The sequence below is a fragment of the Pseudomonas sp. NPDC086251 genome (assembly GCF_044746405.1).
Taxonomy (GTDB): domain Bacteria; phylum Pseudomonadota; class Gammaproteobacteria; order Pseudomonadales; family Pseudomonadaceae; genus Aquipseudomonas.
Map to the genome: position 1 here is coordinate 3,829 of NZ_JBIVBY010000031.1, position 57,089 is coordinate 60,917.

A 57,089-nucleotide genomic window follows, 5' to 3' on the forward strand; every position below is an offset into this window, starting at 1 on the left:
TGTGGCTGCGACGCTTCTCAGCCTGTTTGCACGTTTTTTGGCGGAAGGTGTGTTGGCCACCGTCGAGCTCCTCGAAAGACTTTTTAGGAAATAGCAAACAAAATAGGCCGCGAATCATGCCGATGAGTTGATGTCTTGTCAAGGGCGGTTGAGACGTTCCGCTAAGTGGTAGGTATAAAGAGGCGGGATATTTATTTCCGGCGCTTGACCTGTAAACTCGCGAGCTTTGGCTCTGTGCTGCTGCGGCGCGGAGTATCGCATAAGTGGGCGCTTTGTTCGCCTGCTGTTTATCGACAGGCACAAACTCTTTCAATGAATCTGCTCAAATCGTTGGCCGCCGTCAGCTCTATCACGATGCTTTCCCGGGTTCTGGGGTTCGTCCGTGACACGCTCATCGCACGTGCATTTGGCGCAGGGATGGCGACCGACGCCTTCTTTATCGCCTTCAAACTGCCCAATCTGCTGCGGCGAATCTTCGCCGAGGGCGCATTTTCCCAGGCCTTCGTGCCGATTCTTGCCGAATACAAGAGCCAGAAGGGCGAAGAGGCGACGCGAACGTTCATTGCCTACGTCTCGGGCCTGCTGACGCTGGTGCTGGCGTTGGTCACGGCGCTGGGCATGATCGCCGCGCCGTGGGTGATCTGGGCCACCGCGCCGGGCTTCACCGACACGCCGGAAAAATTCGAGCTGACGGCCAGTCTGCTGCGGGTCACCTTTCCTTATATTTTGCTGATCTCCCTGTCTTCACTCGCCGGAGCGATCCTCAATACTTACAACCGATTTTCGGTGCCGGCCTTCGTTCCGACTTTACTTAACGTCAGTATGATCATTTTCTCGGTGTTTCTGACACCGTATTTCGATCCGCCGGTGATGGCCCTGGGCTGGGCGGTGCTGGTGGGTGGTCTGGCGCAATTGCTTTATCAGCTGCCGCACCTGAAAAAAATCGGCATGCTGGTGCTGCCACGCCTGAATTTGCGCGATAGTGGCGTCTGGCGGGTGATGAAGCAGATGTTGCCGGCGATTCTCGGCGTTTCGGTGAGCCAGATTTCCCTGATCATCAACACCATTTTTGCCTCGTTTCTGGTCGCCGGTTCCGTGTCCTGGATGTATTACGCCGATCGCTTGATGGAATTGCCCTCCGGCGTGCTGGGTGTGGCATTGGGCACCATCCTGCTGCCGACCCTGGCGAAGACCTACGCCAGCAACGATCGCCACGAGTACTCGCGGATTCTCGATTGGGGTCTGCGCCTGTGTTTCATGCTGGTGCTGCCATGCTCACTGGCGCTGGGGATTCTGGCCGAGCCGCTGACGGTTTCGCTGTTCCAGTACGGCCAGTTCAGTGCGTTTGATGCGTCCATGACCCAGCGCGCGTTGATCGCTTATTCGGTCGGTTTGCTCGGGATTATCGTGATCAAAGTGCTGGCGCCGGGCTTTTATGCGCAACAAAACATCCGCACGCCGGTAAAAATTGCGATTTTCACGCTGGTTTGCACGCAATTGTTCAACCTGGTGCTGATCGGTCCGTTGGCTCACGCGGGCCTGGCCCTGGCCATCAGCGCGGGTGCTTGCCTTAACGCAGGTCTGCTGTTCTATCAGCTGCGCAAGCAGCAGATGTACCAGCCGCAACCGGGTTGGGCGAAGTTTGGCGCCAAGCTGGTCGTCGCGGTCGTCGTCATGTCTGCGGTATTGCTGGCTGGAATGCACTTTATGCCGGCCTGGGATCAGGGCCATATGCTCGAGCGCTTCCTGCGTCTGGGGGCTCTGGTAGCGGCTGGCGTGGTGGCTTATTTCGGTATGTTGCTGTTGATGGGCTTCCGTTTGCGCGACTTCAATCGCAAAGCGTTAAGCTGAGGTTCAGACCTCGATAAACACGGGCGGGCTGGCGGTTTTGTCGGCTCGATCACTTTGGGTTACGGTGTTGCCTGTCGTCGGCCGCCGGGTGTGGTTATAATCGACCACTTTATGAGCAAGAAGCGCGTTATGCAGCTGGTTCGAGGCCTCCACAATCTGCGCCCCCAGCATCGGGGCTGTGTCGCCACTATTGGCAACTTTGACGGTGTTCACCGTGGCCACCAGGCTATCCTGGCGAGGCTGCGTGAACGTGCAATCGAGTTGGGCGTGCCCAGCTGCGTGGTGATTTTCGAGCCGCAGCCCCGGGAGTTTTTTGCCCCCGACACGGCACCGGCTCGTCTGGCCCGACTGCGCGACAAATTGCAGCTGCTGGCCGAGGAAGGTGTCGACCGGGTTCTGTGCCTGGCCTTCAACCAACGCCTGAGCAAGCTCAGCGCCGCCGAATTCGTCGATACGATTCTGGTGGACGGCCTCGGCGTGCAGCACCTGGAGGTCGGTGACGACTTCCGGTTCGGTTGTGATCGGGTGGGGGATTTCGATTTCCTGCAGCAGGCCGGCGTCCTCCAGGGTTTTACCGTCGAGGCGGCGCAAACCGTCGAACTGGACGGTATTCGCGTCAGCAGCACCCAGGTCCGCAATGCCCTGGCCGCTGCCGATTTTGCCTTGGCCGAACGCTTGCTCGGTCGTCCGTTCCGGATTGCCGGGCGCGTCCTGCATGGCCAGAAGCTGGCGCGCCAACTGGGTACGCCAACCGCCAACATACAACTCAAGCGCCGTCGCGTGCCGTTGTCCGGGGTTTACCTGGTCAACGTCGACATCGACGGCAAGACCTGGCCAGGCGTCGCCAATATCGGCGTGCGGCCAACGGTCCAAGGTGATGGCAAAGCCCACCTGGAAGTGCACCTTTTAGATTTTGCCGGCGATCTGTATGACCGGCGTTTGACGGTGGTTTTCCACCACAAGCTGCGTGAAGAGCAGCGTTTCGCCTCTCTGGAGGCGCTTAAGACGGCGATCAATGCGGATGTTGCCGCCGCCCGTGCCCTGTCGCACCTAGCGCCAATCGCTAATGAAGAGCCTTAAATGACCGACTATAAAGCCACGCTAAACCTTCCGGACACCGCCTTCCCAATGAAGGCCGGCCTGCCTCAGCGCGAACCGCAGATTCTGCAGCGCTGGGACAGCATTGGCCTGTACGGTAAGTTGCGCGAGATTGGCAAGGATCGTCCGAAGTTCGTACTGCACGACGGTCCTCCGTACGCCAACGGCACGATTCACATCGGTCATGCGCTGAACAAGATTCTCAAGGACATGATCATCCGCTCGAAGACCCTGTCGGGTTTCGACGCGCCGTATGTGCCGGGCTGGGACTGCCACGGTCTGCCGATCGAGCACAAAGTCGAAGTGACCCACGGCAAGAACCTGGGCGCGGACAAGACCCGCGAACTGTGCCGTGCCTACGCCACCGAACAGATCGAAGGCCAGAAGTCCGAGTTCATCCGTCTGGGCGTGTTGGGCGACTTCGCCAACCCGTACAAGACCATGGACTTCAAGAACGAGGCCGGTGAAATCCGTGCCTTGGCCGAAATCGTCAAGGGCGGTTTCGTGTTCAAGGGCCTGAAGCCTGTGAACTGGTGCTTCGATTGCGGTTCGGCCTTGGCTGAAGCGGAAGTCGAGTACGAAAACAAAAAGTCCTCGACCATCGACGTCGCGTTCCCGATTGCCGATGAAGCCAAGCTGGCTGCCGCTTTCGGTCTGCCGTCACTGGGCAAACCTGCTTCGATCGTGATTTGGACCACCACCCCGTGGACCATCCCGGCCAACCAGGCGCTGAACGTTCACCCGGAATTCAACTACGCCCTGGTCGACGTCGGCGACAAGTTGCTGGTGCTGGCTGAAGAGCTGGTCGAGTCGTGCCTGGCCCGTTACAGCCTGGAAGGTTCGGTCATCGCGACCACCACCGGTAAAGCACTGGAACTGATCAACTTCCGTCATCCGTTCTACGATCGCCTGTCGCCGGTTTACCTGGCCGACTACGTCGAACTGGGCGCTGGCACCGGCGTGGTTCACTCCTCGCCGGCCTACGGCGTAGACGACTTCGTGACCTGCAAGAAGTACGGCATGGTCAACGACGACATCATCAATCCGGTGCAAAGCAACGGCGTTTACGTGCCGTCGCTGGAGTTCTTCGGCGGCCAGTTCATCTGGAAAGCCAACCCGGCCATCGTCGATAAACTGACCGAAGTCGGTGCGCTGCTGCACACCAGCATCATCGAACACAGCTACATGCACTGCTGGCGTCACAAGACCCCGCTGATCTACCGCGCCACCGCGCAGTGGTTCATCGGCATGGACAAACAGCCTGAGACCGGCGAAACCCTGCGCAAGCGGGCGATCAAAGCCATCGAAGACACCAAGTTCGTCCCGGCCTGGGGCCAGGCGCGCCTGCACTCGATGATCGCCAACCGTCCGGACTGGTGCATCTCCCGCCAGCGTAACTGGGGCGTGCCGATCCCGTTCTTCCTGAACAAGGAAAGCGGCGAACTGCACCCACGTACCGCCGAGCTGATGGAAGAAGTCGCCAAGCGCGTCGAAGTCGAAGGCATCGAAGCCTGGTTCAAGATGGACGCTGCCGAGTTGCTCGGTGACGAAGCGCCACAGTACGACAAGATCAGCGACACCCTGGACGTCTGGTTCGATTCGGGCACCACGCACTGGCACGTCCTGCGCGGTTCGCACCCGATGGGGCACGAGACCGGCCCACGCGCCGACCTGTACCTGGAAGGTTCGGACCAACACCGTGGCTGGTTCCACTCGTCGCTGCTGACCGGTTGCGCCATCGACAACCACGCGCCGTACCGCGAGTTGCTGACCCACGGCTTCACCGTCGACGAGTCCGGCCGCAAGATGTCCAAGTCCTTGGGCAACGTCATCGCGCCGCAAAAAGTCAACGACACCCTGGGCGCCGACATCATGCGTCTGTGGGTGGCTTCCACCGATTACTCGGGTGAAATGGCGGTTTCCGAGCAGATCCTGCAACGCAGTGCGGACGCCTACCGGCGTATCCGTAACACCGCGCGCTTCCTGCTGTCGAACCTGACCGGCTTCAACCCGGCCACCGACATCCTGCCAGCCGAGGAAATGCTCGCGCTGGACCGTTGGGCCGTGGACCGTACCCTGCTGCTGCAACGCGAGTTGCAAGAGCACTACGGCGAATACCGCTTCTGGAACGTCTACTCCAAGATCCACAACTTCTGCGTGCAGGAGCTGGGCGGTTTCTACCTCGACATCATCAAGGACCGTCAGTACACCACTGGCGCCAACAGCAAGGCTCGCCGTTCGGCGCAAACCGCGCTGTACCACATCAGTGAAGCGCTGGTGCGCTGGATCGCGCCGATCCTGGCGTTCACCGCCGACGAACTGTGGGAATACCTGCCGGGCGAGCGTAACGAATCGGTCATGCTCAACACCTGGTACGAAGGCCTGAGCGAGCTGCCGGAAGGCGTCGAGCTGGACCGCGCCTACTGGGAGCGGATCATGGCGGTGAAGGTGGCGGTCAACAAGGAAATGGAGATCCAGCGCGCGGCCAAGGCCGTCGGTGGCAACCTGCAAGCCGAAGTGACGCTGTTCGCCGAAGAATCGCTGAGCGCCGACCTGGCCAGGCTGAGCAACGAACTGCGCTTCGTGCTGATCACCTCGACCGCTACCGTTGCACCGTTCGTGCAGGCGCCGGCCGATGCTGTGGTCACCGAAGTCAGCGGTTTGAAGCTGCAAATCGTCAAGTCGGCCTTCCCTAAGTGCGCCCGTTGCTGGCACTGCCGTGAAGACGTCGGCGTGAACCCGGAGCATCCGGAAATCTGCGGTCGTTGCGTCGACAACATCAGCGGCGCGGGCGAGGTTCGCCACTATGCCTAATGCGGCTGGCCGTTTCGGACGGCTGAGCTGGCTCTGGTTGAGTTTGCTGGTCCTGGTCATTGACCAGGCCAGCAAGTTCTACTTCGAAGGCAAGCTCGCGATGTACCAGCAGATCGTGGTGATCCCCGATTATTTCAGCTGGACACTCGCCTACAACACCGGCGCGGCGTTCAGCTTCCTGGCCGACAGTTCCGGCTGGCAGCGCTGGTTGTTTGCCCTGATCGCTGTGGCGGTGAGTGCGGTGCTGGTGGTGTGGCTCAAGCGTCTGGGGCGCAATGAAACCTGGCTGGCCGTCGCTTTGGTGCTGGTGCTGGGTGGCGCGCTGGGCAATCTGTATGACCGCATTGCCCTGGGTCATGTGATCGATTTCATCCTGGTGCACTGGCAGAACCGCTGGTATTTCCCGGCGTTCAACTTTGCTGACAGCGCTATTACTGTCGGCGCCGTGATGCTTGCACTGGATATGTTCAAAAGTAAGAAAACCGGAGAAGCCGTTCATGACTGAACAGGTATTGGCTGAGCAACGCATCCGCCAGAACACGGAAGTCACCTTGCACTTTGCACTGCGCCTGGAGAACGGCGACACCGTCGACAGCACCTTCGACAAAGCCCCGGCGACCTTCAAGGTCGGCGACGGTAACCTGTTGCCAGGTTTCGAAGCGGCACTGTTCGGCTTCAAGGCTGGCGACAAGCGTACGCTGACGATTCAGCCGGAGAACGCTTTTGGTCAGCCCAACCCGCAGAACGTACAGATCATCCCGCGCTCGCAGTTCAAGGACATGGAACTGTCACCGGGTTTGCTGGTGATCTTCAACGATGCGGCGAATACTGAGCTGCCCGGTGTGGTGAAAGAATTCGATGATGAGCAAGTGACCATCGACTTCAATCATCCGTTGGCCGGCAAAACCTTGACCTTTGACGTCGAGATCATCAACGTCAAATCGTTGTAATTGACCCGACACGGTCAACTGTAGGAGCTGAGCTTGCTCGCGAAGGCGTCATCACATTCAACTTCAATGTTGACTGGAGCACCGCCTTCGCGAGCAAGCTCTGCTCCTACAGGGTTGTAATGATCTTATTTCTTGCGCGCAAGACACGAGGCACAGCATGCAAATCAAACTCGCCAACCCCCGTGGCTTCTGCGCCGGCGTGGACCGGGCGATCGAAATCGTCAACCGCGCCCTGGAAGTCTTCGGGCCGCCGATCTACGTGCGCCACGAAGTGGTCCACAACAAATTCGTCGTCGAAGACCTTCGCGCTCGCGGGGCGATCTTCGTCGAGGAACTGGATCAGGTGCCGGACGACGTCATTGTGATCTTCAGTGCCCACGGTGTTTCCCAGGCCGTGCGGACCGAAGCTGCCGGCCGTGGCCTGAAAGTGTTCGACGCGACGTGCCCGCTGGTGACCAAGGTGCACATCGAAGTCGCGCGTTACAGCCGCGACGGCCGTGAATGCATCCTCATCGGCCACGCCGGTCACCCGGAAGTCGAAGGCACCATGGGCCAGTACGATAGCAGCAATGGTGGCGCGATCTATCTGGTCGAAGACGAGAAAGACGTCGCCGCGCTGCAGGTGCATAACCCGGATAGGCTGGCGTTCGTGACCCAGACCACGTTGTCCATGGACGACACCAGTCGCGTTATCGACGCCCTGCGTGCGCGTTTTCCGGCCATCGGTGGGCCACGCAAGGACGACATCTGCTACGCCACGCAAAACCGTCAGGACGCGGTCAAGCAATTGGCCGATGAATGCGACGTGGTGTTGGTGGTCGGCAGCCCGAACAGCTCCAACTCCAATCGCCTGCGCGAGCTCGCCGAGCGCATGGCCACCCCGGCCTACCTGATCGACGGTGCCGAAGACCTGCAAAAAAGCTGGTTCGACGGTGTCGAGCGCATTGGCATCACCGCGGGTGCCTCGGCTCCAGAAGTCCTGGTGCGTGGCGTGATCCAGCAGTTGCAGGCGTGGGGCGCTACCGGTGCCGATGAATTGGCCGGTCGCGAAGAGAACATCACCTTCTCCATGCCTAAAGAGCTACGGGTCCGCTCGCTGCTCTGAGCTTTTTCCTCCCTCGCATAACGCCTGCGCAGCCTTTTTGCTGCGCAGGCTGACGCGACCGCTTGAGGCCAGCACCACCTGGAGCTGACTCACCGCTTCGTGGGCTGCGCAGATGTGCAAGGTCCCCGATTGAAAGCCACCGTGCAGTGGTTCACCCAGATGGCTGAATCGGACGGCAGTCCTGACGTAGCTATTGCCGAAAATCGGCACCCGCGTCTCGCTCCGACGTTCGACCAGCAGCGGATTGTCGCTGTCCTCGTGTCCTTTGCCGTTTACATCCAGAATAATTCGCCAGCCCTGGCCCCAGTCGTCGTTTATCCCGTGAATGACCACGGTCTGGTTGCGTGCGATCGCTTCGCTCCTGGCGCTGCGCATCCCGCTGACAAGCGACGCCGCTGCTTCTTCGCGATGGTTCGATTCTGTGAGGGTTGCGAACGCCGGACCGACCAGTAGCAGAACAATCCCGGCAATTGTCAGTCCCATGAGCAGTTCGATCACGCTGAAACCTTGCTGATGCATGGCATCTCCTTCCCTGGAATGCAGTGGCCCGCGCGATCCGTGCGCGAGTAATGGCAAAACAACCGGACATCTGCCGGTCGAATGCTCTAGCGTGTAGAAGCAGGTATAGCCGACGGCAACGGAGGGCATCGATGGAACATCGTACAAAAGGTTTCACGTTGATCGAGTTGCTGGTCGCGCTCGCGGTGTTTCTGATCCTGATCACCCTGGCTGTCCCGGCGTTTACCCGTTCGGTGCAAAGCACCAAGGCCGATACCGAGATCGGTGATCTGCAGCGCGGTCTGAATTTCGCCCGCCTGGAAGCGATCGACCGAGGCGTCACCACCCGGATCCGTCCAACGGCGGGCGGCAGTGTCTGGACCGGGGAATTGACGGTGTATGACGGTACTGGCAATCCGGCGAATGTATTGCGGGTTGTTCCGGCGATGAGCAGCGGCGCGACTCTGACGCTAACCTCAGGAGTGACCGCCATCGATTTCAATAATCTGGGGGGCTTGTCGGCACCGTCCACGGCGGTGGTGATCAGCTATGTATTGGGGGCGCAAAGCAGGACGCTGAATGTGTGTTTGAACGGACGAGTGCTAGTGGGTGGAAGTTGCGGATGAGGGGATGGAGCAGGCGTGCACAGGACGGCATGACGCTGATCGAAGTCTTGGTGGCGTTAGTGATTCTTAGCGTCGGGCTGCTGGGGGCGGCAGCGCTTCAGCTGAATGCGCTGAAGTACACTGACAGCTCGCGGATGACCAGCCAGGCGAGTTTTATCGCCTACGACATGATGGACCGCATTCGCGCCAACTCCGGCGCCGACTACACCGTCACGCCTCCCACCTCGGGTAACCTGAACGTCGCCCGCGATCAGGACCTCTACGACTTCACCTCCAACATCGTCAATTCCCTCGGTGCGACCGCAACAGGTAGCGTCACCCTAAATCAGCGGGTGTACACCATCACCATTACCTGGGACGACTCGCGGGCGGCCAATACCGCCAATGCCCGTCGCAGTTTTGTGCTGGCCAGTCGCGCGACTGTCGACCCGGTGTCGACACCATGAAGCGGCTCAATAGTGGTTTCGGCCTGATTGAATTGCTGATTGCCCTCGCGCTGAGTTTGATCGTGGTGCTGGGCGTGGCGCAGGTTTTTATCGCGGCGAAGAACACTTACGTCAGCCAGAACACGGCCGCCAGCATTCAGGAAGATGCGCGTTTCGTGCTGAGCAAGATGATTCAGGAAATCCGCATGGTGGGCATGTTCGGCTGCCTGGGCACGATCACCGACGCCAGTGCGACGGGTGATTTCAACGCCAACCAGATAACGCCGATCAACTGGGATAACGCCAATCTCAAGCTCACGCTGGTGAGCGCCGATGTCGGTGGCAGTGGCGGGGCGCCGACCTGGACCGTGGTTTCCGATTGCCGAAATACGGCGACGGCCTATACCGGCGTGCGGGCGCCGGCGTCAGGGCAGCAGGCCTTTCCCATCCGGCGACTGATCTACAGCCTGAAAAATGGACAGCTGACGATGGGTGCCGGCAGCGGCACGCCGAGCCAATTCGTGCTGGTGGACAACGTCAGCGCCTTCAATGTGAGCTTCGGCCTCGCCAGTTCGGCCACCGATACGGCAGCCTCCAGTTACAGCACCAACCCTGCCGATCCGGCACGTATTCGCAGCGTGCGCCTGACGTTGACCCTCACGGACCCGAACAACCGGGTGCGCAATCAAACCTTCAACGTGGTTGCCGCTTTGCGCAACCGCTTGCCATGAGGGGAGGGACGATGAGCTTTTCTACCATGTCCTCTCACCGCCAGCGCGGCATGGCACTGCTGGTGAGCCTGGTGTTTCTGTTGTTACTGACGCTGATCGGCATTTCATCCATGCAGAATGCCACCCTGCAGGAAAAAATGGCCGGCAGCGTGACCTTGCGCAATCAGGCTTTCCAGAGTGCCGAAGCGGCATTGCGCATCGGCGAAAGTGCGGTGCAAGTGGACACCTACACGTTGCCGGTCTGCAGCGGCACCAGCCAATGCTTGCCACCGGCAGAATCTTCTTCAATCACCACCGCCGTGTTCAATTCCACTTCGGGGGTGACCTGGATCGCCGCCGGCAACGGTTTCTACGGCGTGCAGAATATCGGCACCACCCTGACCGCCGTGAATGTGCCGAGCAATACCTCGGCAACGCTGTACCGAGTGACTGCCGTGGGTTTCCCGGGCACCTCGCGCAATTCACGCAGTGTGGTGGAGAGTATTTATGCGAAGTACTGAGAGGCGCACCGGATGGTGGTCGCTGCTGTGTGGTGCGCTTTTGGGGCTGTACCTGTCGGCTCCGGCCTATGCCTTCACACCGTCGGATTCTCCACTGTTGAGCGCCGCGGCCGTTGCGCCAAACGTCATGCTGTTGATCGATGACTCGGGGAGCATGAACAACATCATTTGGGCGCCGGGTTTCAATCCCGCGGCCAACTGGCCACAGATAGCGATTTGCAATTCGAACTTGTCCTGCCTGGGCGGTCAGAACCTGGACATGAGTGATACCAATATTTTGTTGTCGAGCCTCAATCGTGGCGGTTGCTCGACCAATGGCAACTGGTACGGTTTTTATCGTGGTTTTTTGGGGCTGTCATCGATCTGCCTGAAGCTGCCCGACCCGGTAGGCAATGAAAACACACGTTACACGGCTGACTACCTGTCTTATCTGGTGGGCCTGGCCAACGGTTCGAACCGGGATTTCACTACAGGGACCAACGCAATTCCCAACGAATACCGGATCAGCGTGGCACAGGATGTGTCCACCAGCCTGGTCTCCAGCAATCGCGCGTTGCGCATTGGCCTGGCGACGTTCAATCCACCGACGAGCAGTAACTCCGGCGGTGGCGGCTTCATCGCCCGATCGATCAGCGACCTGTCTCCAGTCAGCGGCAGCGTCACCCAGGCCCAGGCTGACAGCAATTACAACAATCTGCTCGCCTCCATCAACGCCTTGAGTGCCATCGCCAACACGCCACTGGCGGAAACCTACTACGAAATAAATCGCTATTTCCGCGGACTGGCGCCGTTCTATAACTCGACACCGACGACGTACACCAGCCCGATTCAGTACCGCTGCCAGAAAAACTACGGCGTGGTGATCACCGATGGCTTGCCGACCTTCGACCGGACCTTTCCCACGACCGATCCATTGGGTGGTACTCGTCTGCCCAATTGGGATGGCGTGAACAATGACGGTGACAACCTGAACGGTGATGGAGAGGGCGACACGCTGTATCTGGACGACATCGCCAAGTTTGCCTTCGACATCGACATGCGCTCCACAGGCACCGATCTGGCCGGCAAGAGCTGGAATGCGGCGGATTTTCCCAAGCAAAACATGAACACCTACACCGTGGGTTTCACCGCCGCGAATCAGATGTTGTCGGACGCCGCCAATTACGGGCAGGGCAAGTACTACCAGGCCACCGACAGCATCGGCCTCAATATTGCGTTGTCCTCCGCCCTGAGCGACATCACGTCCAAGGCCGGTTCCGGAGGCAGCGGCACCACCAGCAGCTCGATCATCGTTGCCGGTTCCGCCTATTACCAGACCAGCTATGACCCCAAGGACTGGCGCGGCACCATCAAATCCTATGGCTTTACCGCCAATGGCGCGGTGAATACTGCCTCGGTGCTCTGGACCACCGACACGGCCATCGTGCCCGCCGCCACGGCACCGACCTACCAATCCTGGAACACCCTGACTAACGCCCCTGTCACCCTGGCCTACAGCAATTTCGCCCCGACGCAGCAGACGTCGTTGAGTCAGAGCCTGCCCACCGGCATTACCGGCATTGATCTGGTGGAATGGAGCAAAGGCACCAACAAAACCGGATTGAAAGTGCGCAACGTGTTGCTCGGCGACATCATCAATTCGCCCCTGGTGCTTGCATCACCCGCAGAAAAAACCGCCTCCGACCTGATCGGTGACACCAGCTACAGCACTTACCTGGCCACCAAAGCCACCAACATGAGTTCCAGTCTGGTGGTCAACGCCAACGATGGCTTTGTCAGCGTCATCAACGCCGCCAACGGTGCCAGGCGTTACGCCTACATGCCGTCCAGTGTGCTGCCATCGTTGCGCTATATCGCCGATACCGCTTACAGCAACGGCGTCAGCCACAAGTTTCTGGTCGACGGTCAGGTCGGGGTGTTCGATGCCCAGCTCAACAGTGCCTGGAAAACCCTGGCACTGGGCGGGACGGGTGCGGGCGGCAAGACGTTTTACGCGCTGCAGTTGTTCGACGCCTCGGCCGGTAACGTGACCAAGGCGCTGTGGGAAATCACTGCGCCGACCACGGCGAATACGGCCAACGTTTTCAATGATCTGGGTTATGCCTACGCCCGCCCGGAAGTGGCACGCTTGGCTGACGGTCGATGGGCGGCGTTCATCTCCAACGGCTACGGCAGTAACTCCGGGGTAGCGGCGTTGTATGTCGTGGATATTCGTGACGGTTCGCTGATCAAAAAAATCGTGGTCGACAGCACAGAAACCACCAACGGCTTGTCCTCGGTAAAGCTCAAGGTCAACTCGCAGAACGTGGTGCAGGCCGCCTATGGTGGAGACTTGAAAGGGCGGCTCTGGAAATTTGATTTAAGCGGTATCACCACGGACACCTGGGGTGTGGCGTTTTCCGGCAAACCGTTGTTTACCACGGCAGGCGGCGCGACCCAGCCGATCACCGTGCAGCCGCTGCTGGCGGACAATCCACTGGGCGGCAAGGTGGTGTTTTTCGGCACCGGCAAATTCAACGAAACGGCCGACAAGACCAGCAAGGATTTGCAGGCGTTCTATGCCGTGTGGGACGCGAACGGCGGTTCCGGGCAGATCACCACCTCCAGCTTGCAGGCCCAGGCGGTGACGGGTGTGCTGTCGACCGGCTCGGGGCAAATCATTACCACCAGCCAGAACGACGTGACCTATCCGGCGGAGAAGGGCTGGTACTTGCCACTGGTCTACAACAGTGTATTGACGGGGGAGCGGGTGATCAATCAGGCCTCACTGGTGCTGGGTCGGATCGTTTTCACCACGGCGATCGTCGACACCACCGACCCGTGCGCGAGCTTTGGCACCGGCAAACTGGTCGAACTGGATGCGTTCAGCGGTAAGATGCTCAACTACGCGGTGCTCGATACCACTGGCGATGGTTTGATCGACAGCACCGACACGATTTCCAGCGGGGTGGTCTTCACGGGCGGGATTCCGATCGTGAACGCCATCGTCGACGGCGGAACCGGCAAGATCGTCGGCGATACCAGTGGCGCGGTGGTCAGGCTGGTTGAAAAGGGCGGTGGCGGCAGCCGGCGCATCATGTGGCGACAAATACAGTAAACAGTCAGTGAGAGTTGAGGCATGCGCAGAACCAACCGAGGTTTTACCTTGATCGAAATCATGATCGTGATTGCGATCATCGGGATCGTCATCACCATTGGCTACCCGAGCCTCACCGAGTACGTGAAAAAGGGCCGTCGCACCGAAGTCGCCGGCCTGCTCTCCGAACAAGCGCAGCTCCTCGAGCGTTTCTATTCGAAGAACAACGTCTACACCAACGCCACCGGGCTGAGTGCGGGTAATGACTTCTACACCATTACCCCAACCCTGACCGACCAGACCTTCCTGCTGACGGCCGTGCGCAAGACAGGCACCGCCATGGCAACTGACAGGTGTGGCGATTTCACTATCACCAACACCGGCGTCAGAAGCATGGCCAATGCGGCGTCCGGTCTGACGAGCAAGGATTGCTGGGGTCGCTGAGTTCCTTTTTCAGGCGCCTTTTGCGCCTCTGTCTCTTTAACGGTTGGATCAGAACATGACCAGGCAACAGCAAGTGGTGATCGTTGGCGGCGGCGTGATTGGGTTGCTGACGGCGTTTAATCTCGCGTCCGAAGTGCAGAGTGTGGTGCTGCTGGATCGTTCGAACGTCGGTCAGGAATCGTCCTGGGCCGGCGGCGGCATCGTCTCCCCGCTGTATCCATGGCGCTACAGCCCGGCAGTCACCGCGCTGGCGCATTGGTCACAGGATTTTTATCCACAGCTGGGCGAGCGACTGTTTGCTGCAACCGGCGTCGATCCTGAAGTGCACACCACCGGCCTGTATTGGCTGGATCTGGAGGATGAGGCCGAGGCGCTGGCCTGGGCCGAGCGGGAAAACCGACCGTTGCGGGCGGTGGATATCTCGGCGGCCCATGACGCTGTTCCCGTACTGGGCGGCGGTTTTTCCCGGGCAATCTACATGGCCGACGTCGCCAACGTGCGCAATCCGCGGCTGGTGAAGTCGCTCAAGGCTGCCTTGCTGGCGCTGCCGAACGTGACCATCCATGAGCAGTGCGAAGTCAGCGGGTTTATCCGCGAAGGCGCTGCGGTGGTCGGGGTGCAGACCTCGGCGGGGGCCATTCATGGCGATCAGGTGGTGCTGACCGCGGGTGCCTGGAGCGGTGATTTGCTCAAAAGCCTGGGGCTGGACCTGCCAGTCGAACCGGTGAAAGGGCAGATGATTCTCTACAAGTGCGCGGCGGATTTCCTGCCGAGCATGGTGCTGGCCAAGGGGCGTTATGCGATTCCCCGGCGCGACGGGCACATTCTGATTGGCAGTACCTTAGAGCATGAAGGTTTCGACAAGACACCGACGGAGTCTGCCCTGGAGAGTTTGAAAGCGTCGGCGGTCGAGTTGATTCCTGCGCTGGCGGATGCTGAGGTCGTGGGGCATTGGGCCGGGTTGCGGCCGGGTTCGCCCGAGGGGATTCCGTACATTGGCCGGGTGCCCGGGTTTGACGGGTTGTGGCTCAATTGCGGGCATTACCGTAACGGGTTGGTGTTGGCGCCGGCGTCGTGTCAGTTGTTTGCGGATGTGATGCTGGGGCGGGCACCGATTATTGATCCTGCGCCGTATGCGCCGGTTGGGCGGATTTAGCCGCAACACCTTCGGCGTCGGTTAGATCGCCTTCGCGAGCAAGCCCGCTCCCACATTTGATCTCGGCAGTTCACAAATATTGTGTTCGCTGAAGGTCAAATGTGGGAGCGGGCTTGCCCGCGAAGGGGCCCTCAATCCAGCCCCAATTTCTTCAACCTGTAGCGCATCGACCGAAACGACAAATTCAACCGCTGAGCCGCCGCCGTGCGGTTCCAGCGTGTTTCCTCCAGCGCCTGGAGGATGAGTTTGCGTTCGACGTTTTCCAGATAATCTTCCAGGTTGTCGATCTGCGTCAGGTCCGGCACGCCCCCTTCCGGGTTGCAGTTACCCTCGGCCAGTCGCAGGTCGCCGGCTTCGATCTGTTTGTTCTCGCACAACGTATGAGCCCGTTCGAGCATGTTTTCCAGTTCCCGTACGTTGCCCGGAAAACGATAGCTTTTCAGCGCCTCCAGCGCCTGTGGGTGGAGTTTTGCGGCGGGTTGCCCTGTGCTGGCGGCCAAGCGTTTGAGCACATGATTGGCCAAGGTCTCGATGTCGTCCCGGCGTTCGCGCAAGGGCGGCACCCGTAACTCGATCACATTCAACCGGTAGTACAAATCCTGGCGAAAGCGTTCGGCCGCCACTTCGGCGTCGAGGTCTTTGTGCGTGGCGCAGAGGATGCGCACATCGACCACGGTTTCCTGCTGGCCGCCGACACTGCGCACGGCTTTCTCCTGGATCGCCCGGAGCAATTTGACCTGCATCGCCAGGGGGAGATCAGCCACTTCATCGAGGAACAGGGTGCCGCCGTTGGCTGCCTGGAACAGCCCCGGTTTATCTTCAAAGGCGCCGCTGAAGCTGCCTTTGCGATGCCCGAAAAACTCGCTTTCCATCAGCTCTGACGGGATCGCCCCGCAGTTGACCGGGATAAACGGTTGCTTGGCGCGCGGCCCTTGCTCATGGATCAGCCGGGCGACCAACTCCTTGCCGCTGCCGGATTCGCCGCTGATATAGACCGGCGCCTGGCTGCGGGCCAGTTTGTCGATGTGCTTGCGCAGGTTGCGCATGGGCAATGAATCGCCCAGCAGACGGCGATCAATGGTGATGCCGGGTGCGGGCAGGAGCAGGGCGCTGCTGACCAGTTCCCGCAGGCGAGTGAGGTCGACCGGTTTGGTCAGGAAGTCGAAGGCACCCGCCTTGAGGGCGTTGATCGCTACTTCCAGGCTGCCGTAAGCGGTGATCATTGCCACCGGCACGTTAGGGTGGCGTTGCTGGATGTATTGCACCAGTTCAAGGCCGGTGCCATCCGGCAGGCGCATGTCGGTCAGGCACAGATCAAGCGTCTCTCGCGCCAGCAGCGCTTGGGCTTCGCCAAGGTTGCGGGCACTGAAGGTGTCGATTTTCATCCGGCCCAGGGTGATTTCCAGGAGTTCGCGGATATCCGGTTCGTCGTCGACGATCAGGACTTTTTGCCGTGGGCTAGTGTTCAACTTTGTTTCCGTCCGTGAGCAAAGGTGATACGAAAGCAGCCGCCGCCTTGGCGTGGTTTGAAGTCTAGGCGGGCTTGGTTGCTTTCGCACAGCTCACGGGACAGATACAGCCCCAGGCCAGTGCCTTGGGTGCTGGTGGTGAAGAAGGGTTCGAACAGATGCGCCTGATGGTCCGGTGCCACGCCGGGTCCATTGTCGAGGATCTCGAGGATGGGTAGTTGGCTGTCGGCGTCGACAAACAACTCGAGCCAGACCTGCGCCGGATCGTGGCTCAGGGCGCTATGGCGCCAGGCGTTGCGTAACAGATTGTCGAGAATCTGCGTCAGCTGGTTCGGATCCATCAACGTTTTGAAGTCTCCCGAGGCTATGCGCAATTGAATCTGCTGACCCTCGGTCGCCCGCTCGCGGGTTTCGGCCACGAACTGCTCCAGCCACGGCTTCAGATCGAGCCGTTGCGGCACGGTTTGCTGGCGGCGGGACAGTTGCAGGACGTTTTCGATTACCCGATTCATTCGCTGAGAGTGGTCTTGAATAATCTGTGTCAGACGTCGATCCGCGCCGTTCAGTTCCTCTGATTCCTGTAATAGCTGCGCGGCATGACTAATGGCACCCAGTGGATTGCGGATTTCATGGGAGATACCGGCGGTCAGGCGCCCGAGCGCGGCGAGTTTCAGCTGTTGGGCGTGTTGAGCGATTTGAGCGAGGTCTTCGAGGAACACCAGGGTCTGGTAGTGCGGGCTTTGGTCCAGCGTAATGAAACTTGGCTGCAACTCCAGACCGTTGTGGGCGACTTTCAGGCTCTGGGGGCGCAACGTCGGGTTGTTGAGCCACAATTCCAGGCGTTCGACCAGGGTTGGGGAGTGCTCGTCGATCCGTTGGCCTTCGAGGCTTTCGCGGCCCAGCAGGGTCAAGGCGCTGTGATTGGCCAATTGAACCCGGCGCTGGTTGTCGAGTACCAGGATGCCGGTGCGCATCCGTTGCAGGATCAGTGCGTTGAGGGCTTCGAGGCCGACGACTTCGCTGGCCCGCTGTTCGGCCAGGGTTTCGCTGACTTCCAGGCGTCGCATCAGGCCTTGCACCAGTAACGCCGCGGCGAAACACAGAGCGCCGAGCGTGCCGGCCTGCAGGTAGTCGTTGGGGCTGGCGGGATGGCTGAAGCTCAGGAAGAAGCTTGAGCCGATGATGCCGATCGCACCGACGGCGGCAATCAGCAAGCCAATGGAGCGTCGCAACAAGGTGTTGCCGATGGCCACCGAAACGATCAGCAGGTTGCCGATGGCGCTGGCCACGCCGCCGGCGGCGTAGAACAGGCCGCACAGGAGCAGGACGTCGATCAGCGCCAGGGTAAACAGTTGCGTGGGGCGTCGGGTGTCTTCGAGGAAGACCACCAGCAGGATATTCAGCACCAGGTACAGCCAGCTGCCATTGCGCAGCAAGGTGTCATTGGCGGACGTCAGCAACTGGTTGTCCATGTTGCTGGCGATCAGCAGCACCAGGGTGATGCCGATGCTTAATCGGTAAAGATGATAAAGGCGCAGCAGGCGCTGCGCCCGTGTGCTGCCGGGACGGGACGTCTCAGCGATCACTGGTGCCCGGGCCTTGCTCAAGATGAGCCTGGCTGCAATACCACTGTTGTTGAAGGTTCAGTGCGCGGTCACGGGGCAGGTGCACGCCGCAATGGGCGCAGCGAACCATCGGTGCGGCTTCCAGCTCGGCAGAGGACCTTGGCGCGGACGCCTGGCTCTTGAACTTGCGCCAGAACCATACCGCAGCGGCAATCAGGGCGATCCAGAACAATAAACGAAGCATGATGAGCTGCTTTTTAGCTAATGATCAGCCAGTTTAGCCGGGGGAGATGGCAGGCGCACAGCGAATAAAAAAGGGACTTGTAGGAGCGAGCTTGCTCGCGATGGACTCGAGGGCAACGCGTTTATCCAGAAAGCACGCGTTATCGTTAACGTCCATCGCGAGCGAGCTCGCTCCTACAGGGGCGGCATGTGTCAGTCGAACACGCCGAAGGTCATGTAGCTGAACCACGAACGGTCGCTGTTGTTGCCTTCCGCTTCGTGATTTTCTTCTTCGATCACGTCGCCATTTTCATCTTTAGGCTTGAGATCGCTCGGGATCGCGTCCTTGGCGTCCTGGAATTGCTTCTGCACGTCCTGGTTGGCGCGGGTTTCGCCCGGCGGCAGCGGCGGACGGGATTCGATCAGACCCAATGTTGCCTTGCTCAACCACGAACGGTTGTCGGCTTCGGCAACCGATGGCACGAACTGACCGTCCACCAGGCTTGGGTGGTTCGGGTAGTTGAGCTTCAGGGTTTCCAGGCTGGTAGCCGCCAGATCGTCGAGGTGCAGACGCTGGTAAGCCTCGGTCATCACCGCCAGGCCGTCACCGACCGAAGGGGTTTCCTGGAAGTTTTCCACCACATAACGACCACGGTTCGCGGCAGCGACATAGGCCTGACGGGTCAGGTAGTAGTCGGCAACGTGAATTTCGTAGGCGGCCAGCAGGTTGCGCAAGTAGATCATGCGCTGCTTGGCGTCTGGTGCGTAACGGCTGTTCGGGAAGCGGCTGGTCAGCTGGGCGAACTCGTTGTAGGAGTCGCGAGCGGCACCCGGGTCACGCTTGGTCATGTCCAGCGGCAGGAAGCGCGCCAACAGGCCAACGTCCTGATCGAACGAGGTCAGGCCCTTGAGGTAGTAGGCGTAATCCACGTTCGGATGCTGCGGGTGCAAACGAATGAAACGCTCGGCAGCGGACTTCGCAGCCTCAGGCTCGGTGTTCTTGTAGTTGGCGTAGATGAGCTCGAGTTGAGCCTGATCAGCGTAGCGACCGAACGGATAACGCGACTCCAGCGCTTTCAGCTTGGCTGTGGCGGCAGTGTAGCTATTATTGTCGAGATCTTGCTGAGCCTGCTGGTACAGCTCGACTTCGCTAAGGTTTTCGTCTACGACTTCCTTCGATGAGCAAGCAGCGGTCAATGCGAGGATGGCGATCAGCAGCAGGTGTTTCACTTGCATGGCGGCTTGCGTCCCTATGACGGCCGCTGTCTTGGGCGGGGCCGTCCTGTTATGATGAGCGCCCCGTTGAATAGCCTCGGGGCAAAAGACGCCGTATTTAACCACAAGCGCGCAGCCGAAACCAAAGGCTGTGCCGACGCCTAGTCTGAGCATGTCCGATAAAATTGAACTTCGCGCAGAGGTGCCGTCCGAATTGGGCGGCCAACGCCTCGATCAAGTCGCCGCACAATTATTCGCTGAGCACTCGCGCTCGCGCCTTTCCGCCTGGATCAAAGACGGCCGCCTGACTGTGGATGGGGCGGTTATCCGCCCGCGAGACATCGTTCACGGTGGCGCCATTCTTGAACTGACTGCCGAGCAGGAAGCTCAGGGCGAATGGATCGCTCAAGACATCGAGCTGGACATCGTCTATGAAGACGACGACATCCTGGTGATCAACAAGCCTGCGGGCCTGGTGGTGCACCCGGCTGCCGGCCATGCCGATGGCACCTTGCTCAACGCCTTGCTGCACCACGTGCCGGACATCATCAATGTGCCCCGCGCCGGTATCGTGCATCGTCTGGACAAGGACACCACCGGTCTGATGGTGGTGGCCAAGACCATTCAAGCGCAGACGCAGCTGGTTACTCAGTTGCAGAGCCGCAGCGTCAGCCGGATCTACGAGTGCATCGTGATCGGCGTGGTGACGGCCGGTGGCAAGATCAACGCGCCGATCGGTCGTCACGGCCAGCAACGCCAGCGCATGGCCGTGATGGAAGGGGGCAAGCAAGCCGTCAGCCATTACCGCGTGCTCGAGCGTTTCCGCTCCCACACGCACGTGCGGGTGAAGCTGGAAACCGGTCGTACGCACCAGATTCGTGTGCACATGGCCCACATCAACTACCCGTTGGTCGGAGATCCTGCCTATGGCGGTCGTTTCCGCATTCCGCCGGCAGCCAGTGTGACCATGGTCGAATCGTTGAAGGCTTTCCCGCGTCAGGCGCTGCATGCGCGGTTCCTGGAGCTGGATCATCCGACCACCGGTAAACGCATGAGCTGGGAATCGCCACTGCCGGACGATTTCGTCTGGTTGCTGACCCTGCTCAAGCAAGACCGTGAGGCGTTCATCGGATGAGTGACTGGCTGATTCCCGACTGGCCTGCGCCTGCCGGGGTGAAAGCCTGCGTCACCACCCGTGCGGGCGGCGTCAGTCTGGCGCCGTTCGACAGCCTCAACCTCGGCGATCATGTCGACGACAGCCCCGAAGCCGTCGCCGAAAACCGCCGTCGCCTGACCGCTTATTTCTCTATTCAACCGGCCTGGTTGCAGCAGGTTCACGGCATCGCCGTGGCTCATGCTGACCCAGGCCGGGTGGTCACTGCCGATGCCAGCTGGACGGCAACGCCGGGTATCGCCTGCGCGGCGATGACCGCCGACTGCCTGCCGGCACTGTTTTGTGACCGCGCCGGCACTCGCGTCGCGGCGGCCCATGCCGGTTGGCGCGGGTTAGCGGCGGGTGTGCTGGAAGCTACCCTCGACAGCCTGGCCGTGGCACCGTCCGAAGTGCTGGTCTGGCTCGGCCCGGCCATTGGCCCGCAAGCCTTTGAAGTCGGCCCGGAAGTGCGCGAAACCTTTGTCCAGCAACTGCCTGAAGCCGCCAACGCTTTTGTGCCCAGCGCCAATGCTGGCAAATTCATGGCTGACATCTATGAGCTGGCGCGTTTGCGCCTGGCCGCACGCGGTGTAACGGCCGTCTATGGCGGCGGTTTCTGCACCGTGACCGATCCGCGCTTCTTTTCTTACCGGCGTAGCCCCCAAACGGGCCGATTTGCCTCCCTTATCTGGCTCGAACGCTAGACTTCTCTGATCTACATCAATTGTACGACGCTTGAAACTCCCAGAATCGACCACATCTAGTCAGGTATCTGGCAGGTTTCTTCATTCAGGATGTTTATAGGTCCGGCCTGCTCAAAAGGAAGGTGACCCATGCGTATAGACCGTTTAACCAGCAAGTTGCAGTTAGCCTTGTCCGACGCCCAATCCCTGGCCGTCGGCCTCGATCATCCGGGCATTGAACCGGCGCATTTGATGCAGGCCATGCTTGAACAGCAGGGTGGTTCGATCAAACCCCTGTTGATGCAGGTGGGTTTTGACGTCAACAGCCTGCGTAAAGAGCTGACCAAAGAGCTCGACCAGCTACCGAAAATCCAGAACCCGACCGGCGACGTCAACATGTCGCAGGATCTGGCGCGCCTGCTCAACCAGGCCGATCGTCTGGCCCAGCAGAAGGGCGACCAGTTCATCTCCAGCGAATTGGTGTTGCTCGCCGCGATGGACGAGAACAGCAAGCTTGGCAAATTGTTGCTCGGCCAGGGCGTCAGCAAAAAAGCCCTGGAAAACGCGATCAACAACCTGCGCGGTGGTGAGGCCGTCAACGACGCCAACCACGAAGAGTCGCGCCAGGCCCTGGACAAATACACCGTCGACCTGACCAAGCGTGCCGAAGAAGGCAAGCTCGACCCGGTGATCGGTCGTGACGATGAAATTCGCCGGACCATTCAGGTGCTGCAACGCCGCACCAAGAACAACCCGGTGCTGATCGGTGAACCTGGCGTCGGTAAAACCGCCATCGCCGAAGGACTGGCCCAGCGCATCATCAACGGCGAAGTGCCGGATGGCCTCAAGGGCAAGCGCCTGTTGTCGCTGGACATGGGCTCGTTGATTGCCGGTGCCAAGTACCGCGGCGAGTTCGAAGAGCGCCTGAAATCCTTGCTCAACGAACTGTCGAAGCAGGAAGGACAGATCATCCTGTTCATCGACGAACTGCACACCATGGTCGGCGCCGGTAAGGGCGAAGGCTCTATGGATGCGGGCAACATGCTCAAGCCGGCACTGGCTCGCGGCGAGTTGCATTGCGTCGGCGCGACCACGCTCAACGAGTACCGCCAATATATAGAGAAGGACGCCGCGCTTGAGCGACGCTTCCAGAAAGTCCTGGTGGACGAGCCGAGCGAAGAAGACACCATCGCGATCCTGCGTGGCCTGAAAGAGCGTTACGAGGTTCACCACAAAGTGGCGATTACCGACGGCGCGATCATCGCCGCGGCCAAGCTCAGCCATCGCTACATTACCGATCGTCAGTTGCCGGACAAGGCCATCGACCTGATCGATGAGGCCGCCAGCCGCATCCGCATGGAGATCGACTCCAAGCCGGAAGTGCTGGACCGTCTGGAGCGTCGCCTGATTCAGCTGAAGGTGGAATCCCAGGCGCTGAAGAAAGAAAGCGACGACGCGGCGAAGAAACGCCTGGAAAAACTCCAGGAAGAAATCGTTCGTCATGAGCGTGAGTACTCGGACCTCGAAGAAATCTGGAACGCGGAAAAAGCCGAAGTCCAGGGCTCTGCGCAGATCCAGCAGAAAATCGAACAGTCCCGTCAGGAGCTGGAAACCGCCCGCCGCAAAGGCGACCTTAACCGCATGGCCGAGTTGCAATACGGGGTGATCCCGGACCTGGAGCGCAGCTTGCAAATGGTCGACCAGCACGGCAAAAGCGAAAACCAGTTGCTGCGCAGCAAGGTGACTGAAGAAGAGATCGCCGAAGTCGTCTCGAAGTGGACCGGCATTCCGGTGTCGAAAATGCTCGAAGGCGAGCGCGACAAGCTGATGAAGATGGAAAGCCTGTTGCACCAACGCGTGATCGGCCAGGACGAAGCGGTGATTGCCGTTTCCAACGCGGTGCGGCGTTCGCGGGCCGGGTTGTCCGACCCGAATCGTCCGAGCGGTTCGTTCATGTTCCTCGGCCCGACCGGTGTCGGTAAAACCGAGTTGTGCAAGGCACTGGCCGAATTCCTCTTTGATACTGAAGAGGCGATGGTGCGGATCGATATGTCCGAGTTCATGGAGAAGCATTCCGTGGCTCGTCTGATCGGTGCGCCACCAGGCTACGTAGGCTATGAAGAGGGCGGTTACCTGACCGAGGCGGTGCGTCGCAAGCCGTATTCGGTGATCCTCCTGGACGAGGTCGAGAAGGCCCACCCGGACGTGTTCAACATCTTGCTGCAAGTGCTGGAAGATGGTCGCTTGACTGACAGCCATGGCCGCACGGTGGATTTCAAGAATACCGTGATCGTCATGACCTCGAACCTGGGCTCGGTGCAGATCCAGGAACTGGTCGGTGATCGTGAGGCTCAGCGCGCGGCGGTGATGGATGCGATTTCCACGCACTTCCGGCCGGAGTTCATCAACCGGGTGGATGAAGTGGTGATCTTCGAGCCATTGGCTCGGGATCAGATCGCGGGCATTACCGAGATCCAGTTGGGTCGCCTGCGCAGTCGCCTGACCGAGCGCGAGCTGAAGCTGGAACTCAGCCCGGAAGCCATGGACAAGCTGATTGCCGTCGGTTACGACCCGGTGTATGGCGCACGACCGCTCAAACGAGCGATCCAGCGCTGGATCGAAAACCCGCTGGCGCAGCTGATTCTGTCGGGCCGCTTCATGCCGGGCGACACCGCAGTGGGTACAGTGGAAAACGACGAAATCGTTTTCGCCTGACCCAAAGTGGCGGCGCAATAATGAAGGCCTCGCATTGCGAGGCCTTTTTTTCGCCAGGCTGTTGAACTCTAAGGAAAAGGCTTGTAAAGTGCGCCCCGCAGTCAGTCACCCGCCAGGGTTTCCGCTCCCCAAGCAGGAATCCAAAATAAGTTGCAAATCATTAACTTGAAAGCAATTTAGGGGGTTGACAGAGGTGCTGAAGATTGTAGAATAGCGCGCCTCAGACACACGAACGCAGCGATGCGAACGGGTCGAAGAGAACGCAGTAAAGCTTCAACGTTGTAAATTGAAATATGTAGTTCCGTGATAGCTCAGTCGGTAGAGCAAATGACTGTTAATCATTGGGTCCCAGGTTCGAGTCCTGGTCACGGAGCCAATTTCAAACCGGGGTATAGCGCAGTCCGGTAGCGCGCCTGCTTTGGGAGCAGGATGTCAGGAGTTCGAATCCCCTTACCCCGACCATATTAAAAATCCTCGTATCGAAAGATACGGGGATTTTTTTTGTCCGCTGAAAAGACGATTCCCTTCAAGTCATCGTACAACCTGCCGATAGCGAAGCGACGGGGTACTGCCGAAACAACGCCCCACCTCCCATTACAAGAAAAAGGGCGCTCGTTATGTTGCTTCGTCAGTTGAACATCGCTCCTCGGGCGGCCTTGGGGTTTTCCCTGATCGCCGTGCTGGTAGCGTTACTCGGGATTTTTGCCCTGGGGCAAATGTCGAGCATTCGCGACAGCGAAGTCGCGGTAGAGAAACAATGGCTGCCGAGCATTCGTGGCGGTGACGAGATCCGCGAGATCATGCTGCGCATCCGTACCATTTCGCTGCGCATGGCCCTGGATCAGGACCCGAAGAACATCGCTCAATACCGCAGCCAGATGGATACCCGGGACAAAGAGCTGAGCGAGAAAATCGCGGCCTATGACCGGTTGGTCGACAGTGCTGAAGGCAAGGTCTTGTATGACCAGTTCAAAACCACCTTTGCAGCTTATCGTGCCGGCATTGCCCAATCGTTCTCCCTGGCTGAACAGGGGCGCCACGATGAACTGACCAAGCTGCTGCTGGTAGACATGAAAACCGTGGTTGATGGTTCCGGCAAACAGCTCACTGACCTGGCGGATCTGTTCGCCAAACAAGTCGCTGCCGAAAGCCAGAAATCGGCAGCGCATTACGAAACGTCGCGGATGATCGTCAGCCTGTTCATCGCGCTGGCCGCCCTGGCCACCGTCGCTCTTGCAATGTTGCTGACACGCAGCATCGTCAAACCCTTGGGCGAGGCGTTGAATGCCGCCGAAAATGTCGCACGGGGCGACCTGACACGCCCCATCGAGACCCATGGCAACGACGAAGTGAGTCGCTTGCTCCAGGCGCTGGCGACCATGCAACGCAACCTGCGGGAAACCTTGCAGGGCATCAGTGGCTCGGCGGCACAATTGGCGACGGCGGCCGATGAGTTGAACGCGGTCACGCTCGACAGCACGCAGAATCTGCAACAGCAGAACAACGAGATCGAACAAGCGGCCACCGCCGTTACCGAAATGACCACTGCGGTGGAGGAGGTCGCGCGCAACGCGGTGTCCACCTCCGACGCCACGCGTCAATCCAGTGAGTCCGCGCAGGTTGGCCAGGAGCGGGTCAGCGAAACCGTCACCGCCATCGGCGCGCTTGCCAGCGATGTGCAGATCACCGGGGGGTTGGTGCAATCGTTGGCCAATCAGTCTCAGGACATCGGCAAGGTACTGGATGTGATTCGCGCGATTGCCGAGCAAACCAACCTGCTGGCCCTCAACGCGGCCATCGAAGCGGCGCGCGCCGGGGAAAGCGGTCGAGGTTTCGCGGTGGTGGCCGACGAAGTTCGCGCCTTGGCTTATCGCACCCAGCAGTCGACGCAGGAAATCGAACAGATGGTTCAGGGCATGCGCACCGGTTCCACTCAGGCGCTGGACTCCATGCACGCCAGTTCAAGCCGTGCCGCCAGCACATTGGCCTTGGCTGAGCGTGCGGGCGAGGCGTTGCAGACCATCACCGCGTCGGTGCATCAGATTCATGAGCGCAACCTGGTGATCGCCAGTGCTGCCGAGGAACAGGCGCAGGTGGCGCGTGAAGTCGATCGCAACCTGGTGAACATCCGCGACCTGTCGGTGCGCTCCGCCGCGGGGGCCGATCAGACCAGCGCCTCCAGCCATGAACTGTCACAGCTGGCCAATTCGTTGCAGACAATGGTGCAGCGCTTCCAGGTTTAAAACGCCAGGCGAAAAAAAGCCGCGCTTCTCGATGGAAAAGCGCGGCTTGGCGTTCTGAAACTCAGGCGCCGTCTTGGTCTTTCAGGTGCTCGAACAAGCCTTTTGGCATTTTCTTGCCATTAGCTTCGAAGTTGGCTTTTACGTTGTTGTAAGCCTCTTGCTCATCGATGAAACCGTCATGGTTGGTGTCGATCTTGTCGAAGTTGGACTTCGGCGCGACTTTCAGGAATTCGGCACGGGAAACCTTGCCGTCGCCATCCGTGTCGGTTTTTGCCATCGAGGCATCGCCACACTTACCTTCGCCACATTTGCCTTCAGGGGTCTTCACCACCTGTTCGGCCGAGGCCAGCAGGTAGCCTTGTGTCAGGGGCTGCGCAGCGAACACGGAACCGGACAACATCATGCCACCGGCCAAAACAGCGCCGAGCAAACCGATAGTGTTTTTGGTGGTACGGGACATTTCAATACTCCTGGGTTGCGCGACACAACCGTTCGATAAAGGACGCCACGCAATTGCGGCGATACCCGTAGCCGGCGGGGTGCCTTGCTCGGGTGTGGCCATTTAGCGGGAGTGGTGTATCGCTACTGTGTCGCGCACGGGGGAGTTTGTAAGCAAAGGGCGTAATTGCGGGGATAGATACAGTGAGACACAGAAGTGTTCGCGGGTTAGACCGAGGCGCCTGCTTCGCGGGCAAGCCTCGCTCCTACGGACACATATCCTGTAGGAGCGAGGCTTGCCCGCGAAGAGGCCCTGACTGATGACGAAGATCTTAATGCAGCTTGAGCCGCGGCTCAGTCCCGCGTCCGATCTTGCTGCCGAGCATCAGCATCGCCGTGCGAAACGCGCCATACAGCGCCATCTGGTGCATCCGGTACAGCGACACGTAAAACATCCGCGCCAGCCAACCCTCGAGCATCACGCTGCCGGTGAGGTTACCCATCAAGTTACCCACAGCCGAAAAACGCGACAGCGAAATCAGCGAGCCGTAGTCGGTGTACTTGTACTCCGGCAACGCCTTGCCTTCGATCCGCAGTTTCAGCGATTTGGCCAGCAGCGAAGCCTGCTGATGCGCGGCCTGTGCCCGTGGCGGCACGTTGCGATCGGTGCCCGGTTGCGGGCACGCGGCGCAGTCACCGAAGGCGAAGATGTTTTCGTCGCGGGTGGTTTGCAGGGTCGGCAGCACTTGCAGCTGATTGATGCGGTTGGTTTCCAGGCCATCGATGTCCTTGAGGAAACCCGGCGCGCGAATCCCGGCAGCCCAGACTTTCAGGCTGGCGTTGATCACTTTGCCATCGGCGGTGATCAAGCTATCGGCCGTCACTTCACTGACGGCGGCGTTGGTCATGACATTGACCCCGAGTTTCTCCAGGGTTTTATGCACAGGCCCGCCAATCCGTTCCGGCAGCGCTGGCAACACCCGTGGGCCGGCCTCGATCAGGGTGATGTGCATGTTTTCCGGTTTGATCCGGTCCAGGCCGTAAGCCGCCAGTTCATGGGCGGCGTTGTGCAGTTCGGCGGCCAGTTCGACCCCGGTGGCACCGGCGCCGACGATGGCCACGCTGATTTGCTCGACCTTGTCGGTTTGCCCTGCGTGGGCGCGCAAGTAGTGGTTGAGCAATTGCTGGTGGAAACGCTCGGCCTGTTTGCGGGTGTCGAGGAACAGGCAGTGCTGCGCCGCGCCCTGGGTGCCGAAATCGTTGGTGGTGCTGCCGACGGAGATCACCAGCGAGTCGTACGCCACTTCACGGGCCGGCACCAATTCCACGCCGGCTTCGTCGTAGGTGGCGGCCAGCTGGATTTTCTTCTGCGCCCGATCAAGCCCGCTCATGCGCCCCAGCTGGAACTCGAAGTGGTTCCATTTGGCCTGGGCCACATAATTGAGTTCGTCTTCGGAAGAGTTCAGCGACCCGGCCGCCACTTCATGCAACAGCGGTTTCCAGATGTGGGTCAGGTTCGCGTCGACCAGCATGATGCTGGCTGTACCGCGCTTGCCCAGAGTCTTACCCAGACGGGTAGCCAACTCCAGACCGCCGGCGCCGCCGCCAACGATGACAATACGATGAGTCATGGGGATATCTCGCAAGGCTAAAAGAAATCGGTGCAATTACCCGAGCGAGCGCGAAGCGGCTCATAGCGTCAGGTAACTGATAAATCGGCTCAACAGGCCTAAACCAATGGTCACTGCCAACACCACCACCAGGAGCATCCACGGCCGAAAAGGCCGGCGCTCGACTTGGTGCTGGGACAGGTGCAGGTACTCTTCGACATGCTTCTGGTCGTCCGGGTTCAGGCGGCTGGTCATATTGGGCCTCGTCAGGGGTAGACGTTGCTGAATGTATGGAAGCTACAGGCTGATTTAACGAACGTTGAACGGAGCATAGCCGCTGTCCGGAACAGGCTCGACGCTCACGGTGTCGTCCAGGCGAATGATTCCACTTTGTAACACTCGGGCGGTGATTCCGCCATGTCCGCGAACGGCCTGAAACGTCCCGGGGCCGAGGTTATTTTGCAGGCGTGCGCAGGGCTGGCACCAGCCCGTGGTTTCGAAAATCGCCTGGCCAATCCTGAAGCGTCGGCCCTTGAGGCTGAACAAATTGATGCCACTGATAACCAGATTTCGCCGCAAATCATTTGGCAACACCGGTTGATCGTCGGGGCGGCCCATCAGCGAACTGATCACCGCCAGGTGCTCCCACTGAATCAGCGTCACTTGCCGCGCATTGCGCACGCCTGGTCGGGCGCGATCACCGGTCAAGCCAGCTTCAAGCCGCGCTTCCACGGCATCGAGTTCGATCATCGGCGCATGGCGCTCCGGCCGCACGCCGATCCAGCGTACACGGCCGATTTGCGGGACTTCGGCAATCAATTCCTGCAATGGACTCACAGGCTGATCCCGACGTCGAAAACAATGCTGCGGCCCAGGTTACTGCGCAGGAAATCCGGCGCATCCGGATGCGCGAACAGCACGCGGGCGAACGTCGGCCCGACCAGCGACAACGAACGCCAGCCCTGGCGCAAGTATTCGGTGGGCGGCGGGAAATGGCTGTTGAGGTCCAGTACTTCGCGCTTGAGGCTGGCGAAGGCAATGATGTCCAGTTCGCCAAGGTCCATGCCGCGTTCTTTGTAGTTGTGCGCTTTTTTGCGCAAGGTTGGCGCCAGTCTCAGCAAGAACTCATTGGCCGGAATGCGCCGGGGCTTGGCCTCGCGGCGTACCAGTTGGCTCAGGGAAAACGCGCTGCGCCGACGTTGCAGCTCGTCGCGCCATTCGTCGTTGAGGCGCCGGCCCTCGTCGAGCACAAAAAACACCTCGAAGTTCGCCTCGCGAAACAACACGTCCGGCGGCTCCCCGGCCGGGGCGAATTCGTCGACGCGGTAGGGAATGTTCAGGCCTTGCAGCAGGCGCTGGCAGACCCAACGCTCTCGCTCCCATTTGCGGGCATTGGACAGAAAGGCGTTGGCTTGCTCGGCCGCGATGGTCAGCAGGCGTAAATAATCTGAGTCATCCATAGGCCCAAGCTTAGCGTTCAAATGCGATCGCAAAGAAGACAATTTGTCGAAGCCGGCCCGCATCGCTCGAAAACCCTGCGCCGCAACCCCGCGGCCATCCTCACCCAAGCCACGATTCCAGAGCCCTGCACAAAACGGATAGCGATCTGCGCGAAGCGGCTATTGCACGGTTCGAGGCCGCTCTACCCTCGGCTGTACGGACGTCAGCCGCTTTACCGACGCTCTTACAAAAACAACAACAAGAGATAAATGCCATGCGCAAGATCGACGTACATGAGGTTATCGACAACGCTCGTTTCAACCGTTTTCACTGGATGGTGCTGTTCTGGTGCGCCCTGATCATCATCTTCGATGGTTACGATCTGGTGATCTACGGCGTGGTGTTGCCGATGCTGATGAAAGAGTGGGGGCTCAGTCCTCTGCAAGCCGGCGCACTGGGCAGCTATGCACTGTTCGGGATGATGTTTGGCGCGCTGTTTTTCGGCCCGCTGTCGGACAAGATCGGCCGCAAAAAAGCCATCACGATCTGCGTGATGCTCTTCAGCGGTTTTACCGTACTCAACGGATTTGCCCGTAACCCCACCGAGTTTGGCCTCTGCCGCTTCATTGCCGGGCTGGGCATTGGCGGGGTGATGCCCAATGTCGTGGCGCTGATGAACGAGTACGCGCCGAAGAAAATCCGCAGCACGCTGGTGGCGATCATGTTCAGCGGCTATTCGGTGGGCGGCATGCTCTCGGCCGGACTGGGCATCGTGTTGATCCCGAGCTTTGGCTGGCAGTCGGTGTTTTACGTGGCGGTGCTGCCACTGCTGATGTTGCCGTTGATCATGTACTTCCTGCCCGAATCGGTGGGTTTCATGCTGCGTCAGGGGCGCAATGAAGAAGCGCGCAAAATTCTGGAACGGGTTGATCCGGCTTACGCCGCGCACTCGAGCGATCAGCTGCACATGAGCGAAGTCAAAGGCACCGGCACACCGGTGTTGCAACTGTTCCGTGAAGGTCGTGCGCTGCGCACGCTGATGCTGTGGCTGGCGTTTTTCTGCTGCTTGTTGATGGTCTACGCCTTGAGCTCCTGGCTGCCGAAACTGATGGCGAACGCCGGCTACAGCCTGGGTTCGAGTCTGTCGTTCTTGCTGGTGCTGAACTTTGGCGCCATCTTCGGTGCGGTCGGCGGCGGTGTACTGGGTGACAAACTCAACCTGCCGCGGGTGTTGGCGGTGTTCTTTGCGGTGGCGGCGGTGTCGATCACCTTGCTCGGTTTCAACAGCCCGACGCCGGTGTTGTACCTGCTGATTGCCATTGCCGGCGCCACCACTATCGGCTCGCAAATCCTGTTGTACGCCTGCGCCGCTCAGTTCTACTCCATGACGATTCGCTCCACCGGTTTGGGCTGGGCCTCGGGCATCGGGCGCAATGGCGCGATCGTCGGGCCACTGCTGGGCGGTGCCCTGCTGGGGATCAGCTTGCCGCTGCAACTGAACTTCATGGCATTTGCCTTGCCCGGCGCGGTGGCCGCCATCGCGATGACGGTGTTCGCGATCAGCAGTCGGCGCAGCGCCAGGCAGGAGCGATTGGACCTGCGCCCTGGTTCGTCGGGGTCTTACGGCGAAGTTTCATGAAAGCGCTGGTCCGGGATTTTTCGCTGTCAGCGGCCGTCGCCGGATTTATCGCCACGATGATTTCCTACGCCGGTCCGTTGGTGATCATCTTTCAGGCCGCCGACACCGCGCACCTCTCGAGGGAGGTGCTGTCGTCCTGGGTCTGGGCCATTTCCATCGGCAGTGCGGTGCTTGGTATCGGTTTGAGCCTGCGGTATCGCGTGCCGGTGATCATTGCGTGGTCGGCGCCGGGCTCGGCGTTGCTGGTGGCCTTGTTGCCGGGGATTTCCATGCCGGAGGCGGTGGGGGCCTATCTGGTCAGCAGTCTGATCATCTTTCTGGTCGGGGTGTCGGGAGCGTTCGACCGGATCATCGGCAAACTGCCCGCAGCGATTGCCGCGGCGATGCTGGCGGGGATTCTATTCAGCTTCGGCACCGGCTTGTTCGTCTCGTTGCAAGGCAAGCCGTGGCTGGTGTTGGCGATGTTTGTCACGTACCTGATCTGCAAGCGGCTGATGCCGCGCTATGCGGTGTTGATGGTGCTGCTGGTGGGGTGTTCCATCGCTTTTTTCACTGGCGATTTGCACCGCGAAGCACTGGTGATCGGTCTGGCCTCGCCGGTATGGATCACGCCTGAGTTCAGCCTGAACGCGACCCTGAACATTGCCTTACCGTTGGTCATGGTGGCGCTGACCGGCCAGTTTGTGCCCGGCATGGCGGTGCTGCGCGCCAGCGGTTACCGGCTGCCTGCGAGCCCGATCATTGCCAGCAGTGCATTGGGCACGGCGCTTTTGGCGCCGTTCGGTTGCCATGGGCTGAATCTGGCGGCGATTACCGCGGCCATGTGCACCGGCCGCGAGGCGCACGAAGATCCGCGCAAACGCTATGTCGCCGGGGTCGTGGGCGGGCTCTGTTACCTGGCGCTGGGGATTTTCGGCGCGACCCTGGTCTCGCTGTTTTCAGCCTTTCCCAAAGAGCTGATTGCGGCGTTGGCCGGTCTGGCGTTGTTCGCTGCCATTGCCGGGGCGTTGGCGGGCGCGATGGCCGTGCCGAGTGATCGCGAAGCGGCGCTGGTGACCTTTCTCACGACTGCGTCGGGCATGTCGCTGTTGGGTCTGTCCGCGGCTTTTTGGGGACTGATTTTCGGCATGGTCACGCACGGGTTGCTAAGCGTCCGCCGTCCTGCTCCTCGTCGCGAAACCGCTGTGTCTGAAGCACTTCAACCTGTCGATCAATAAAAATAAGAGAAAAAACGATGAAACAGATTCGTCCAACAACCGGTTCGGTGTTGTCCATGGCGCTCGTCTCGAGTTTCTCCGCGAGCGCGATGGCGGGTGGCTTTATCGAAGACACCACGGCCACCTTGCAAGCACGCAATTATTACTTCAGCCGCGACTTCTCCGACATCGTCGGGGCCAACCAACAATCAAAGGCCGAAGAGTGGGCGCAGGGTTTCATCCTTAACGTCAAATCCGGTTACACCCAAGGGCCGGTCGGTTTTGGGGTGGACGTCATCGGGTTGCTCGGTCTCAAACTCGACAGTAGCCCGGACCGGGTCAATACCGGGTTGCTGCCGGTGCAGGACGATGGGCGCGCGGCGAATGATTACAGCCGGCTGGAAGGCGCGTTGAAGGTGCGTTACTCGAAAACCGAGCTAAAAGTGGGGGAGCTGCAACCCAATCTTCCGGTGCTGGCGTTTAGCGATATTCGATTGCTGCCGCCGAGTTATCAGGGGGCGAGCATCAGCTCCAATGAAATAAACGGCCTGACCGTGCAGGGCGGCCACTTGAGTTCGACCAGCCTGCGCAATGAGGCGGGCGACGAAAAGATGCAAGCGATGCTCGGGCACGTGCCGCAGCGTCAGGTCAACAGTGATGGTTTCAACTTTGCCGGCGCCGATTATGCCTTCAACGATAAACGCAGCTCGGTCAGCGCCTGGTTTGGGCAACTGGAAGATATCTACAACCAGCGCTTTCTCGGCCTCAAGCACAGTCAGCCAGTAGGCGACTGGGTGCTGGGCGCCAACCTCGGATATTACGATTCACGTGAAGATGGCAAGAAATTGCTGGGCAACATCGACAACCAGGCGTTTTCTCGCTGTTGTCGGCCAAGCGCGGCGGTCACACGTTTTATGTCGGCTATCAGGGCATGTTTGGCGACAGCGCGTTCCCGCGGGTGTTTGCCAACATTTCGCCGCTGGGCAACGAGGTGCCGACCTACGAGTTCGCCTTCACCGATGAGCGCTCCTGGCAGGCGCGTTACGACTACGATTTCGCGGCCCTTGGTGTGCCGGGGTTGACCAGCACCGTGCGTTACATCTCAGGCAACAATGTCGATACCGGGCAGGGGTTTGAAGGCAAGGATCGTGAGCGGGACCTGGACCTTGGCTATGTGCTGCAGAGCGGCAGCCTAAAAGGCCTCGGGATTCGGGTACGCAATGCGATGGCGCGGTCTAACTATCGCAGTGATATTGACGAGAACCGGCTGATCCTCAGTTACACCTGGACGCTGTTATGAGGCGCTGATTACAGGTTGCTCGTGCAGTTGCCCATGACTTGATAGGTCACTTGATGGGTCTGGCCCTGGTGATCGATGTAGACCATTGTGGCTGGGACGACGTCGCAGGCGGTGGCGGTATCGGTGATTGACACTACCTGGGCGATGTCCAGTGGCTGCGCCGGGTTGTATGGGGTGGCGGCTGGTTCATTGCCGGCCGCCATGGCCGAAGTGGCGATGAGGGTCAGAAACAGGCTGGTCAGGGTTTTCATTTTTGTCGGCTCGGGGTTGATTCTGATGGTTGAAGTTTAGTCTTTGGCTGTGAGGGATAAAGGGGGGCTGGGTTGGATTCAGTTTTACGTGGAATGTAACAATCGATTCTTGATTGGGGGCATATCCATTATTCGGGAGATGGCCGCTATTGGTTTCGCCCTTACGGCGAGTCACTTGGAAGAGCCCCAAGTAACCAAGGGCTTTTGCCCCTTTCGTTCGGTGCCTCGCTAAGGCTCGGCATGCCCTCGCTCCGGTCCTGCTCCGTGGGCCCGCCGCCATCGGCCATCCCTGGCCGGGGGCGGCTAACCCGGCATCCATGCCGGGTTGCCCACTGCGCAGAACCTCCACTCGGCCTCTCGATGGGGCGGTGCATCAAGATCAAAAGCACGGCGGCCTGCGGGCCGGCCTGATTGGGGAATACGCACTCCCCTGTAGGAGCGAGCTCGCTCGCGAAGAACATCAATGATGGCGCGTTTTAACAGGATAAACGCGGTGTCTATGATTCCATCGCGAGCAAGCTAGCTCCTACAGGGGATCGGTGCGATACAAATAGATGGGTACACACGGTCGATGTAGGAGCTGCCGAAGGCTGCGATCTTTTGATCTTGCCGTTGCTTTGCTTCGGCTTTTGATCTTGATCTGCCGCCCCTTTCCCAGAGGCCGAACGCAGGCGTTGCGTAGGGGGTACCGCGGCAAGGATGCCGCGGTAGCCGCCCCCGGCCATGGATGGCCGATGGCGGCGGGCCCCCGGAGCAATGCCGGAGTGAGGGCATGCCGAGCCTAAGCGAGGCACCGAATGGCGGGGCAAGAGCCCTTGGTTACTTGGGGCTTTTCCAAGTGACCCGCCGTAAGGGCGGAACCAATAGTCGCCGTTACCGCAGAAACGGATATGTCCCCAATCAAAAAACAGTCGCTAAGCCGCAGAAACGGATATGCCCCCATTCCTGGAACCCCCCAGCCCCGAAATCGAAGCACACTCAAACTGCGGTGTAGACTGAAAACCTATCCCCTTTCGGCAAAGACAACGGAGTGCGCCCCACCATGATTGGTGCCGAATTACTGTCACCCGAAAGCCTCACGGTAGGGTGGTTGATCTACGTCCCGGCGCTGATCTGGGCCGTTGCGCGTGCACCGTGGGTCGAGCTGTTCAGCGACAGCCGCCGTCAGCACCTGCTGTTCGGCACAGTATTCGCGCTGTTCATGCTGTGGCTGGTGCGACGAGACTTCGACACCGGCGTGTCCTACCACTTCATCGGCATGACCGCCGTCACCCTGTTGCTCGACTGGCCCCTGGCTATCGTCGGCGGATTGGTCGCGCAAGCCGGATTGGTGCTGCTCGGACGCCAGGACCTGGTGGCGATGGGAGTCAACGGTGCGCTGCTGATTCTATTGCCGGTGCTGATCACCGAATGCTGCGCCATCCTCGTGGAGCGCGCGCAACCGCGTAATCCCTTCGTGTACATCTTCGTTTCCGGATTCTTTGCCGCCGCGCTGTCGGCATTGATGTGCCTGCTGCTGGCGCTGTGGCTGCTGTGGTTCGACGAACGCTTCGCCATGCCGTACTGGCTCGAGGACTTTATCGGCTACCTGTGGCTGATCATTTTCCCGGAGGCCTTCATCAACGGCATGGTGGTCAGCGCGCTGGTGGTGTTCTGTCCCGAATGGCTGGAGACCTTCAACCGCACGCGCTACCTGTCGGCACCGTGGAAGGACGACGATCCGAAATCTTGATTCACATCAAACCCACCAATCACTGACGAATTCATGCTCCGCAAAACCTTCAGGAGCATCGAAATGAGTGTCTACGAATGGGCAAGGCAGGAGTTGCGCCAGAGTCTGGACGTGGCGCAAGAGGTGGGGTTTGATCCGGGGTTGAGCCTGCGCGCCTTGCTCAGTGCGGTGGTGCAGCAGAGCAAGGCTGTGCGCAGTATCGAGGACCTGGCAGACGAGTTGCAGTTTCTCGCCGAGAACCTCGACGAAGAGGAAGACTACGGCTTCATGCGGCCCTGATGCTCAGGATCAGTGACGCGGTTCGAAGTCTTCGCTGAACATCTCGTCTTCGGCATCCGGGCTCACCGGAATCTTGTGTTCTTCCGACGCCCAGGCGCCCAGGTCGATCAGTTTGCAACGGTCCGAACAGAACGGCCGGAACGTGCTTTCGGCGCTCCATTCAACAGGGGCGCCACAGGTTGGGCAATTGACGGTTGGGGTTTGGCTCATGACTGGCCTCCACGCAATGTTAGGTAAAAGTGATGCAGGCGTTCGACCTCGCTGTGCAGCCAGGCGAGGTCGCGGTCGTTGACCACCACATCGTCGGCATGGGCCACGCGATCCTGGCGGCTGGACTGGGCCTTGAGGATCGCCTGGACCTGTTGTTCGCTGGTCTGGTCACGCTGCAGGGTGCGTTCGATCTGTAGCTGTTCGGGGGCATCGATCACCAGCACCCGTTGGGTCATGGCGTACTGCCCGGACTCGATCAGCAGCGGTGAAACCAGAATCGCGTAAGGTGATTGTGCCTTGGCCAGATGATCGGTGATTTCCTTGGCGATCAGCGGATGCAGCAACGCTTCGAGCCAGAGACGTTGCTCCGGCACTTCAAAGATCAGTTTGCGCAGTGCCGCTCGGTCCAGTTGCCCATCTGCCAGCAACACACCGGGGCCAAAGTGTTCGGCAATTTTCGCCAGCGCCGGACGACCCGGTTCCACCACCCAGCGTGCCGCATGATCGGCGTCCACCACGTGCACGCCGAGGTCGATGAAGTGCTGCGCAGCGGCGCTTTTGCCGCTGCCGATGCCGCCGGTCAAGCCGAGAATCCAGGGTTTTTCCACAGGGTTATTCATTTCAAACCGACAAACTGCCAATAGAAGTCGGTTATTTGACCACCCCAGAGCAGCGCAATCCAGCCGGCAATTGCCAGGAAGGGCCCGAAGGGGATCGGCGTGGAGGTTTTCGCGTGACGCACACGCAGCAGAATCACACCGACAACCGCGCCCACCAGCGACGACAACAGGAGGGTCAGCGGCAAGATCTGCCAGCCGCCCCAGGCACCAAACATCGCCAGCAGCTTGAAATCACCGTGGCCCATGCCGTCCTTGCCGGTCAGCAGCTTGAACAGCCAGAACACCGACCACAACGCCATGTAACCGGCTATCGCGCCCCACAGTGCCTCATTCAATGGCACGAACAGGCTGAAGCTGTTGACGATCAGCCCCAGCCACATCAGCGGCAACACCAGCACATCCGGCAGCAGTTGATGCTCGGCGTCGATCAGGCTCATGGCCAACAGGCCCCAGGTCAGGACCAGCGCCAGGCACGCCGGCCAACCAAAACCGAAGTGCCAGGCGATGAAGGCCGACAACAGGCCGCAGGCCAGTTCGGTCAGCGGATAGCGTTTACTGATCGGCGTCGCGCAACTTGAACAGCGCCCGCGCAGGCACACATAACTGATGAGCGGAATATTTTCCCAGGCGCGAATCCGGTGTCCGCAACGGGGGCACTGGGAGTGCGGCAGCAGCAGGTTGTAGGTCGGCAGTGGGGTTTCGGTCGGCAGCCCCAGCATGTCGTGAGCCTGCACTCGCCACTCACGCTCGAGCATTTTCGGCAGACGCCAGATCACCACGTTGAGAAAGCTGCCGATCAGCAGGCCGACCACACCGGTGATGACAACGAAGGCCAGCGGGTAGACAGACAGGATTTCGTTCAAGGGCATGTCAGATCGCTGAGCCGAGTTGAAAGATAGGCAGGTACATCGCAACCACCAGGCCGCCGACAATAACACCCAGCACCACCATGATGAACGGCTCCATCAGGCTGGTGAGGTTATCGACCATATTGTCCACTTCGTCTTCGTAGAAACTCGCGACCTTGTCGAGCATGTCGTCCAGTGCGCCGGACTCTTCGCCAATCGCCGTCATCTGGATCGCCATATTCGGAAAGATGCCGGAGGTGCGCATCGAGAAGTTCAGCTGCATGCCGGTGGAGACGTCCTGCTTGATGCGCAGCACCGCACGTTTGAACACGATGTTGCCGGTGGCGCCCGCCACTGAATCGAGGGCCTCCACCAGTGGCACACCCGCGGCAAAGGTGGTCGACAGCGTGCGGGCGTAACGGGCCACGGCGGACTTGTACATCAGCGTCCCGACCAAGGGCAATTTCAACAGCCAGGTGTCCATCCGGTCGCGAAAGACTTGCGACGTCTTAAAGGCATGGCGCATGCCGAAGATTGCCGCGATCAGCACGCCGAGCATCATCCACCAGTAGTCCTGCATGAACTCCGACAAGCCGATGACCATCACGGTGAAGGCCGGCAATTCGGCGCCAAAGCCCTTGAACACCGACTCGAACTGCGGCACCACCTTGACCAGCAGAATCCCGGTGACAATGATCGCGACGAACACCACGGCCAGCGGGTAGGTCATGGCTTTCTTGATCTTGGCCTTGAGGCTTTCGCTCTTTTCCTTGTAGGTCGCCACCCGCTCCAGCAGGGTGTCCAGCGCACCGGCTTGCTCGCCGGCATCGACCAGGTTGCAGTAGAGCTCATCGAAATACTGCGGTTTTTTGCGCAGTGACGCGGCGAAGCTGTTACCCGCGGCGACTTCCTGTTTGACCTCGTCCACCAGTTTGCGCATGGCCGGGTTATCGAAGCCCTCACCGATGATTTCGAACGACTGCAGCAACGGCACGCCGGCTTTCATCATGGTTGCCATCTGCCGGGTGAACAGGGCAATTTCCTGGGCCTTGATGCGCTTGCCCAAGTTGAGAATCGAGGCGGATTTCTTGCGCACCTTGCCGGGGTTGATGCCTTGCTTGCGCAGTTGGGCCTTGATCAGTGCCGGGTTTTGACCGCTGAGTTCGCCGGTCATTTTCGTGCCTTGCCGGTTGGTGCCTTCCCAGGCATACACGCTGATTTTTACTGCTTTGACCGCCATGTTCAGTCCTTGGTGACCCGGTTGATTTCTTCAAGGCTGGTGATGCCTTGCATGGCCTTGAGCAGCCCGGAAGTGCGCAGGTCGTTGAAACCGTCCTTGCGCATCTGGATGTCGATTTCCAGTGAGTTGCCTTCAGCCATGATCAGCCGTTGCAGCTCCGGTGTGTTCTTCACCACTTCATAAATCCCCGTTCGCCCTTTGTAACCGCCGTTGCAGTGCTCGCAACCGACCGGCTCATAGATCGTGAACGAGCCGATGCGTTCCTCGGGGAAGCCTTCCTTGAGGAACGCCTCGCGGGGAATCTCGATGGGTGTCTTGCAATGGCTGCACAGTTTGCGCGCCAGGCGTTGGGCGATGATCAGGCTGACCGAGGTGGCGATGTTGAAGCCCTGAATGCCCATGTTGTGCAGGCGGGTCAGGGTTTCCGCGGCGCTGTTGGTGTGCAGGGTCGACAGCACGAGGTGCCCGGTCTGGGCGGCCTTGATCGCGATTTCCGCGGTTTCGAGGTCGCGGATTTCGCCGACCATGATCACGTCCGGGTCCTGGCGCAGGAACGAGCGCAGTGCCTGGGGAAAGCCCAGTCCCTGTTTGGCATTGACGTTGACCTGGTTGATGCCTTCCATGTTGATCTCCACCGGGTCTTCGGCGGTGGAAATGTTGATGTCCACGGTGTTGAGAATATTCAGGCCGGTGTAGAGCGACACGGTCTTGCCCGAACCGGTCGGGCCGGTCACCAGAATCATCCCCTGTGGCTGCTTGAGCGCGGCCATGTACAGGTCTTTCTGGTCGGGTTCGTAGCCGAGGGCGTCGATGCCCATTTGCGCGCTGGACGGATCGAGGATCCGGATCACCACTTTCTCGCCCCACAAGGTCGGCAGGGTATTGACCCGGAAGTCGATGGACTTGCTCTTGGACAGGCGCATTTTGATCCGCCCGTCCTGGGGTTTGCGTCGCTCGGAGATATCCAGGCTGGCCATGACTTTCAGGCGCGCGGCGATGCGGTTGGCCAGTTGGATCGGTGGCTTGGCGACCTCACGCAGCATGCCGTCGGTACGCATCCGCACGCGGTAGGTTTTTTCGTAAGGCTCGAAATGCAGGTCGGAGGAGCCGCTCTTGATCGCATCGAGCAGCATTTTGTGGACGAAGCGCACCACGGGGGCGTCATCGGCATCCTGTCCGGTGATGCCGTCCTGATTGCGCTCATCGCCGGATTCGATGTCCATGCTGTCGAGGTCGACGTCGGCCATGTCTTCGAGGCCGGTACTGTGGCTGTCGAAGAACCGTTCGATGGCATCGGTGAGTTTGTCGTCTTCGACCAGAATGGCTTCGGTATTGAGCCCGGTGCTGAACTGGATGTCGTTGATGACCTGGTGATTGGTCGGGTCGGAAATCCCCACGAACAACTTATTACCGCGTCGCCAGAGGGGCAGGGCGTGGTGCTGGCGGATCAGTTTCTCGCTGACCAGGCCCTTGGGCTGGGTGTCCTTGTCCAGACAGTTGAGGTCGAGCAGGGCCATGCCGAAGTGTTCCGAAGCGATCTCGGCCACCTGGCGACTTTTCACCAGTTTGTTCTGCACCAGGTAGCTGACCAGGGAGGTGCGATTGCGTTGGGCTTGCTGATACGCCTGTTGCGCGCTTTTGTCAGTGAGCAGCTCGGCCAGGACCAATTGCTTGGCCAGACCGCTAAGGGCGATGTCGTTCATTGGGGTACCGGACGCAGACAGTTCATGACTTATAGCCTAGTCAAGCCGAGGAACCAAACCAGCGTGGGTCAGGTGACAAAAAGTGTCAGATAGTGCGGATACTGGGGGTAGGAAAGGGCGTTGCGCTGGCGTCGCGCCCCGCCAACAGGGGATACGGCGCTTGGCATGGGCTGTGCTGCGGCTAGTTCAGATCATGAGATTCCGACTCATGCATGGAGCCTGTCTATGAACACTCAAAAAGGTTTTACCCTGATCGAGCTGCTGATCGTGGTGGCGATCATCGGGATTCTGGCGACGTTCGCCTTGCCGCAATATGCCAAGTACCAGGCAAGGGCCAAGGTGACGGCGAGCATGGCCGAGATCGCCGCATTGAAAGTGCCATTTGAAGACATTATCAATCAGGGCACGGATCCGACGCTTGCGCTGATCGGCGGTACAGCGACGACGGGTAACTGCACCATTTCCGCTTCGGGAACGGCTTCCACTGGCGTAGGCGCTATTGGCTGCGTCATTCTTAATGCACCGGGTCAGGTACTCAACCAAACCATCACGCTCTCTCGGACGATGACGGGAGGTTGGACCTGTGCGACAACCGTCAGTCAGGAATACGCGCCTAAAGGCTGCACCGGCAAAGCCTGATTAATATCCGTTCTGCCAATACCCCGCCTCTCACGATGCGGGGTATTTTTTTGTCTGTCAGTCGAGAAAACCAGTGAAAGAAAGAAACTCTCAACAATTCATGGCCTTAGGCCGCAGCCAAAACCCGCAACTTGCATGTCGATAATTTCAAACTCATGCAATTTGCATGATTCCGAAAATCAGCTGTTTTGTTAAGTGATTGATTTATAACGATTAATTTACTGTCTCAAAGTTGGCACAGCGTTCGCAATATACCCAGTAACCCTGCTGACAAGACAACCCAGCAGACTTTCTAGAAAAACAGGAGTTACTCGTATGAAGAAGTTCGCTATTGCTGCCGCTACTGCTACCGCGCTGACCCTGACCATGGCCAACGTCGCATTTGCACAGACTACTCAAACTACCCAAGCCCCGATGACACTGGCGGCCGGTGAAGTGACCAAGGCGAAGGAAGCTACTTCCGACACCTGGATTACTACCAAAGTTAAAAGTGACCTGGTGACTGAAAAAGGCATTCCTGGTACCGACATCAAAGTCGAAACCAACAAAGGTGTTGTATCCCTGTCGTCCACCGTTGCGGTGACCGACGCCCAGAAAGCCACCGCTGTTGCGATCACCAAGAAAATCAAAGGCGTCAAAGCGGTCTCCGCTGACGGCCTGAAAGCCGAGTAAGGCAAGGCTTCTCGCCTGGACTGGGAGAAGGCGCGGCAGGTGAGCCGAGTCATACACCTGCTGCTGCTGGAGAGTTCATGCGAAAGGCCATAAGGATGTGGCCATTACAGGCCCCGGACATTCGTGTCCGGGGCCTGTTCTATTGTGGGCCACGCAAAACCAAAATGTGGGAGCGGGCTTGCTCGCGAAGGCTGACTGACATTCAACACATGGGCTGAATGAAAGACCGCTTTCGCGAGCAAGCCCGCTCCCACATTGGGTTTGTAGTGTTTGGTCAGTTACCGCGTTTGCTGGTGATCTGCTTCAAGCGATTGCCTTCAAACCGCAGGTACTGGTACATCCCGCCGTTGGGCCCGTAGGTCCATTCCTCGACCTGGAACTCTTCCCGTCGGTTGGCGCTGCGCTTGTAGCCCAATAGATCGCGGCTGACCGGTTCACCGCATTTCTGCAGCACTTCGCTGGATCTGTCGCCAACGCTGACCAACTGGCTACCGCAGCGCAGGGTATCGGCCGCCGAGGCCTGGCTGGCGCTCAGCGCCAATGCCAGGCTGATCAGCAATCGTCTGATCATCACTCGGCGTCCAGATGCAGGGGCGTTACCACTCGACCGTCACTCTCCGGTTCGCCCAACTGGGCGTCGATGAAGTACACACGGTCATCGGCCAACTGGCCCTTGTCGACCAGATAATCCTTGATGCTGCTGGCACGTTCCTGACCCAACTGACGTAACAGCACGTCGCTGGAACTCCAGAACTTGATCACGCCCTCGCGCATTTTCGCGGTGCGTTCTTCCTTGCCCAGATCCTTCCATTCAGCCGGTGGCTGGGTTTTCAGACGGATGCGGTAGATGCCTTCCAGCAGTGGACCTTTTTCGCTGTCCGGCACTTGCAGCAATGATGCCTGGGCCGGCACCTTGTCACCTCGACGCTGGAGCATTTTGTAGTAGTTGTACTGGTATTCCCGTTCCAGGCGTTGCTCGGCAATCAGCGGGCCATCGCTGCTGGCGGCAGCCGTGCCTTCGATTTCCAGGCGCAGGGCCGGACGTTCCTTGAGCGCCTGGGACAGTTTGACCAGCGAACCCTCGGCCTCTTTGCTCAAGTCGCTTGAACCCGGGGCAAACGACACCGTGCCCAGGTCTTCCGAACCGCCACCACTGACCAGCCCGCCAATCATTTTGAACGGCGCGGCGGCGGCTTTGACGATCAGGTTGCGCAAGGTCTGCCAGACAATCGGCATGATGCTGAACTGCGGGTTGTTCAGGTCACCGGTCACCGGCAGCTCGATGGAAATCTTGCCGTCGACGTCCTTGAGCAACGCAATGGCCAGCTTCAACGGCAGGCTCACGGCATCCGGGCTGTCGACTTTCTCACCCAGTTGCAGCTGTTCGACCACCACTTTGTTTTCAGCCTTGAGCTGGCCCTTGGTGATCAGGTAATGCAGGTCGAGATTGAGCCGGCCCTTACGGATGCGATAACCGGCGAACTTGCCGGAGTAGGGCGTCAGGGTCGTCAGCTCGACACGTTTGAAACTGGTGGCGATGTCGAGGCTGGCCATCGGGTCGAACGGGTTGACCGAACCCTTGATGGTCACCGGTGCATAGCGATCCACCTTGCCTTTGATATCGACAGTGGCCGGTTTCGCCTGACGGCTGTCGATGGTGCCGATCTGCCCGTTGAGCTGTTGAACGGCGGTAGCGAAGTTCGGCGTCAGGCTGAAGTCGGCGAAGTTCGCCGAGCCGTCATTGATGGCAATCCCGCCAATGTGAATCCCCAGCGGTTTGGCCTTGCTGGCCGGTTTGGCAGCGACGGTCTTGGCGCCGGAGTCGGGCGGTTGCGGGATCAGCAGGTCATCGACGTTGGTGGTGCGGTCGTCGTTGATCATGAAGCGCACGTAGGGCTGGAACAGGTTGACCTTGTCGATCGACAGGCTGTCGCCGTGCTGATAATTCAGGCCTTCGAGCACCAACTGCTGCCACTTGAGGAAGTCGCGGGTTTTCAGGGTGTCGAGGGTGTGCAGCTGATCGACCTGGGCGCGGCCGGTGACGCTGAACGCCAGCGGTTCGGTGCTTTTCAGGTCGACTGCCAGATCACTGCCGAGCATGCCGCTGCGCAGTTCGAGGCGAATGAATGGATTGATGTAGGACTGCGCCACCCGCAGGTCGATGTCCTTGGTCTGCACTTTAAGCTTGGCACTGACCGGGGCCAGATTGACCACGCCGTCCGCCATGAGCTTGCCTTGCTTGCCCACGCCCGTGTCGAGCTTGAGGTTGAAGGGCGCGCCATTGAGGCTGTCGAAATTTTGCAGGTCCAGGTTCAGCGGGCCGACTTCCAGGGCCACGGCCGGTTGCGCCTTGCGGTCGGCCAAATGCACTTGGTAGTTGCGCAGTTGCACGTCTTTGAGCAGCACTTGCCATGGCTTGCTAGGGGGTGTTGGTGCGGGTTTCGGTGAGTCGGCGGCGGCGGGAGTGCTCGCAGGTTCGGCGTTGGCTTTGACCGCCGCTTTGGACGGTTGGCTGGCGAACAGTTTCTGCCAGTCCAGCTGTCCGTCCGCTTCCAGGGCGGCCCAGGTTTCCAGTTTATTGCTGCGAATCTTGCCGACCACTACGTGTTGCTTGGCCAGGTCTACCGTGGTGTCGCTGATGTCCAGTCGTTCGAGCTTCGCCAGTGGCCGACCGTCCGGGGCCTTGATGGCGAAGGGCGCGACACTGACGGCGACGTTGCTCAGCAGCAGTTCGGTTTCCTTGGACAGGTTCAGTTTGTAGTCGGTACTGAGGTTCATGATGCCGTCTTCAAGCACCAATGGCACAGCGTCACGCACGTAGGGCCAAAAGGCTTTCATCTTGCCGTCGGTGATTTTCAGCTTACCTTCGGAGGCGATCGGGATCAGGCTGAAATTGCCGCTCCAGTCGATCTGCCCACCGTTCGGGCCGACGGCGACCAGCGTCATGTCGGCGCTGTCTTCGGGCAGGGTACTGAGATTTTTCAGTTCAAAATCGAGTTTGTCGTAGAGGAATTCGATGGGCTCGCTAGGACGTTCATCCATGAAGTGCACGGAACCGCCCGCCAGTTTGATCCGCTCGATGCGCAACGGAAACGGCTTGGCATTCGGGTCGGCCGGGGTCGGTTCGCTGGCGGGAATTTTGAACAGGCCGAGCAAGTTGAGCTTGCCGTCCTTGCCGAAGAGGATTTCGGTCTTGGGTTTGTCTATCTCGATATCGGACAAGTGCAGCGCTTTGGTCCAGAGGCTGTCGATCTGCAGATTGGCGTACAGGCGTTCGAAGCCCACCTGTTCCTTGCCGGGCTCGCCAATGATCAGGCCCCACAGGGTCACTTCAAGGCTGAAGGGGTTGAGTTCGATTCGCGAGATCGTCGCGGGTGTCGTCGCGTAGTTGGCCAATTGTTGGTTGGCCACCCGCAACGCGATCCCCGGCAAAATCAGAAACCCCAGCAGGCTATAAAGGGCCAGAGCAGTCAACAAAGCGCCAATAGCGCGAAACAATCCTTTGGGCATGTGCGGCTTCATCTGTCTGAATCGGAGTGCGTTGGAGTATGGCACGCGATTCCGGTTCCGAAGTGATCATGCTTTATAGGATTAATCTGATTTTGCGTGCGACTTTCAGAGCTGCAGGATTAGCGTTTTCAACGGTGGCTGCTGATCCATCGACGGGAAATCGCCTCCCGGCTTCATCACTGTCCACTCACGCACCGGACGCCCGGCTTTTTCCGCGCAACGCAAAACCTGCTCGCGCCAGTCATCCATGCTGACCTTTGCCAGGTTGTTGCAGCAGATCAGCACGCCATTCTCGGCGGTGGTCAGCAGCGCCGGTTTCAGCAGGCTCTGATAATCGCGCAGCAGGTCGACGGTGCCGAAAGCACTCTTGGCCCAGGCCGGCGGATCCAGCAGCACCAGGTCGTACTGACGCTGTTCCAGGCGCGGGTAGCTGGGCAGTTTCTGCCCGCGACGCTGGCTGATCGGCAGGCCGGCCAGCTGGCGGATGGCCGGGAAGTAGTCAGACTGAATGAACTGCATGGTCGGCAATTGCGGATTGAGCAGGCCGTTTTCGCGACCGACCGCCAGGTTGCCCTCGGCGAAGTCCAGATTGCACACCTCGCGAGCACCACCGGCCGCCGCGCTCAGGCCGACGCCACAGGTGTAGGCAAACAGGTTCAGCACGCTTTTGTTTTTACTGTGGTCCTTGACCCAGCCGCGGGTGTTGCGCAGGTCGAGAAACAGCAGCGGATCCTGGCCCGCGTGGCGGCCGCGAACCCGATAGTTGAGGCCCCATTCGTGGCTGATCAGGTCTTGTAGCGCGGCGTCGTCGGCGCGGTAGACCGTGTCTTCGCGGTCGATGCGTGAGTTGCCACGGGAGCGGTCGTTGTAGACCAGCAGCGTTTCAAGGCCCAGGTGTTGGTTGATGATCGCGTGCAGTTGCAGCAGGTCATCGCGCTCCAGCGCCTGGTGAAAGCTTTGCACCAGCAGTTGCGGGCCGTAGCGGTCGATGGTCAGGCCACCGGCGCCTTCCTGGCTGCCATGGAACAGGCGATAGCAATCGGTGCCTTGCTGATGCAGCTCGGCGAGCAGGTCCTGGCGATGATCGAGGGCGGCGCGCAGCGCCTGATTCAAGGAAGACATGCTGGGCGCCTTGCAGGAGGGAATTTGGCGCGGGAGTTTAACAGCTTGAGCGACGAAGAACCTGTAGGAGCGAGGCTTGCCCGCGAAGAATGCAACGCGGTCCGCCTGACGCACAACGTTATCGTTCTTCGCGGGCAAGCCTCGCTCCTACAAGGGCGGTCAGGTCAGCAGGCCCATCCGTCGCTTGGCCCGATGCACTGAGCCGTTACGCACCGCCCACCGCAACATCGGCGCGCTGCGGTTGACGCTGGCGCGGATCAGTTTGCGTTGCAGCGGGCTCTGGCTGACGCCCAGCATGTCACTCGCCCAGTCCGGCAACAGGTCGATCCCGGCCTGCATCATCAAGCCGCCGAAAGGCTTGGCCAAACGGCTGGGCGACGGGGCGTTCAACAGTAATCGCAACACCTCGCGACTGCGCTCATCGCACAGCAGCTGTGGTCGAATGCGCTCGAGGTAATCGGCAATTTCCTGCCGTGAACGGGGCACATCACGGGCGCCCAGGCGTTCGGCGATCATGGCGATTTCAGCGTAGTAGCGATCCTGATCGGCCAGCGACAGCTGCGGATTACGGTAACGCAGGTGCGCCGCGAGGAAGTTGCTGACTTCGGCCACATGCACCCAGGTCAGCAGGTCGGGATCGCTGGCGGCGTAGGGTCGACCGTCCGGCGCGGTGCCGGTCACTTGCAGGTGGATGGTGCGGACTTTCTCGATCAGCCAGTCGGCGTCCCGGCGAGAGCCAAAGGTGGTGCCAGAGATGAACTGCCCGGTGCGGCGCAAACGGCCGAGCATGTCCTCGCGAAAGTTCGAATGGTCCCAGACACCGGCCAGCGCCAGTGGATGCAAGGCTTGCAGCATCAAGGCGCTGATGCCGCCGATGAGCATGCTGCTGAAATCGCCGTGGACCTGCCAGCTCACCGAATCGGGGCCGAACAGACCGGGGTCGCCCTTGGGGTTTTCCAGGTCGAGCTTGCCCAAAGACAGGCCGGACAGGCTCATGATCTGGGTTTCGATGCGGGTGCGGATGAATTCCATGACCACTCAATGGGCTTCTGTAGGAGCGAGCTCGCTCGCGATGGACTCAGACGCGCCGCGTACATTCTGCAAGCACGCGTTATCGTTGATGCCCATCGCGAGCGAGCTCGCTCCTACAGGGGGCAAATGTTATTGATTTAGACGTTTATCGATCAGGCCTTGTACCACGCTCGGGTCGGCCAGGGTCGAGGTATCGCCCAGGCTGTCCAGTTCGTTGCAGGCGATCTTGCGCAGAATCCGCCGCATGATCTTGCCCGAACGGGTTTTCGGCAAGGCCGGCGCCCACTGGATCAAGTCCGGTTTGGCGAAACTGCCGATTTCCTTGCTGACGTGGGCCAGCAGTTCTTTCTTCAGTTCATCGTTAGGATCGGTGCCGTTCATCGGTGTGACAAAGGCATAGATGCCTTGGCCTTTGACGTCATGGGGATAACCGACCACGGCGGCCTCGGCGATGCTGTCGTGCAGCACCAGGGCGCTTTCCACTTCAGCAGTGCCGATGCGGTGCCCGGAGACGTTGATCACGTCGTCGATACGCCCGGTGATCCAGTAATCGCCGTCTTCATCGCGACGTGCACCGTCGCCGGTGAAGTAATAACCGGGGTAGGGCTTGAAGTAGGTGTCGATCATGCGTTGCGGGTCGCCGTACACCGTACGGATCTGCGCCGGCCAGCTGGATTTGATCGCCAGTACGCCGCTGCCGGCGCCTTTGATTTCCTTGCCTTGCTCATCGAGCAACACCGGTTGCACGCCGAACATCGGTTGCGTGGCGCAGCCGGGTTTGATCCGTTGCGCGCTGACCAGCGGGCTGAGCATGATGCCGCCGGTTTCGGTCTGCCACCAGGTGTCGACGATCGGGCAACGCTGTTCGCCGACCACATTGAAGTACCAGTCCCACGCTTCCGGGTTGATCGGCTCACCGACACTGCCGAGCAATCTGAGGCTCTCGCGGGATGTTTCCTTCAACGGTTCGGGGCCTTCACGCATCAGGGCGCGCAGGGCGGTGGGAGCGGTATAGAAAATGTTGACGTGGTGCTTGTCGATCACCTGCCAGAAGCGCGAGCAATTCGGATAACTCGGTACGCCTTCGAAGATCAACGTGGTGGCGCCATTGGCCAGCGGGCCATAGACGATGTAGCTGTGCCCGGTGACCCAGCCGACATCGGCGGTGCACCAGAACACTTCGCCGTCGCGGTAGTCGAGCACGTATTTGAAGGTCATCGCCGCTTGCAGCAGATAGCCGCCGGTGGTGTGCAGCACGCCTTTGGGTTTGCCGGTGCTGCCGGAGGTGTAGAGGATGAACAGCGGGTCTTCGGCGTCCATCGGCTCTGGCGGGCAATCGTCGCTGACGTCGCGCAGCGCCTGGTGATACCAGAGGTCGCGGCCCTCGACCCAGTTCACCTCGCCTTGTGTGCGCTCGACCACCACCACCGTGCTCACGTCCGGGCAACTTTGCAGTGCCTTGTCGACGTTCTGTTTGAGCGGCACGAATTTGCCGCCGCGCACGCCTTCATCGGCGGTGATCACGGTGCGGCAATCGGCGTCGAGAATCCGGTCGCGCAGGGAGTCCGGGGAAAAACCGCCGAACACCACTGAATGCACCGCACCGATCCGCGTGCAGGCGAGCATGGCGTAGGCGGCTTCGGGGATCATCGGCATGTAGATGCACACGCGGTCGCCTTTCTTCACGCCACGGCTTTTGAGCACGTTGGCCAGGCGACAGACGTTGTGATGAAGTTTGTTGTAGGTGATTTGCGCGGATTCGGCCGGGTCGTCGCCTTCCCAGATAATTGCGATGTGATCGCCGCGTTTTTCCAGGTGACGGTCGATGCAGTTGTAACTGACGTTCAACTGACCGCCGGCAAACCAGCTGGCCTCACCGGTTTTCAGGTCGTAACGCTGGACGGTCTGCCACGGTGTGCTCCAGTCGAGAAAGCGCGTGGCCTGCTCAGCCCAGAAGGTGCTGGGGTGCTCGATGGATTGACGGTACAGGCGCTGATAGTCGTCTTGACTCAGTTGTGCAGCCCGGCGGACGGCATCGGCTTTGGGGAACGTGCTGATATCGAACATGACGGTTCCTTATTCTTGTTTTGCGACAAAGATAAAGATGCGCCGAGTAGCGAAAGGGTTCAAGCCAGACACAAACCAATGTGGGAGCGGGCTTGCTCGCGAAAGCGGTGGTTCAGTCAACATAGATGCCGAATGAACCACCGCTTTCGCGAGCAAGCCCGCTCCCACAAAGATCAGTGTTGACCTGCGAGAACGGGTTTCAGATCACCCGCGGTGACGGCCGCGGAAGTAGTTGATCAGGCCCTGGGTCGAAGCATCGTCAGCCGGGGTTTCTTCGCTGCCGACCAGGCGGTTGTAGACGCCTTTGCCCAGCTCTTTGCCCAGCTCCACGCCCCATTGGTCGAAGGCGTTGATGCCCCAGATCACGCTTTGCACGAAGACTTTGTGTTCGTACATCGCCACCAGTGCGCCGAGGCGACGAGGGCTGATGCGCTCGACCACCAGGGTGTTGCTCGGACGGTTGCCCGGGATCACCTTGTGTGGCGCGAGTTTCTGTACGTCTTCTTCGCTCATGCCCTTGTCGCGCAACTCGGCTTCGGCCTCGGCGCGGGTCTTGCCCAGCATCAGTGCCTGGCTCTGGGACAGGCAGTTGGCGTACAGCCACTGGTGGTGGTCGGACACCGGGTTGAAGCTGACGATCGGCACGATGAAGTCGGCCGGGATCAGTTGGCTGCCCTGGTGCAGCAACTGGTGATAGGCGTGCTGACCGTTGCAACCCACGCCGCCCCAGATGACCGGACCGGTGTCGGTGGACACGGGTGTACCGTCCTGGCGCACGCTCTTGCCGTTGGATTCCATGTCCAACTGTTGCAAGTGCTTGGTGATGTTGCGCAGGTAGTGGTCATACGGCAGGATCGCGTGGCTTTGCGCGCCCCAGAAGTTGCCGTACCAGACGCCGAGCAAGGCCAGCAGCACCGGCATGTTCTGTTCGAACGGCGCGCTCTGGAAGTGCTGGTCCATGGTGTAGGCACCGGACAGCAGTTCCTTGAAGTTAGACATGCCGATGGCCAGGGCAATCGGCAAACCGATGGCAGACCACAACGAGTAACGCCCGCCGACCCAGTCCCACATCGGGAAGATGTTCTCTTCACGGATACCGAACGCCACGGCTGCCGCATTGTTACTGGATACGGCGATGAAGTGACGATACAGCTCGGCTTCCGAACCACCCTGAGCCAGGTACCAGGCACGTGCGGCCTGGGCATTCTTCAGGGTTTCGAGGGTGTTGAAGGATTTCGACGAAACGATGAACAGCGTGGTCTCGGCGCGCAGCTTCATGGTCAGTTCGTGGAACTCACTGCCATCGATGTTCGCCAGGTAGTGACAGCGCACGCCTTTCTGGGCGTAGGACAACAGCGCTTCGGACACCAGCTCAGGGCCGAGGAACGAGCCGCCGATGCCGATGTTCACCACGTCGGTGATCGGCTTCTCGGTGTAACCGCGCCACAGACCGTCGTGGATACGGCCCACAAGGTCGGTGATCTGATTCAGCACTTTGTGCACTTCAGGCATCACGTTGACGCCGTTGACCGACAGCTTGTCGCCGACCGGGCGGCGCAGCGCCGTGTGCAGGGCCGGGCGACCTTCGGAGGAGTTGACGATTTCGCCTTCGAACAGCGATTTGATCGCGCCCTTGAGGTCGACTTCGTTGGCCAGGCCCACCAGCAGATTGCGGGTCTCGGCGTTGATCAGGTTTTTCGAATAATCGAGAAACAGGCCGCAGCTGCTAAGGGTGAATTGGGTAAAGCGCTGCGGGTCGGCATTGAAGGCTTCGCGCATGCTGAAATCCTGCATGGCTTGGCGGTGGTCATTCAACGCTTGCCAGGCGGGCAGAGCGGTCACATCGTGAGGAGTGCGGTAGTACGCCATCGCTGCGGGTTTCCTTTTTACTTGAACGGCCTTTTGAACACTAAAAATACCGGAGCGCTGCGGGTGGGCGTCCGGTCAACTGCGTCGACACGATTTGATGACACAGGGCGAATACAGTAACCCTCGCGCTGCGATCTGTCTTGACTTTGTCTGACCCCTGACCTGTACTTTTTTAACATTAAAGAAGGGGCGGCCCGACAAACGGAAGGAATTTGGAACAAGCGGATGTGGAAACTGCCACGATCTAATGTGGGAGCGGGCTTGCTCGCGAAGGCGATGTGTCAGTCAATACTTATGTTGACTGACACATCGCCTTCGCGAGCAAGCCCGCTCCCACATTGGTTTTGTGGTGTTTAGTTGAGCGTGTCGAGGTTCAGGTGCAGGTTGTCGATCAACCGCGTCGTACCGAGGAATGCCGCCACCAGAATCACCAGATCTCGATCTTCCGCGGTGGCCGGGCGCAACGTCTGCGCATGGCGAATTTCCAGGTAATCCGGGCGCAGGCCTACGGCTTCAAGCTGCTTGAACTGTGCGCCGATCAGCGCCGGGAAATCCCGCTCGCCCTGTTTGATCGCATCACTGATCTGGTTCAGGGTGCGATAGACCACCGGCGCAACGGCCCGCTGTTCTTCGCTGAGGAAACCGTTGCGCGACGACAGCGCCAAACCATCGGCCGCACGGACCGTCGGTTCGCCGATGATCTGGATCGGCATGTTCAGGTCATGCACCAGCGCGCGGATCACCGCCAGTTGCTGGAAGTCTTTCTCGCCAAAGATCGCCAGGTCTGGCTGGACCATGTTGAACAGCTTGCTGACGACGGTGGCGACGCCCTCGAAATGCCCGGGACGGCTGGCGCCGCACAAGCCTTCGGACAATTGCGGAACACTGACGCGGGTCTGGCCGGCCATGCCGTCGGGGTACATTTCTTCGACGGTCGGCGCGAACAGCAGGTGGCAACCGGCTTGCAGCAGTTTTTCCTGATCGGCCGCGAGGGTGCGCGGGTATTTGTCGAGGTCTTCGCCGGCGCCGAATTGCAGCGGGTTGACGAAAATGCTCGCGACCACGAAGTCCACCCGTTGGGTGGCTTTGGTCACCAGTGCGACATGCCCGCTGTGCAGGTTGCCCATGGTCGGCACGAAGCCGATGCGCTTGCCTTCGCCGCGGGCACGGGCCACGGCGGCCCGCAGTTCACGTACGGTTTTTACGGTGTTCATGCAGAGAATCCGTGTTCGATACCAGGGAAAGTGGCTGCCTTGACTTCGGAGACGTACGCGCCAAGCGCCGCTTGAATGTTCTGTTGCCCGGTCATGAAGTTCTTCACGAACTTCGGTACCCGGCCAGTGATCGAGAGGCCAAGCATGTCGTGCAGAACCAGGACCTGGCCGTCGGTGGCACTGCCGGCACCAATGCCGATCACCGGGATTTTCACCGCTTGGGTGATTTCCTGCGCCAGTTCACTCGGCACGCATTCGAGCAGCAGCATGGCCGCGCCGGCCTGCTCCAGGGCGATCGCATCGGCGCGCATCTGCCGCGCCTGGTTTTCGTTGCGACCCTGGACCTTGTAACCGCCCAGGATGTTCACCGATTGCGGCGTCAACCCCATGTGTGCGCACACCGGGATGCCGCGCTCGGCCAACAGACGGATCGAGTCCGCCAGCCACAGCGCGCCTTCGACCTTGACCATGTGCGCACCGGCCTGCATCAACAGGGCGCTGTTGGTCATGGTTTGTTCGAGGGTGGCGTAGGCCATGAAGGGCAGGTCGGCGAGGATCAACGCGTCGGTGTTGCCGCGTTTGACCGCTGCCACGTGGTAAGCCATTTCCGCGGTGGTGACCGGCAGGGTGCTGTCGTGACCTTGCAGAACCATGCCGAGGGAGTCGCCCACCAGCAGCACTTCGACGCCAGCCTCATTGCAGGCGTGGGCGAAGGTCGCGTCATAGCAGGTCAGCATGGTGATTTTTTCACCTTTTTGCTTGAGACCTTGCAGAGTGGTCAGGGTGATGGCTGGCATGAAAAGTTCCTCATTCAGGCGCTGTGGAAACTACTGCGAGTAACGCGCGTGATTCTTCGTTAAATACAGGCGCACGGTCTGTTGTCGTGCTTTTAAGGCCTGGATTGCGCCCTGTAATGCCGTATTGGCGGCAGCGGGACGCCTATAGTCGTGAGGAGAACTCGGGAAGTCAATTGCGTGTGTTACCGCGTTGTTACGCGTGGGGTGTTACCGGGGTAACTGATGCGATTCAGCAGGTTTAGTCTTTTGGGGGGCTTGCTTCAAATTTCATGTTCACCACAAACTAATGTGGGAGCGGGCTTGCTCGCGAAGGCGGTGTGTCAGTCAGCATTAATGCCAAATGACCCACCGCCTTCGCGAGCAAGCCCGCTCCCACAGGGGGATAAGTGTCAATTTGGGGAGAGGCGTTCCAGGCCGACGAACGGGCAGGCAGCGAGCAAATCACTCAGGCTGCGGCCATCCGGCAGACGCAAATCCGCAGGCGCCAGTTCGGCCAGTGGATAGAGAACGAAAGCGCGTTCCTGCAGATGGTAGTGAGGCACTTTCAGGCGAGGTTCGTCGATCAACCGGTCACCAAACAGCACGATGTCGAGATCCAGCGTGCGTGGGCCCCAGCGTTCAAGACGTTCGCGCCCCTGTCCATTCTCGATGGCTTGCAGCGCATCCAGCAGTTCCAGCGGTGGGAGCGTGCTGTCGAGGGCGGCGACCGCGTTGGTGTAACGCGGTTGGCCAGGCAGCAGTGAGTCGCTTTGATAAAACGCGGAAACCCCGACCAGTTCGGTCTGCGGCAACTGCGCCAGCGCCTCGATGGCGCTGCGCAATTGTTCGGCGGGGTCAGCCAGATTGCTGCCCATGCCGATGTAGATGCGTTCCATGGATTACTCGCCCGTAGCGCTCGGTGCGCCGGCCGCGCGTTTGCGTTTGGCGCCACCGCTGCGGCGGCGTTTGCGTGGAGCGCCAGTGCCTTCGTCCTTGCCGCTGAGGTCGCGGATCATGTCGCGGCGCTCGCTGTCGTTGGCGTCCTGATAGTCCGTCCACCATTCACCGAGGCCATCGGTCTGCTCACCGGCGCTTTCGCGCAGCAGCAGGAAGTCGTAACCGGCACGGAACCGCGGGTTGTCCAGCAACAGGTCGGCACGCTTGCCGCTGCGGCGTGGCAGGCGTTCCTGCATGTCCCAGATCTCGCGGATCGGCATGGTGAAACGTTTCGGAATCGCAATCCGCTGGCACTGCTCGGCAATTAACTCGTGCGCCGCTTCCTGCATCGCCGGAATCGGCGGCATGCCACGCTCTTGCAGGCGCAACACGCGGGCCGGCAGGGCAGGCCACAGCAGCGCAGCAAACAGGAACGCCGGGGTCACCGGTTTGTTCTGTTTGATCCGCAGGTCAGTGTTGATCAGGGCTTCGCTGATCAGCGTGTGGGTGTACGTCGGGTTGTATTCCAGCGCCTGGGCACTGGCCGGGAACAACGGATCGAACAATTGCAGGTCGACCAGCATCTCGAAGGTGTCCGCGGCATGCCCGGAGAGGAACAGCTTGAGCACTTCTTCGAACAGGCGGGCCGACGGGATCTCACGCAGCATCGGTGCCAGGTCGCGGATCGGTGCGGCGCTGTGTTTCTCGATGCCGAAATTCAGCTTGGCGGCGAAACGCACGGCTCGCAGCATCCGTACCGGGTCTTCCTGATAGCGCTGCTTTGGATCGCCGATCAGGCGGATCAGGTGATTGCGGATGTCGTGTACGCCGTTGGCGTAGTCGAGGATGCGCTCGCTGACCGGATCGTAATACAAGGCGTTGATGGTGAAGTCGCGGCGTTGCGCGTCTTCTTCCAGCGTACCGTAGACGTTATCGCGCAGGATGCGCCCACTCTCGTTGCGGGAAGACTGGTTGCTGTCTTCCTCTTCATCGTTTTGCGGGTGGTTGGCGCGAAAGGTCGCGACTTCAATGATTTCGCGACCGAAGTGGATGTGCACCAGCTTGAAGCGACGACCGATGATCCGCGCGTTGCGGAATTCGGCTCGTACTTGCTCAGGGGTGGCACTGGTGGCGACGTCGAAATCTTTCGGCGTGATGCCCAGCAGCATGTCGCGCACGCAACCGCCGACCAGGTAAGCCTGGTAACCGGCGTTCTGCAGGCGTTCGACGATATTCACCGCATAACGGCTGAATTGGGCCTTTTGCAGCGAATGTTGGCCGCTGTTGAGCACTTCAGGCGTACTGCGAATGTGTTGCGTATGACGCTTGGGAGAACGGAATGACTGGAACAACTTCTTCAGCATGGGATGCACTGTTTGAAGGAATGTTCGGCCATAACGAAGAATGACCGCATGATGGGCGGGGATTCTAGCATTTAGTGGGGGGATGGTGTAGGACACAGCAGATTTGAGCTGTGGGGCTTGTAGGAGCGAGCTTGCTCGCGATGGTCGTGAACGATAACGCGTAAATCAGATGCCCAGCGCCGCCCTCGGGGTTTTCGCGAGCAAGCTCGCTCCTACGCCGGCAGGGCGCGATTTCTGAATCGCAGAAACCACAAGGGGAGCCGAAGCTCCCCAAGAAGTAGTTGCATGCTCTATTTTTATTATTGATTCGGGCTTTTTGTTTTTGTTAAGTGCCCACGCCATGAAGCTTTTCCTTCATGACCCTCCCAATCGGGAGCCAAGAGCAAACGGATTGCTTTGGTCGCTGTGTTGCAGTGATCTTGCGATCCAACCAGTTCAGGCTCTGTCTTTTGACAGTTTTTGTTGTTCTCGGCCTGGTCGTGGGGCAAGCCCCAAATACAACGCCTCTCCAAAAGAATCAGTTAGCTGCGCCTCTCGCCGTCTTGTTTTTATTGTGCGTGAGTCGATACGTCTTATTTTTATTGTCTTGTACGTTGCTTGTTATTGTTCTTGTACCAAACATATAGCAGGGTGCGTGCCAACTTTTGTGAAGCCCAGTAAAACAAGGGGTTAGGTCGCTTGGCGGGTTTCATCAGGGCGAAAAAAAGCCGGGGCTTCGTTACCGTAAGCCCCGGCTTCTGTTACGTGAAAAACCTGAGGTAACAGTTTTTCCACCATGTCACGTGTTACCCACCCATCAGACAGGTGCGGTTCAGCTCTCGCTGGCCACCCCGGTCTTGCGCC

The 57,089-nt window shown here is 59.7% G+C and carries 51 protein-coding genes, 2 tRNA genes and 2 pseudogenes (1 of these 55 running past the window's edge); 27 read left to right on the top strand and 28 right to left on the bottom strand.

Going from position 1 to position 57,089, the window contains the following annotated elements:
* The first annotated feature begins 312 nt into the window (after positions 1-312).
* On the top strand, positions 313-1,851 hold the full coding sequence (murJ, locus tag ACIPL2_RS27685; protein ID WP_401361836.1) for a murein biosynthesis integral membrane protein MurJ: 1,539 nt from the start codon (positions 313-315) through the stop codon (positions 1,849-1,851).
* Positions 1,852-1,854: 3 nt separating this feature from the next.
* On the opposite strand, the gene ACIPL2_RS27690 is transcribed toward murJ, so the two are convergent.
* On the bottom strand, positions 1,855-2,073 hold the full coding sequence (locus ACIPL2_RS27690) for a hypothetical protein (RefSeq protein WP_401362018.1): 219 nt from the start codon (positions 2,071-2,073) through the stop codon (positions 1,855-1,857).
* On the opposite strand from ACIPL2_RS27690, the gene ribF reads away from it, so the two are divergent.
* The 5 genes from ribF to ispH all read left to right on the top strand — a co-directional run bounded on the left by ribF (position 1,981) and on the right by ispH (position 7,818).
* Positions 1,981-2,931 carry a bifunctional riboflavin kinase/FAD synthetase gene (gene ribF, locus ACIPL2_RS27695; protein WP_401361838.1) on the top strand — a complete coding sequence of 317 codons (951 nt, stop codon included), beginning with the start codon at positions 1,981-1,983 and terminating at the stop codon, positions 2,929-2,931. The two genes, ACIPL2_RS27690 and ribF, sit on opposite strands and share 93 nt — an antisense overlap.
* Positions 2,932-5,763: an isoleucine--tRNA ligase gene (gene ileS / locus ACIPL2_RS27700; RefSeq protein ID WP_401361841.1), complete on the top strand. Its 2,832-nt coding sequence runs from the start codon at positions 2,932-2,934 to the stop codon at positions 5,761-5,763. It abuts the gene before it with no gap.
* Positions 5,756-6,268: a signal peptidase II gene (lspA, locus tag ACIPL2_RS27705; protein WP_401361844.1), complete on the top strand. Its 513-nt coding sequence runs from the start codon at positions 5,756-5,758 to the stop codon at positions 6,266-6,268. Before ileS ends, lspA begins: the two co-directional genes overlap by 8 nt.
* A 7-nt stretch (positions 6,269-6,275) precedes the next feature.
* Positions 6,276-6,713, top strand: coding sequence for an FKBP-type peptidyl-prolyl cis-trans isomerase (gene fkpB, locus ACIPL2_RS27710; protein WP_177333623.1), 438 nt, complete (start codon positions 6,276-6,278; stop codon positions 6,711-6,713).
* Between the two features lie 157 nt (positions 6,714-6,870).
* A complete protein-coding gene (ispH, locus tag ACIPL2_RS27715; protein ID WP_401361847.1) occupies positions 6,871-7,818 on the top strand; it encodes a 4-hydroxy-3-methylbut-2-enyl diphosphate reductase in 948 nt (315 codons plus the stop codon).
* Here ispH and ACIPL2_RS27720 read toward each other — a convergent pair.
* Positions 7,795-8,337 (bottom strand): GspH/FimT family pseudopilin, encoded by a 543-nt coding sequence (locus tag ACIPL2_RS27720; protein WP_401361850.1) that lies wholly within the window; start codon positions 8,335-8,337, stop codon positions 7,795-7,797. The genes ispH and ACIPL2_RS27720 overlap by 24 nt on opposite strands.
* 131 nt (positions 8,338-8,468) lie before the next feature.
* Between ACIPL2_RS27720 and ACIPL2_RS27725 the strand changes: the two genes are divergently transcribed.
* The 7 genes from ACIPL2_RS27725 to thiO are packed head-to-tail and all read left to right on the top strand — an operon-like array spanning position 8,469 to position 15,274.
* Positions 8,469-8,942 (top strand): GspH/FimT family pseudopilin, encoded by a 474-nt coding sequence (locus ACIPL2_RS27725; RefSeq protein WP_401361853.1) that lies wholly within the window; start codon positions 8,469-8,471, stop codon positions 8,940-8,942.
* Positions 8,939-9,388, top strand: coding sequence for a type IV pilus modification protein PilV (pilV, locus tag ACIPL2_RS27730; protein ID WP_401361856.1), 450 nt, complete (start codon positions 8,939-8,941; stop codon positions 9,386-9,388). Before ACIPL2_RS27725 ends, pilV begins: the two co-directional genes overlap by 4 nt.
* Positions 9,385-10,098, top strand: a complete 714-nt coding sequence (locus ACIPL2_RS27735) for a PilW family protein (RefSeq protein WP_401361859.1) — start codon at positions 9,385-9,387, stop codon at positions 10,096-10,098. The genes pilV and ACIPL2_RS27735 overlap by 4 nt, the downstream gene beginning before the upstream one ends.
* Before the next feature lie 11 nt (positions 10,099-10,109).
* Entirely contained in the window at positions 10,110-10,598 is a 489-nt protein-coding gene (locus ACIPL2_RS27740; protein WP_401361862.1) for a PilX N-terminal domain-containing pilus assembly protein, read from the top strand.
* Positions 10,585-13,695, top strand: coding sequence for a pilus assembly protein (locus ACIPL2_RS27745; RefSeq protein WP_401361865.1), 3,111 nt, complete (start codon positions 10,585-10,587; stop codon positions 13,693-13,695). Before ACIPL2_RS27740 ends, ACIPL2_RS27745 begins: the two co-directional genes overlap by 14 nt.
* A gap of 21 nt (positions 13,696-13,716) precedes the next feature.
* Entirely contained in the window at positions 13,717-14,118 is a 402-nt protein-coding gene (locus ACIPL2_RS27750) for a type IV pilin protein (protein WP_401361868.1), read from the top strand.
* Positions 14,119-14,173: 55 nt separating this feature from the next.
* Positions 14,174-15,274: a glycine oxidase ThiO gene (thiO, locus tag ACIPL2_RS27755; protein ID WP_401361871.1), complete on the top strand. Its 1,101-nt coding sequence runs from the start codon at positions 14,174-14,176 to the stop codon at positions 15,272-15,274.
* 131 nt (positions 15,275-15,405) lie between these two features.
* On the opposite strand, the gene ACIPL2_RS27760 is transcribed toward thiO, so the two are convergent.
* The 4 genes from ACIPL2_RS27760 to ACIPL2_RS27775 all read right to left on the bottom strand — a co-directional run bounded on the left by ACIPL2_RS27760 (position 15,406) and on the right by ACIPL2_RS27775 (position 19,766).
* Positions 15,406-16,743 (bottom strand): sigma-54-dependent transcriptional regulator, encoded by a 1,338-nt coding sequence (locus tag ACIPL2_RS27760; RefSeq protein ID WP_401361874.1) that lies wholly within the window; start codon positions 16,741-16,743, stop codon positions 15,406-15,408.
* A complete protein-coding gene (locus ACIPL2_RS27765) occupies positions 16,740-18,329 on the bottom strand; it encodes a sensor histidine kinase (RefSeq protein ID WP_401361877.1) in 1,590 nt (529 codons plus the stop codon). The genes ACIPL2_RS27760 and ACIPL2_RS27765 overlap by 4 nt, the downstream gene beginning before the upstream one ends.
* Complete coding sequence (locus ACIPL2_RS27770; RefSeq protein ID WP_401361880.1) at positions 18,319-18,552, bottom strand: PP0621 family protein; 234 nt, start codon at positions 18,550-18,552, stop codon at positions 18,319-18,321. Before ACIPL2_RS27770 ends, ACIPL2_RS27765 begins: the two co-directional genes overlap by 11 nt.
* 191 nt (positions 18,553-18,743) lie before the next feature.
* Positions 18,744-19,766: an outer membrane protein assembly factor BamD gene (locus tag ACIPL2_RS27775; protein WP_401361883.1), complete on the bottom strand. Its 1,023-nt coding sequence runs from the start codon at positions 19,764-19,766 to the stop codon at positions 18,744-18,746.
* Between the two features lie 151 nt (positions 19,767-19,917).
* Here ACIPL2_RS27775 and rluD point away from each other — a divergent pair, with 151 nt between their 5' ends.
* The 7 genes and pseudogenes from rluD (at position 19,918) to ACIPL2_RS27810 (ending at position 26,539) form a co-directional block, all read left to right on the top strand.
* Positions 19,918-20,880, top strand: a complete 963-nt coding sequence (gene rluD, locus ACIPL2_RS27780) for a 23S rRNA pseudouridine(1911/1915/1917) synthase RluD (protein ID WP_007942311.1) — start codon at positions 19,918-19,920, stop codon at positions 20,878-20,880.
* Positions 20,877-21,602, top strand: coding sequence for a peptidoglycan editing factor PgeF (gene pgeF, locus ACIPL2_RS27785; protein WP_401361887.1), 726 nt, complete (start codon positions 20,877-20,879; stop codon positions 21,600-21,602). Before rluD ends, pgeF begins: the two co-directional genes overlap by 4 nt.
* Positions 21,603-21,731: 129 nt before the next feature.
* Entirely contained in the window at positions 21,732-24,296 is a 2,565-nt protein-coding gene (gene clpB / locus ACIPL2_RS27790) for an ATP-dependent chaperone ClpB (RefSeq protein ID WP_401361890.1), read from the top strand.
* Positions 24,297-24,596: 300 nt separating this feature from the next.
* Positions 24,597-24,672 (top strand) — tRNA-Asn (locus tag ACIPL2_RS27795).
* Positions 24,673-24,681: 9 nt separating this feature from the next.
* Positions 24,682-24,758: transfer RNA gene (locus ACIPL2_RS27800), tRNA-Pro, on the top strand.
* 155 nt (positions 24,759-24,913) lie between these two features.
* A pseudogene (locus ACIPL2_RS27805) lies at positions 24,914-25,684 on the top strand (MCP four helix bundle domain-containing protein); the annotation flags it as partial.
* Positions 25,676-26,539: a methyl-accepting chemotaxis protein gene (locus tag ACIPL2_RS27810; protein WP_401362012.1), complete on the top strand. Its 864-nt coding sequence runs from the start codon at positions 25,676-25,678 to the stop codon at positions 26,537-26,539. The pseudogene ACIPL2_RS27805 and the gene ACIPL2_RS27810, both read left to right, overlap by 9 nt.
* Positions 26,540-26,600: 61 nt before the next feature.
* Here ACIPL2_RS27810 and ACIPL2_RS27815 read toward each other — a convergent pair whose 3' ends face one another.
* From ACIPL2_RS27815 to ACIPL2_RS27835, 5 genes are all read right to left on the bottom strand, one after another.
* Positions 26,601-26,999, bottom strand: coding sequence for a hypothetical protein (locus tag ACIPL2_RS27815; RefSeq protein WP_059401986.1), 399 nt, complete (start codon positions 26,997-26,999; stop codon positions 26,601-26,603).
* A gap of 310 nt (positions 27,000-27,309) precedes the next feature.
* The gene (locus ACIPL2_RS27820) at positions 27,310-28,608 is read right to left on the bottom strand and encodes an NAD(P)/FAD-dependent oxidoreductase (RefSeq protein ID WP_059401985.1); all 1,299 of its coding nucleotides are present in this window, start codon (positions 28,606-28,608) and stop codon (positions 27,310-27,312) included.
* Positions 28,609-28,668: 60 nt separating this feature from the next.
* Complete coding sequence (locus ACIPL2_RS27825; RefSeq protein ID WP_032833555.1) at positions 28,669-28,842, bottom strand: DUF3094 domain-containing protein; 174 nt, start codon at positions 28,840-28,842, stop codon at positions 28,669-28,671.
* A 54-nt stretch (positions 28,843-28,896) separates the two neighbouring features.
* A complete protein-coding gene (locus ACIPL2_RS27830; RefSeq protein WP_401361894.1) occupies positions 28,897-29,424 on the bottom strand; it encodes an MOSC domain-containing protein in 528 nt (175 codons plus the stop codon).
* Positions 29,421-30,047: a DUF1780 domain-containing protein gene (locus ACIPL2_RS27835; protein ID WP_401361896.1), complete on the bottom strand. Its 627-nt coding sequence runs from the start codon at positions 30,045-30,047 to the stop codon at positions 29,421-29,423. Before ACIPL2_RS27835 ends, ACIPL2_RS27830 begins: the two co-directional genes overlap by 4 nt.
* Positions 30,048-30,301: 254 nt before the next feature.
* Between ACIPL2_RS27835 and ACIPL2_RS27840 the strand changes: the two genes are divergently transcribed.
* The 3 genes and pseudogenes from ACIPL2_RS27840 (at position 30,302) to ACIPL2_RS27850 (ending at position 34,162) form a co-directional block, all read left to right on the top strand.
* Complete coding sequence (locus ACIPL2_RS27840) at positions 30,302-31,666, top strand: aromatic acid/H+ symport family MFS transporter (protein WP_401361899.1); 1,365 nt, start codon at positions 30,302-30,304, stop codon at positions 31,664-31,666.
* The gene (locus ACIPL2_RS27845; RefSeq protein WP_401361902.1) at positions 31,663-32,883 is read left to right on the top strand and encodes a benzoate/H(+) symporter BenE family transporter; all 1,221 of its coding nucleotides are present in this window, start codon (positions 31,663-31,665) and stop codon (positions 32,881-32,883) included. The genes ACIPL2_RS27840 and ACIPL2_RS27845 overlap by 4 nt, the downstream gene beginning before the upstream one ends.
* 17 nt (positions 32,884-32,900) lie before the next feature.
* Positions 32,901-34,162, top strand: a pseudogene (locus ACIPL2_RS27850) (OprD family porin).
* A gap of 8 nt (positions 34,163-34,170) precedes the next feature.
* On the opposite strand, the gene ACIPL2_RS27855 reads toward ACIPL2_RS27850, so the two are convergent.
* Positions 34,171-34,413, bottom strand: coding sequence for a DUF2790 domain-containing protein (locus ACIPL2_RS27855; protein WP_401361905.1), 243 nt, complete (start codon positions 34,411-34,413; stop codon positions 34,171-34,173).
* A gap of 1,042 nt (positions 34,414-35,455) precedes the next feature.
* Here ACIPL2_RS27855 and ACIPL2_RS27860 point away from each other — a divergent pair.
* Entirely contained in the window at positions 35,456-36,145 is a 690-nt protein-coding gene (locus tag ACIPL2_RS27860; protein WP_401361908.1) for an energy-coupling factor ABC transporter permease, read from the top strand.
* 63 nt (positions 36,146-36,208) lie between these two features.
* Positions 36,209-36,424, top strand: a complete 216-nt coding sequence (locus tag ACIPL2_RS27865; protein ID WP_401361910.1) for a hypothetical protein — start codon at positions 36,209-36,211, stop codon at positions 36,422-36,424.
* Between the two features lie 9 nt (positions 36,425-36,433).
* On the opposite strand, the gene yacG is transcribed toward ACIPL2_RS27865, so the two are convergent.
* From yacG to pilB, 5 genes are read right to left on the bottom strand one after another with little or no spacing between them, the layout of a single operon-like run.
* Positions 36,434-36,634 carry a DNA gyrase inhibitor YacG gene (gene yacG, locus ACIPL2_RS27870; RefSeq protein ID WP_059401976.1) on the bottom strand — a complete coding sequence of 67 codons (201 nt, stop codon included), beginning with the start codon at positions 36,632-36,634 and terminating at the stop codon, positions 36,434-36,436.
* Positions 36,631-37,254, bottom strand: coding sequence for a dephospho-CoA kinase (coaE, locus tag ACIPL2_RS27875; protein ID WP_401361912.1), 624 nt, complete (start codon positions 37,252-37,254; stop codon positions 36,631-36,633). The genes yacG and coaE overlap by 4 nt, the downstream gene beginning before the upstream one ends.
* Positions 37,251-38,123, bottom strand: a complete 873-nt coding sequence (locus tag ACIPL2_RS27880; RefSeq protein ID WP_401361915.1) for a prepilin peptidase — start codon at positions 38,121-38,123, stop codon at positions 37,251-37,253. The genes coaE and ACIPL2_RS27880 overlap by 4 nt, the downstream gene beginning before the upstream one ends.
* A 1-nt stretch (position 38,124) precedes the next feature.
* Positions 38,125-39,342 carry a type II secretion system F family protein gene (locus ACIPL2_RS27885; RefSeq protein ID WP_401361918.1) on the bottom strand — a complete coding sequence of 406 codons (1,218 nt, stop codon included), beginning with the start codon at positions 39,340-39,342 and terminating at the stop codon, positions 38,125-38,127.
* Between the two features lie 2 nt (positions 39,343-39,344).
* Positions 39,345-41,045, bottom strand: coding sequence for a type IV-A pilus assembly ATPase PilB (pilB, locus tag ACIPL2_RS27890; protein WP_401361921.1), 1,701 nt, complete (start codon positions 41,043-41,045; stop codon positions 39,345-39,347).
* 225 nt (positions 41,046-41,270) lie between these two features.
* Here pilB and ACIPL2_RS27895 point away from each other — a divergent pair, with 225 nt between their 5' ends.
* Together ACIPL2_RS27895 and ACIPL2_RS27900 are read left to right on the top strand one after the other, a co-directional pair.
* Positions 41,271-41,684 (top strand): pilin, encoded by a 414-nt coding sequence (locus ACIPL2_RS27895; RefSeq protein ID WP_401361924.1) that lies wholly within the window; start codon positions 41,271-41,273, stop codon positions 41,682-41,684.
* 315 nt (positions 41,685-41,999) lie between these two features.
* Positions 42,000-42,356, top strand: coding sequence for a BON domain-containing protein (locus ACIPL2_RS27900; protein ID WP_401361927.1), 357 nt, complete (start codon positions 42,000-42,002; stop codon positions 42,354-42,356).
* A gap of 274 nt (positions 42,357-42,630) precedes the next feature.
* On the opposite strand, the gene ACIPL2_RS27905 is transcribed toward ACIPL2_RS27900, so the two are convergent.
* From ACIPL2_RS27905 to ACIPL2_RS27955, 11 genes are all read right to left on the bottom strand, one after another.
* The gene (locus ACIPL2_RS27905) at positions 42,631-42,927 is read right to left on the bottom strand and encodes a DUF2845 domain-containing protein (protein WP_401361930.1); all 297 of its coding nucleotides are present in this window, start codon (positions 42,925-42,927) and stop codon (positions 42,631-42,633) included.
* Entirely contained in the window at positions 42,927-45,878 is a 2,952-nt protein-coding gene (locus ACIPL2_RS27910) for a DUF748 domain-containing protein (RefSeq protein WP_401361933.1), read from the bottom strand. Before ACIPL2_RS27910 ends, ACIPL2_RS27905 begins: the two co-directional genes overlap by 1 nt.
* A 93-nt stretch (positions 45,879-45,971) precedes the next feature.
* Positions 45,972-46,988 carry a class I SAM-dependent rRNA methyltransferase gene (locus tag ACIPL2_RS27915; protein ID WP_401361936.1) on the bottom strand — a complete coding sequence of 339 codons (1,017 nt, stop codon included), beginning with the start codon at positions 46,986-46,988 and terminating at the stop codon, positions 45,972-45,974.
* A 159-nt stretch (positions 46,989-47,147) separates the two neighbouring features.
* Entirely contained in the window at positions 47,148-48,020 is an 873-nt protein-coding gene (locus ACIPL2_RS27920; RefSeq protein WP_401361939.1) for an oxygenase MpaB family protein, read from the bottom strand.
* A 129-nt stretch (positions 48,021-48,149) separates the two neighbouring features.
* Complete coding sequence (acs, locus tag ACIPL2_RS27925; protein ID WP_401361942.1) at positions 48,150-50,087, bottom strand: acetate--CoA ligase; 1,938 nt, start codon at positions 50,085-50,087, stop codon at positions 48,150-48,152.
* A 204-nt stretch (positions 50,088-50,291) separates the two neighbouring features.
* On the bottom strand, positions 50,292-51,956 hold the full coding sequence (gene pgi / locus ACIPL2_RS27930; RefSeq protein WP_401361944.1) for a glucose-6-phosphate isomerase: 1,665 nt from the start codon (positions 51,954-51,956) through the stop codon (positions 50,292-50,294).
* Positions 51,957-52,309: 353 nt separating this feature from the next.
* Entirely contained in the window at positions 52,310-53,170 is an 861-nt protein-coding gene (gene panC / locus ACIPL2_RS27935; RefSeq protein WP_401361947.1) for a pantoate--beta-alanine ligase, read from the bottom strand.
* Positions 53,167-53,967, bottom strand: a complete 801-nt coding sequence (gene panB / locus ACIPL2_RS27940) for a 3-methyl-2-oxobutanoate hydroxymethyltransferase (RefSeq protein WP_401361952.1) — start codon at positions 53,965-53,967, stop codon at positions 53,167-53,169. Before panB ends, panC begins: the two co-directional genes overlap by 4 nt.
* Before the next feature lie 389 nt (positions 53,968-54,356).
* Entirely contained in the window at positions 54,357-54,842 is a 486-nt protein-coding gene (folK, locus tag ACIPL2_RS27945) for a 2-amino-4-hydroxy-6-hydroxymethyldihydropteridine diphosphokinase (protein ID WP_401361954.1), read from the bottom strand.
* Between the two features lie 3 nt (positions 54,843-54,845).
* Positions 54,846-56,246: a polynucleotide adenylyltransferase PcnB gene (locus tag ACIPL2_RS27950; RefSeq protein ID WP_401361957.1), complete on the bottom strand. Its 1,401-nt coding sequence runs from the start codon at positions 56,244-56,246 to the stop codon at positions 54,846-54,848.
* A gap of 811 nt (positions 56,247-57,057) precedes the next feature.
* Positions 57,058-57,089: the final stretch of a sigma-54-dependent transcriptional regulator gene (locus tag ACIPL2_RS27955; protein WP_401361960.1), read on the bottom strand. 1,408 nt of this gene lie beyond the right edge of the window; 32 of the gene's 1,440 nt are visible here — the last part of the coding sequence; its start codon lies beyond the right edge, outside the window; it ends in the stop codon at positions 57,058-57,060.

Bases quoted from the DNA above. Each gene is read 5' to 3' on its own strand.
- ACIPL2_RS27855 (WP_401361905.1), bottom strand. From the start codon at position 34,413: ATGAAAACCCTGACCAGCCTGTTTCTGACCCTCATCGCCACTTCGGCC.
- acs (WP_401361942.1), bottom strand. From the start codon at position 50,087: ATGTTCGATATCAGCACGTTCCCCAAAGCCGATGCCGTCCGCCGGGCT.
- ileS (WP_401361841.1), top strand. From the start codon at position 2,932: ATGACCGACTATAAAGCCACGCTAAACCTTCCGGACACCGCCTTCCCA.
- panB (WP_401361952.1), bottom strand. From the start codon at position 53,967: ATGCCAGCCATCACCCTGACCACTCTGCAAGGTCTCAAGCAAAAAGGT.
- pgeF (WP_401361887.1), top strand. From the start codon at position 20,877: ATGAGTGACTGGCTGATTCCCGACTGGCCTGCGCCTGCCGGGGTGAAA.
- ACIPL2_RS27735 (WP_401361859.1), top strand. From the start codon at position 9,385: ATGAAGCGGCTCAATAGTGGTTTCGGCCTGATTGAATTGCTGATTGCC.
- ACIPL2_RS27840 (WP_401361899.1), top strand. From the start codon at position 30,302: ATGCGCAAGATCGACGTACATGAGGTTATCGACAACGCTCGTTTCAAC.
- lspA (WP_401361844.1), top strand. From the start codon at position 5,756: ATGCCTAATGCGGCTGGCCGTTTCGGACGGCTGAGCTGGCTCTGGTTG.
- pilB (WP_401361921.1), bottom strand. From the start codon at position 41,045: ATGAACGACATCGCCCTTAGCGGTCTGGCCAAGCAATTGGTCCTGGCC.
- ribF (WP_401361838.1), top strand. From the start codon at position 1,981: ATGCAGCTGGTTCGAGGCCTCCACAATCTGCGCCCCCAGCATCGGGGC.
- ACIPL2_RS27815 (WP_059401986.1), bottom strand. From the start codon at position 26,999: ATGTCCCGTACCACCAAAAACACTATCGGTTTGCTCGGCGCTGTTTTG.
- ACIPL2_RS27920 (WP_401361939.1), bottom strand. From the start codon at position 48,020: ATGGAATTCATCCGCACCCGCATCGAAACCCAGATCATGAGCCTGTCC.
- ACIPL2_RS27825 (WP_032833555.1), bottom strand. From the start codon at position 28,842: ATGACCAGCCGCCTGAACCCGGACGACCAGAAGCATGTCGAAGAGTAC.
- ACIPL2_RS27915 (WP_401361936.1), bottom strand. From the start codon at position 46,988: ATGTCTTCCTTGAATCAGGCGCTGCGCGCCGCCCTCGATCATCGCCAG.
- ACIPL2_RS27725 (WP_401361853.1), top strand. From the start codon at position 8,469: ATGGAACATCGTACAAAAGGTTTCACGTTGATCGAGTTGCTGGTCGCG.
- thiO (WP_401361871.1), top strand. From the start codon at position 14,174: ATGACCAGGCAACAGCAAGTGGTGATCGTTGGCGGCGGCGTGATTGGG.
- ACIPL2_RS27905 (WP_401361930.1), bottom strand. From the start codon at position 42,927: ATGATCAGACGATTGCTGATCAGCCTGGCATTGGCGCTGAGCGCCAGC.
- ACIPL2_RS27820 (WP_059401985.1), bottom strand. From the start codon at position 28,608: ATGACTCATCGTATTGTCATCGTTGGCGGCGGCGCCGGCGGTCTGGAG.
- pgi (WP_401361944.1), bottom strand. From the start codon at position 51,956: ATGGCGTACTACCGCACTCCTCACGATGTGACCGCTCTGCCCGCCTGG.
- ACIPL2_RS27835 (WP_401361896.1), bottom strand. From the start codon at position 30,047: ATGGATGACTCAGATTATTTACGCCTGCTGACCATCGCGGCCGAGCAA.
- ACIPL2_RS27845 (WP_401361902.1), top strand. From the start codon at position 31,663: ATGAAAGCGCTGGTCCGGGATTTTTCGCTGTCAGCGGCCGTCGCCGGA.
- pilV (WP_401361856.1), top strand. From the start codon at position 8,939: ATGAGGGGATGGAGCAGGCGTGCACAGGACGGCATGACGCTGATCGAA.
- murJ (WP_401361836.1), top strand. From the start codon at position 313: ATGAATCTGCTCAAATCGTTGGCCGCCGTCAGCTCTATCACGATGCTT.
- yacG (WP_059401976.1), bottom strand. From the start codon at position 36,634: ATGAGCCAAACCCCAACCGTCAATTGCCCAACCTGTGGCGCCCCTGTT.
- ACIPL2_RS27810 (WP_401362012.1), top strand. From the start codon at position 25,676: ATGCAACGCAACCTGCGGGAAACCTTGCAGGGCATCAGTGGCTCGGCG.
- rluD (WP_007942311.1), top strand. From the start codon at position 19,918: ATGTCCGATAAAATTGAACTTCGCGCAGAGGTGCCGTCCGAATTGGGC.
- coaE (WP_401361912.1), bottom strand. From the start codon at position 37,254: ATGAATAACCCTGTGGAAAAACCCTGGATTCTCGGCTTGACCGGCGGC.
- clpB (WP_401361890.1), top strand. From the start codon at position 21,732: ATGCGTATAGACCGTTTAACCAGCAAGTTGCAGTTAGCCTTGTCCGAC.
- ACIPL2_RS27775 (WP_401361883.1), bottom strand. From the start codon at position 19,766: ATGCAAGTGAAACACCTGCTGCTGATCGCCATCCTCGCATTGACCGCT.
- folK (WP_401361954.1), bottom strand. From the start codon at position 54,842: ATGGAACGCATCTACATCGGCATGGGCAGCAATCTGGCTGACCCCGCC.
- ACIPL2_RS27910 (WP_401361933.1), bottom strand. From the start codon at position 45,878: ATGAAGCCGCACATGCCCAAAGGATTGTTTCGCGCTATTGGCGCTTTG.
- ACIPL2_RS27885 (WP_401361918.1), bottom strand. From the start codon at position 39,342: ATGGCGGTCAAAGCAGTAAAAATCAGCGTGTATGCCTGGGAAGGCACC.
- ACIPL2_RS27865 (WP_401361910.1), top strand. From the start codon at position 36,209: ATGAGTGTCTACGAATGGGCAAGGCAGGAGTTGCGCCAGAGTCTGGAC.
- ACIPL2_RS27720 (WP_401361850.1), bottom strand. From the start codon at position 8,337: ATGCATCAGCAAGGTTTCAGCGTGATCGAACTGCTCATGGGACTGACA.
- ACIPL2_RS27880 (WP_401361915.1), bottom strand. From the start codon at position 38,123: ATGCCCTTGAACGAAATCCTGTCTGTCTACCCGCTGGCCTTCGTTGTC.
- ACIPL2_RS27950 (WP_401361957.1), bottom strand. From the start codon at position 56,246: ATGCTGAAGAAGTTGTTCCAGTCATTCCGTTCTCCCAAGCGTCATACG.
- ACIPL2_RS27770 (WP_401361880.1), bottom strand. From the start codon at position 18,552: ATGCTTCGTTTATTGTTCTGGATCGCCCTGATTGCCGCTGCGGTATGG.
- ispH (WP_401361847.1), top strand. From the start codon at position 6,871: ATGCAAATCAAACTCGCCAACCCCCGTGGCTTCTGCGCCGGCGTGGAC.
- ACIPL2_RS27745 (WP_401361865.1), top strand. From the start codon at position 10,585: ATGCGAAGTACTGAGAGGCGCACCGGATGGTGGTCGCTGCTGTGTGGT.
- ACIPL2_RS27860 (WP_401361908.1), top strand. From the start codon at position 35,456: ATGATTGGTGCCGAATTACTGTCACCCGAAAGCCTCACGGTAGGGTGG.
- ACIPL2_RS27750 (WP_401361868.1), top strand. From the start codon at position 13,717: ATGCGCAGAACCAACCGAGGTTTTACCTTGATCGAAATCATGATCGTG.
- ACIPL2_RS27900 (WP_401361927.1), top strand. From the start codon at position 42,000: ATGAAGAAGTTCGCTATTGCTGCCGCTACTGCTACCGCGCTGACCCTG.
- ACIPL2_RS27740 (WP_401361862.1), top strand. From the start codon at position 10,110: ATGAGCTTTTCTACCATGTCCTCTCACCGCCAGCGCGGCATGGCACTG.
- ACIPL2_RS27895 (WP_401361924.1), top strand. From the start codon at position 41,271: ATGAACACTCAAAAAGGTTTTACCCTGATCGAGCTGCTGATCGTGGTG.
- panC (WP_401361947.1), bottom strand. From the start codon at position 53,170: ATGAACACCGTAAAAACCGTACGTGAACTGCGGGCCGCCGTGGCCCGT.